The organism is Nannocystis exedens (assembly GCF_002343915.1).
Lineage (GTDB): Bacteria > Myxococcota_A > Polyangia > Nannocystales > Nannocystaceae > Nannocystis > Nannocystis exedens.
The window spans coordinates 4,257,018-4,313,825 of record NZ_NETK01000001.1 but is presented as its reverse complement, the minus strand read 5'-3'; the positions used below and the strand labels follow the sequence as shown (position 1 = coordinate 4,313,825).

The following is a 56,808-nucleotide window of genomic DNA, read 5'->3' as shown; positions in this document are numbered from 1 at the left end:
CACCGGCGGCCCCGACACCGACACCGACACCGACACCGGCGGCACCGACACCACCGGCGCGCCCGCCGAGCCGACCTTCGCCAACGTGCAGGCGATCATCGACGCCAGCTGCTCGTGCCACTTCTCCGCGCCGAGCGCCGCCAACGGCATGCTCGAGATGCCGATGGGCGACTCCTACGGGGCGCTGGTCGGGGTCCAGTCGCCGACGGTCGACCTGAACCTGGTCGAGCCCGGCGACCCGGCCGCGAGCTACCTGTACCTCAAGCTCGCCGGCGGCTTCGAGGAGGCCGGCGGCATGGGCACGCTGATGCCCCCGGTCATGGGCCTGATGGACGACGCCAAGGTCGCCCTGATCGAGGAGTGGATCGCCGCAGGAGCGATGAACAACTGAGGATGTGGCCCCGGAGACATGGTCTCCGGGACATGGAAGAACGCACAGGACACCGAGGACAGGACCGATGGGACAGGAACTCGAAGTGGTCCAGGCGCTCGTCTGCGTCGACGGGCGCGTCCAGGGCGTCTACTACCGCGCCAGCGCGCAAGCCAGGGCCCAGGCCCTCGGCCTGCGCGGCTGGGTCCGCAACCTGCCCGACGGCCGCGTCGAACTCCGCGCCCAGGGCACCCGCGCCCGCGTCGAGGCGCTCGTCGACTGGTGCCGCAAAGGCCCGCCCGCCGCCCGCGTCACGTCGGTCGACGTCGAGTGGGAACCCGTCGACTCCGAGATGCCGCTCAGCTTCATCGTGCTGCGCTAGCAGGCGAGACGCGACGAGCCAGGCGACTCGCGTTGGGGCTGCCCACGCGAAATGGGTCGGCCGGCTGCGCAGCGGCGTCACCTCGACGACCTCGCGCGCTCGAGCTACGTTGCGCGAACATGACCCTCCCGGCGCTCAAGTCGGTCGCGCTGCACAAACGGCTCCAGAGCTTCGAAGCGCACCACGGCTCGCTGCTGGCCGAAGTGCTGCACGAGCTCGCCCAGGAAGCCGCCCGTGAGCCGCGAAACCTGATCGCCTCCACCACCTACAACAACGCGCTCGTCCTCGCCGGCAAGGCCCGTGAGGCGCGAGCAGAGGCCGCGCGAGGGTTCGAGCTGTGGCGCTCGTTGCCGGCCGTGTCTCCGGAGATCTCGCTGAACCTGGCCGCCGGCCTCGGTGACGCGGGGCTGGTCGTCCAGGCCAAGCGCGTGCTGGCCAGCCTCGATGAACGAGCGCTGGGCGAGCTCGACGCAGCTCGAGTCGAGATCGCGGCGCAGATCGCAGTCCGCCACGGCGAGCTCGAGTGGTTCGCCGCCCGCCGCCCGGACCACCCGATGCTGGAGTTCCTGGCGAGGCACGAGCTCGTCGAAGGCTGGCAGGCGAGACAATCGGCAATCGAGGCCGCCCTGGGCGAGCGCGTGTCCTCGTTCGGCGCGTCGATCGTGGGTATCGACGGCGTCCACGACCGCCTGGCCCTGTACTACTGGACCGACGCGGACTCGTACGCGGAGATCGACCAGCTCCAGGACCAACTCCTCGACGTTCTGGAGGGGGTTCCGGGCGGCTCTTCACACCTGATCGGTCGCGTCGTCTTCACGGTCTACGGCCCCGAGATCCCGCTCGAGGAGCTCCGCCCGTGATCACCCCCGAGGAGCTCTGGGCCGAGGCGCTGCTGCACTGCGAACGCGCCCAGACCATCGAGGCGACCGAGGCAGCTCGTCGCCTGGCGATCGCCGCCTTCTACTATGCGACGTACCACTTCACCGGCAGGGCGGTCAGCCTCGACACGAGCGCGAGCGACAGCAACCACGAGCGCCTCCTCCAACTGCTGAAACATTCCCGCGAGGTCCATATGCGCCGCGCCGCCCAGCGATACGACGGCCTGAAGCTGCTGCGGGTGAAGTCCCACTACCACTTGCGCCTGCAGATCGGCGCCCAGGAGCTCCTGGTCGCCCGCAACCACGCCCGGGCGGTGCGGGCGCTGGTGCGGCTCGAGCCCGCGTAACGCCCGTCCGCACGAAGCGACCGGCGTGGGTGGCGAGCGAACGACCTCGGTCAGGGGCGCAGCGCGGGGTGCTAGCACGGGCAGCCGATGTACGGCACCGAGTAGCCGTCGCGGCGCTCGACGCCGTTCGGGTCGTGGGTGCGGAGGACGGTCTCGAAGCCGTCGTCGGTGACGGCCTCGAGCACGCCGTCGCCCTCGAGGTCCATCAGCGCGGCGAGGCCGAGCCAGCCGGGTTGGCCGAGGCGGACGAGCTGACCGTCGCGGCGCTCGAGCAGGAGGGCGAGGCTGCCGCCGAATTCGTCGCTGCAGGCCATGCGATCGATGAGCTGCAGCTCCACGCTGACGATCTGGCGCGAGCCGCCGATCTCGTGCCAGGCGACGGTCTTGAGGTTGGCGGCGACGAAGTCGTCCCACGCCGGCAGGTCGGCGCGGCGCTCGGTGTCCATCGGCGCGAGGTACTCGGCGTACTCGCCGGCGAGGACGGCGAACTCCGGCTGGGCGCGCACGACCGCGGCGACCTCGGCCTTCAGCGCGGCGGCCTCGGCCGGGCCGGCGTCGCGGCGGCCGAACACGGTCGCGGGCGGGAGGTCGGCGCGGCGGGCCCACAGGCCCTCGCACGGGCGGCCGGCGGCGGAGCGGTGGCGGGCGAGCAGCAGCAGGTCGTCGGCCTCGGCGAATTGCGTTTTGACCATGTCCCGAAGGACAGCCTTGTCGGTCGGCGGCGCGAAGCTCTCGATGCCGTCGGCGTCGATCGAGTGGAAGACGTCGCCGATCTGCTCGAGGTGGAGCCTGGGCTCGCCGACGCCGGCGACGCAGGTGCTGCCGTCGGCGGCGTGGACGATCATGGTCGCCTCCGCGAGGCCGCGCAGTCGCTCGGGCAGGCTGTCCCAACGGACAGCTCGAGTCGCGAGCAAGTGACTGGGCTCGGCCTTGATGACGGCGCGACCGCTGGCCCAGCGGAGGTCGGCGTGGGTGTCGAGGACGAGGGCGTCCTTGCGCACGAGCATGGCCTCGCCGACGAGGCCGCCGGCCGCGAGCGGGAGCACCGGAGCGGCGGTCGGCTGCGGGGACACGGGCCCGGGCGCGGCCGCCGGCGAGACGGGCGGCGGCGGCTCGACCGCGGCGGGCATGGACGGAGCGGGCGCGAGCGGTTCAGGGGTGGAGGGCGGTTCCGAGCCCGTGGCGGCGTCGACCGCGACCGAGGGCAGCGTCTGCGAGACCAGGATCGCGGCGAGCGGGGCGACGAGGATGGCGGACAGGGCGACGAGATCGCGGGTGCGGGCCATGACGCTGCCCCAACGAACCGCCGCCTGGCCGTTATTTCGCCGGCCGCATGCGCCCGCTCGCGTGCAATTCGTTGCACGTCGCAGCGTCCGCAGGCCGCCGCGACGCCGGCGCCGACACTCCAGGAAAGCAGGAGCGGCGCTTACGTCGTGCAGGCTCCACTGCACCGCGCGGAGGCTTGGGCGGGTCGACTCGTCGCGGACGGTGTGGAGGCGTCACCGCACCAGGGCGCCGTCGCAGGCGACCCGGCGCCCGACGAGGCGACGACGGCGCGAACCGTCACTGCACGACGGCGCCGGCGTAGGCGACCACGCGGTCGGTGTCGCCGGTGACCTGGCCGGAGTGGGTGTAGCCGACGAGCTCGGCTCGCGTCGCGCCCAGCTCGCGCGCGGCGACCAGCGCGACCGTGGCCGGCAAGATCCCGCACATGCTGATGTCGTGGCGCTGGACCGTGTCGTACAAACCGGCGGGGTCGAGCGCGAGCAGACGTTCGAGCGCGAGGCGGTCGAGCGCGGCGGCCTCGTCGGCGCGGATGTAGTGGGACATGTCGCTGCTGGCGGCGAGCAGCACCCGCGGCGCCGCGCCCGGGGCCTCGGCCTCGAGCTCGCGGAGCGCCGCCGCGACGCCGACGCCGACGGCCTGGCACTCGGCGAAGTCGAGGCCGCCGAGACAGACGGCGGCGATCTCGGCCTGCGGGTTGCGGGCGCGCAAGAACGGCAGGTGGACCTCGATCGCGTGCTCGCGCAGGTGGGCGGCGGTGTCGGGCTGGAGGCCGGCGTGGCGGACCAGCGCGTCGGTGAGGTCGGCGGCGATCGGCACCGGGCCGGCCGGGGTGTCCCACTGGCCGCCGGGCCAGATCGATCTCCGCGCGCCGCGTCCGGTGTGGTTGGGGCACAGCAGCACCACGCGCTCGGGGACATGTACGTGCGACCATGTCCTTCCGGCCAGAGCGCCGCTGTAGACGTAGCCGGCGTGCGGGGCGAGGATCATGCGCGCGGGCACCGGGGCGACGTCGCGGACGAGGCAGCGCTCGAGCTCGCGGCGGAGCGCGCGGGGCTCCCCGGGGTAGAAGCGGTCGGCGACGGCGGGCGGGCGGTGGGGCTCGGCGTGGGGCATGAGCGCGTCCTTTCACAACAGATGGTAGCGCTGCCCGCCCGAGGCGGTCTGGCTGCGCTCGTCGAAGACGCCGGGGATCTTGCCGCCGCAGCCGGGGCAGGTGCCGTCGGCCTTGACGCGGTTGGCGGCGACGGCGTGCCAGCGGCGCTCGATCAGCGGGAGGTCGCAGCCCGGGCACGAGGTGACGGAGCCGACGCGGTCCCAGATGTTGCCGGTGTAGACGAAGCGCAGGCCGAACCCCCGGGCCTCGTCGCGCGCGCGGATCAGGGTCTCGGGCGGCGTGCGCTCGACGTCCTGCAGCTTGTAGTCGGGGTGGAAGGCGGTGAGGTGGAGCGGCACGTCGGGCCCGACGTGCTCGGCGATCCAGCGGAACTGGGCCCGCAGCTCCTCGGGGTCGTCGTTGTGGCCGGGGATCACCAGGGTGGTGAGCTCGACCCACAGGCCGCGCTTCACCGACCACTCGATGGTCTCGAGGACAGGTTGCAGGTGCGAGAAGGTCAGCTTGTGGTAGAAGCGCTCGGTGAAGCCCTTGAGGTCGATGTTGAGGGCGTCGAGCTCGGGGTACATGTCGGCGCGTGCGGCGTCGGAGATGTAACCGGCGGTGACGCCGACGGCCGCGACCCCGGCGGCGCGGGCGGCCCGCGCCGCGTCGATGACGTACTCGGGGTAGATCGTCGGGTCGTTGTAGGTGAAGGCGACCGAGGCGGCGCCCTCGCGGCGGGCCAGCACCGGCACGTCCTCGGGGGCCAACTCGAGCGCGCGCTTGTGGTGTGACTTGGCCTTCGACAGGTCCCAGTTCTGGCAGAAGCGGCAGCCGAGGTTGCAGCCGGCGGTGCCCATGCTGAGGATCGTGGTCCCCGGGAGGAAGTGCCACAGCGGCTTCTTCTCGATCGGGTCGACGGCGACGGCGTTGGGCTTGCCGTAGGCGAGCGACACCAGGCGCCCGTCCTCGTGCTTGCGCACGTAGCAGAAGCCGTGCTGCCCCTCGGACAACGTACACAGGCGCGGGCAGGCGGTGCAAACGATGCGCTCGCCCTCGCGGTGCCAGTAGCGGGCCGGGTGGGTCATGAATGTCGAGGTTTGGCCCGGGCGGGGCGGCATGCAAGTCCGCGCCGGGGTGTGTAAGCTTGCGCCGCCATGTCAGGACACCCCCACGACGACCAAGCCCGCGCCGACCTCCATGCCGAGCTCGCTCGACTCGAGCACGTGTTCGTGGCGCACGACGATGTCTCGCTCCATGTCGTCCGCAGCCGCCCGTGGGACCGCGGCGAGCGCCGGGCGCCGGTGCTGTTCCTCCACGGCTACCCCGACACGGTCGACACGTGGTCGCTGCAGCTGGCGGCGCTGGGCCAGTCGCACCCGGTGGCGGCGTTCGACCAGCGCGGGGTGGGTCGCTCGACGGCGCCGTCGGCCCGCGCGGGCTACGCGTTCGAGCGCTACCTCGGCGACATCGAGGCGGTGATCGACGAGCTCACCGGTCCCGAAGGCCAGGTCCACCTGGTGGCCCATGACTGGGGCGCGGCGCTGGCGTGGATGTTCGCCGAGCAGCCGCGCTACGCCCGACGGCTGCGCTCGCTGTCGATCCTCGCCGGGCCCCACCCGAACCTGATGCTGCGCCGCCTCAGCCGCGCGGCCAAGAACCCGCGCGAGCTCGGGTTCCTGTTCGATCAGCTGCGCAAGAGCTGGTACATCCTGTTCTTCCAGCTGCCGTGGCTGCCCGAGCAGCTCATCACCCGCCAGTTCCCCGAGATGTGGGTCCGTGCCCTGCGCAGCGGCGGGGTGCCGAAGGAGGACCCGCTGCTGCGCGAGTTCGACGCCGAGGGGACCCGCCGGGCGGCCCTCACGCCGCTGGCGCTGTACCGCCAGGCGTTGTTCCGCAAGTCCCAGCCGCCGCGCCCGATCGAGGTGCCGACCTGCCTCGTCGTGCCGCTCCGCGACATGGCGCTGCGCCCGGAGCTCTATGACGACGTGCACGAGGTGGCCGCCGACCTCGAGGTCCATCGCCTCGACGCCAATCACTGGGCCCACCGCGAGCGCGCGAGCGAGGTGTCGGGCATCCTCGAGGCGTTCATCCGCCGCGTCGAGCACGACTCCTAGCGCGCGCCGGGGCCGCGGCGGAGGATGCTCGAAGGGGCCCCTTCGCTGCGCGCCGAGACGCGGCGCGGTCTTTCGGCCGCGGTGTAGGGGTGAGCGTGGGTGTCCGACAGAACATGGTCTCGTGAGCATGCTCTATCGGACATGGCGACGCGGACATGGCTGTACGAGCATGTCCTGAAGCATTAAAAACACGGCGCGGTGACCAGGCGTCGAGGCCGGCGAGCTCGGGCGGGGCGGCGAGCCGGGCGGCCTCGGCGAGGGCGTGCTGCGGTCGACCAGGGCGCGGGCGAGCGCGCAGCGGGCCACGGCCTCGTCGGCGGCGGAGCGGGTTCGCGCTCGTGGGCGGCGACATGGCCGTGAGGACATGTCGCCGGCCGCGGGGCATTGTCTGTCCCTCGGGACAGGTGAAGAGCCCTCACGCTGCGACCGCCGGGAGCGGGTCAAATTCGACGCTGGGGCCGGCGCGGAGGGCCTCGGCCCACGCCTCGACGGCCTGCGCCTCGGGGCAGGCGAAGGGGTCGGCCCAGAACACGCAGGTCTGGTAGCGGGGGTCGGGGTAGGGGTGGGTGCCGAGCGAGTCGTCGACGACGGCGCCGAAGCGGCGGTAGAGGTCGAGGACGTGCTGGTGGGCGCAGCCGACGATCTGCGCGGCTCCGAGGGCGCGGGCGACCGCGAGGGTGGCGGCGGTCAGCGACGCGGCGAGGTCGGTGCGGCGATGAGGGGCCGCGACCCAGGTGCCGCACAGCTCGACCAGCGGGCCGCGGGCGCGGGCGACCGCCTGTTCGATGGGGCAGACCGCGGCGAGGGCCCGTTCGACCGGGAGCGGGCTGCCGGGGCGGCGCAGGTGGACCCGCATCCCGCCGGCCGCGGTGCCGTCGCGGGCGCGCGCGAGGACCACGAAGGCCTCGGCGAGGTGGACCGTCCAGAGCGCGGCCACGCAGCCGGGGTGGCGGCGGTAGCTGTCGACCTGGCCGAGGCAATAGAGCTCGGCGAGGTCGGGGCGCTCGGCGGCGCAGAAGGCCTCAAGGGTCAGCGAGGAGGGGTGGGGTGAAGAGGGTGAGATAGTCGGCATAGGCGTCATAGCTCGCGGTGAAGGCGTCGGCGGCCAGGTGAAGGGCGGCGAGGAAGCGTTGCTGGGTGGTGTCGTCGCGCAGCAGGCGGGCGAGGACGGCGAGCGTGGCGCTCCAGTGGCCGTCGTCGCCGCCGTCCTCGCGCGCGTGGCTGACGAGGAAGCGGGTCGCTCGCGCGGGCTCGCGGTAGCCCCAGCGGCGGATGTTGCCGGCGAGGTCGTCGAGCACGAGCGGGCCGACGCGGGCGGCCAGGCCCTCGGCGACGAACGGGGCGGCGAGGAAGCAGGTGAGGTCCTGGTGGAACGCGACCATGCTCTCCTGCACGCTCATGAAGGTCAGCGTGGGGCCCCACGGGGCCATCGCACGCAGCACGAATTCGACGTCGGCCTCGAGGTAGCGGAGGTCGGCCTCGATGAGGCGGTCGTGCTTTTGTTCGCCGCGGAAGTGGCGGGTGAAGTGGTCGCGCAGCGGTTCGTCGTCGCACACGGAGATCGCGCGAGCGAGCAGCCGCGGGGTGTAGCGGACGTACTGATGCGTGTTGGCGAGGGCGGCGACGTACTGCTCGCGGGCGAGGCGGCCGGCGTGGACGGCCCGGCACCACGCGTTGTCGGCGAACGCCTCGGCGTGGCGGGACAGGCACGCCGCCGCCTCGGCGACGAAGCGGGCGGCCAGCAGAGCGCAGCCGGCCTCGTCGCAGGCGGTGAACAGGCGGTGCATCGCCAGGTCGAGCGGCGCTGCTCGCAGGCCGCGCTGCGCCAGCGCCGACAGCTTCAGCGGCGCGGCGGCCAGCGACGGCTCACTGCTGACGACGGCGGCGCGCCGCCAGATCCGCGCCCGCTGCAGCGCCGCGTAGACGAGCAGCGCCAGCTCCGGCGTCCCGGGCGGCGCGTCGAGGTCGCACAGCGCCGCGGCCTGGTGGGCCCCCGTCAGCGTCGCGGCCGCCGGCTCGGCCTCGGCCGGGACCACGGTGATGGCGATCGTCCGCTCCCCGCCGAGCAGCTCGACGCGCACCGCCGACGGCGCGGCGTCGAGGGCGGCCGGTTCGCCGCGGAGGTCCCGCTCGCGCAGGAATAATCTGGTCGAAAGGACAGGTGATGGGTAAGCCTCTGGTTGATGCATGACGGCCCGGTCCGCTGGGTTGCAGATCACATTCCAGGCGCGCAACGAGGCGCCCGCGGTTGTGGGCGGGTCCGTCGTCCAGAGCGCGAGACGGCGGCCGTCCGCGGGTGTCAACTCGAGTGGACGCCGGGCTCGGCCGGGTCTGCTGGATCTCCGAGGAGCGGGCGGGGTCGCGGGGTCCTGCGGGGACGCGCGGGACGTGGCCGCGCGCGTGGACGCCCGCAGCCGACCTCCGGCTTCGCGGATGTCATGTCGCGTGGACAGGGTCGGCACTCGCCGACGGCGCGCGATGCTCGGTCGGTGCGGGCCGACGCGCGGTCGGGCGCGAGCGGTTCAGCGTCGGCGTCATGTCGTCGATGCGCGCGCGTGAGGGCGCGCCGGCGCGCGTCGACGCGCGCGAGAGGTCCAGCATCGGCGTCATGTCGTCGATGCGCGCGCGTGAGGGCGAGCCGGCGCGGGCCGACGCGCGCGAGAGGTCCAGCGTCGGCGTCGGGTCGTCGATGCGCGCACGAGGCGAGCCGGTGCGTCATGTCGTCGATGCGCGCCGGGAGGGCGAGCCGGCGCGCAGGGGCGAGAGTCCCGCGTAGGCGGCAGGACGGTGCGCCGCACGTGCGGACGGGCCGGGGCGCGCTCAGGGGCGCGAGATGTCCAGCGTCTGCATCAGGTTGTAGATGTGCGCGCGCGTGAGGGCGAGCCGGCGCGCGGCCTCGGCGACGTTCCAGTTGCTGTCCTCGAGCGTGCTGCGGACCAGCTGGGTCTGAAAGCGCCGCAGCGCCTCGCGGTAGTTTTGCGGGGGGGCGCTCTCGTGCCTGTCCTCGCGGTCAGGGAACAGGTGGCGGGTCTCGACCTCGCGGGCGCCCTCGCCGGCGGCGCGGATGACCGCGGCCTCGACGGCGTTGGCGAGCTCGCGGATGTTGCCGGGCCAGCTCGCGGCCTGCGCGGTCGCGAGTGTCCATTGGGACAGGTGGAGCGGCGGCAGGCGGTGGCGCACGCAGGCGCGGACGCAGAAGTGCTGCGCCAGCTCGGGGATGTCGTCGCGCCGCTCGGCGAGCGAGGGCACGCGGATCGGGACGACGTGGAGGCGATAGTAGAGATCCTCGCGGAACTCGCGGCGGGCGACGCGGGCCTTGAGGTCGCAGTTGGTGGCGGCGATCACCCGCACGTCGGCGGCGCGCGGGCGGCTGGCGCCGAGCGGGTAGTACTCGCGCGACTGCAGCAGCTGCAGCAGCTTGGCCTGCGCGGGCAGCGAGAGCTCGGCGATCTCGTCCAACAGGAGGGTGCCGCCGCGGGCGGCGAACACCTTGCCCTCGACCGCCCGCAGCGCGGTCGAGTGGGCGCCCGGAGCCGCGCCGAACAGCTCGCTCTCGACGAGGTTGTCCGGCAGGTTGGCGCAGCTGAGCTCGACGAAGTTGCCGGCGGCGGCCCGCGGGCTCGACGCGTGCATCACGCGGGCGACGTGGGTCTTGCCGGTGCCTGACGGGCCGGTGAGGAGGACGGAGACGTCGAGCGGGGCCAGCAGCGAGAGCTGGCGCAGCAGCTCGACCATCGGCGGCGAGCGGCCGATCAGGTCGTCGGCACGGAGGGTGCTGCGGAAGCGGAGCGTCGGGTCGCGCTTCTCGCCCGGCGTGAACAAGGGCTGGGGCTCCCCGTGAGCCTCGGGATGCGCGCTGTCCATGCCATCATAGTAGACGCGGACCCGCGGCGGCCGCAGGGCCGGCGACCGCAATGACATGTCCTTCGGGACATCATGAAGCGCACCTCGTGCGCGGGCCTAGGTGATCGTTCACGGGCGCGCGCGCGTCACCGCGGCGAGCTGGCGAGCCATGCGTCGCGCAGTTCGCGGACCGCAGGTTCTGGTGTGCGCGAGGCGGTGAAGCGAAACACCTTGCGTGGGTCGGCGGCGATCGTGAGGGTGCGCTGCAGGAGGCGGCCGCCGCGGAAGAGGGCGACTTCGACCGACTGGCCGGGAGCGTGGTCCATCAGGCGTTCAGCGGCCTCTTCGCCGGTGCGGGTGCGGCGAGCCGCGACGGCGATGACCTCGTCGCCGGGCAGGAGGCCGGCGAGCTCAGCGGGCGAGCCGGGGACGACGCTGCGGACCGCGTTGTCGGTGAACACGATTCCGGTCCAGCCCTGTTTGCGGCGAGCCGCCAGCGGCGAAGACTCACCTGCCGACGGCGCGCGAATCTCGACGTCGACGCCCATGCGCGTCAGCTGCGCGGGAAGCGGAAGCTCGTCGGTGCCCTCGACGTAGCGGCGGAAGAAGTCGCGCACGTCGCTGCCGGCCTCCGCCGAGGCGGCGGCGACGATGTCTCCGAAGGTGATGCCCTTGCCGCGCGCGCCGTGGCTGGCCATCAGCCGGCGGAACACGCCGACCAGCGAGCCCTTGCCGCGCGAGCGCAGCCGCAGCTCGAGGTCGAGGCAGACGCCGACGAGGTGGCCCTTCTCGTAGTAGCTGACGGTCGTGCTGAAGTGGCCGGGCGACGGCTTGTACTGCTTGACCCACGCCTCGACGCTGACCTGCGTCAGCGGCACGTGGTTGCGCCCGGGTTTCTGCAGGTAGGCCGTCCACGCGGTCGCCAGCTCTTGCAGGAACTGCTCGGGGCCGGTCGCGCCGGCGCGCACGAGCATCTGGTTCTCCACGGTCTCGGTGAAGCCCTCGTGGAACCACAAGAGCCGGCTGTAATCCTCGCGCGAATAGTCGTAGGGGACCAGCGCCGCGTCGCGCAGCCGCTTGGCGTTCCACAGGTGGAAGAACTCGTGGCTGGCGAGGTGGAGCGCGCGGCGGTAGCCGGCCTCGTCCTGGAACATGTCCCGAGAGACACGCATGAGCGTGCTGTCGGCGTGCTCGAGCCCGCCGTCGCTCTTCTCGTCGGCGAGCATCAGGAACACGTAGCGCTTCGTCGGCAGGCCGCCCATCGCCTCGGCGAAGGCGTGCACGACCGGCCTCAGCTCGCGGGCCAGCCGCTCGGGGTCGGCGTTGCTGCCGCCCGGGGCCGAGAACACCAGCTCGATGCGCGTGCCGCCCTCGTCCCACGCGTGGACCACCGGCGTGCCGAGCTCGAGCGGCGAGTCGACCAGGACGTCGTAGGAGGACGCGCGCAGCGTGCCCGGGCTCGGCTGCGGCAGCGCGCCGTGGACGGTCCAGTTCGCGGGCATGCCGGTGAACCGCAGCTCGGCCGGGCGCGCCGTCTCGCCGACGAGGTAGAGGAACAGCCCGGCGCCGTTGAGGGTCGCGTGGCTGTCGTCGACCACGCTGGTGCGCACCCCCGGCTCGTCGGCCCACACCCGGTAGCGCGCGCGGAAGCCCTTTCCGCCATGTCCGATCCGCCATGTCTGTTTGTCCAGGCGCTCGACCGGCAGCGACACCCCGGCGAGGTCGGTCACCTCGATCCCGTCGAGGTTGCGGGCGAAGTCGCGGACCAGGTAGGAGCCGGGGATCCACGCCGGCAGGGCGACGTCGCTGCGCCGGCCGCGGGGGCGCTCGACCGTCATGACGACCTCGAGCCAGCGCGATTCGGGGGCGGCCAGCGCCACCTCGTACTGGACGAGCTGCTTGCGCTCGCGCGTCGACCAGTCGGCGGGCGCAGGCGCCGGGGCGGCGACGGCCGTCGCACACGCGCCGCCGAGCGCGAGGGCGAGGAGGAGCGGCGAGAGTCGCATGCGCGGCGAGTGTACCGGGGGGCGAGGTCGGCGCGCTCGTCGATGTCACGCGGCCGCGACGCCGATGAGACCGGCGCGGCGCGCGTTCCGCTATCCTGGCCGCGCATGACCTCGCCGCCGCGCCCGCCTCGCCGACGCTCCCGCACCAGCCCGACGCGCCGTGAATTTTTGTGGCAGGTGGTCGCTGCGGCCTCGGCCAGCGCGTGCGGCGGGGTCGCCGGGGGCACCGAGGGCCCGGGCGGGGACAGCAGCTCGACGACGACGGGCAGCTCGACCGAGGCGACGCCGACGACGACCGACGCGCCGACCACGACGAGCGGCACCACCGGCGAACTGGCGCTGCCGGGCCCGCCGTTTTTGCTCGGGGTGGCGTCCGGAGATCCGCTCGCCGACCGCGTGATCCTCTGGACCCGCCTCGCGCCCGACCCACTCGCCGGCGGGGGGATGCCCGACGTCGCGATCGCGGTCGCGTGGGAGGTCGCGACCGACGAGGCGTTCACCGACGTCGTCGCCAGCGGCGAGGCGCTCGCCGAGCCGGCCTTCGCCCACTCGGTGCACGTCGACGCCACCGGGCTCTCGCCGGACCGCTGGTACTTCTACCGCTTCCACGCCGGCGACTACACCAGCCCGGTCGGCCGCACGCGCACGCTGCCGGCCCCGGACAGCGCGCCCGAGCGGCTGCGCCTGGCCTCGGCGAGCTGCCAGCGCTTCACCACCGGTTACTACACCGCCTACGCCCACGTCGCCGAAGAGGATCTCGACCTGGTGCTGTTCCTCGGCGACTACATCTACGAAAACGGCGACAGCGGGCCGGTGCGCTCGCACATGAGCGAGGAGTGCCGCACGCTGCTCGACTACCGCAACCGCTACGCGCTGTACCGCGGCGACGCGCAGCTGCAGGCGGCCCACCACCGGTTCCCCTGGGCGGTGATCTGGGACGACCACGAGGTCGACAACAACTACGTGGCCGACATCTCGTCGGTCGACGACCCCGAGTTCCTGGCCCGCAGGACCGCCGCGTACCAGGCCTTCTACGAGCACATGCCGATCCGCGTGGCCCCGCCGACGCCGGAGGGGCTTTCGATCTACCGCAAGTTCTCGTGGGGCGACCTGGCCGAGGTGTTTTTACTGGACACCCGCCAGTACCGCACCGACCAGCTGTGCATGGACGAGCCGGGCGAGGACTGCGGCGAGCTCGAGACCGAGGACGGCGACATGCTCGGCCCGGAGCAGGAGGCGTGGCTGACCGAAGGGCTCAAGACGTCGCCGGCGATCTGGAAGCTCATCGCCCAGCAGATCGTGTTCTCGAAGGTCGACTTCAGCGGGCTCCTGATCAACTGGGACCAGTGGGACGGCTATCCCAAGGCGCGCCAGCGGATGCTCGACTTCCTCGCGACCGAGCAGCTGCAGAACGTGGTGATCCTCGCGGGCGACCTGCACGTCGGCGGGATGGCCGACCTCAACGCGGTGGCCGGCGACACCAACACGCCGGTGGTGGCGGTCGAGATCGTCACGACCTCGATCACGTCGAGCTCGGAGACCGACGTGCCGCCCGAGACGATCGAGCAGCTCGTCACCACGATCCCTCAGATCAAGCACTTCAACGCGCACTCGCGCGGTTACGTGACGGTCGAGGTGTCGCGCGCCGAGCTGCGGGCGCGCTTCCGGATCGTCGACACCATCGAGGCCGAGACGTCGGCGATCGAGACCGAGGCCGAGCTGACCGTGCTCGCCGGAGTGGCGGGCATTCAGGTGCCCTGAAGGGCATGTTCGGAGGGACATATCCTGCAGGGCATGCTTTTGCGAGCATGTCCTCAGGGGAAGGCGACGGGCTCGGTGGTGGCGCCGAGGGCGTGCAGCAGCTCGCGGTAGTAGGCGGCGGTGGCGGCGGCGAGGCCGGGGAGCTGGGTGGTGCCCCAGACGATCGAGAGGGTGCGGCGGGTGCCGGGGTGGGTCTTGGTGCGCTGCGAGTCCTTGACCGGGCCGGCGCACGGGCCCTCGGCGTCCAGCAGCGAGACGAGGCCGCCGATGTCGATGACCTGGCCGCTGGCGTTGAACACGTAGCTGGTGCCCATCGCCGGCACGCCGATGGAATAAGGAGGGACCGCGCGGTCGGTGTCGACGACGCTGATCGGCAGGCCGCTGTGGAGCGAGGCGACGTTGCAGGCGTCGACCGCGGCGTTGATGCTGCCGAGGGTGCCGTCCCCGGCCGCCTTGAGCAGGTACTCCGAGGCGGGCTTGCTGCGCCCGGTGGGCTTGAAGCCGGCCTTGCGCAGAAGATCGCGCACGGCGGCGCGGACGCGGTCGTCGGGGCGCGGCAGGGGCGTGGCTGCCTCGAGGGACAGGCCCGCGCGCAGCGCCTCCGACGTCGGGAGCTCACCGAGCGTGCGGCCGAGGTCGGTCGTGAAGACTGCGACCTCGAGGATCGGCATCAGCGGTTGCAGCGAAGGGTCGGTCTGCATGCAGCGGGTGGGAGTATACGCGGCCCGGGCGCCGTGGTAACGTCGCGGGCAATGTCCGATCGGGCTGGCATTACCCGTCGCGGCCTCTTCCGCGGGATCGGCACCGCGGGCCTCCTCGCCGGCTGCAAGCCGAGCGAACGGCCGCCCACCACCACCGAGGATCCCGGCGACGCGGCCGGGCCCGGGCCCGGCGAGGCGGCGCTCGGGCCGGGGCCGGCGCCGCTGACCTTCACGCTCAACGGCGAGGCCAAGACCGTCGAGGTCGCGCCGAACATCACCCTGCTGGCGGCGCTGCGCGAGCAGCTGCGGTTCACCGGCACGAAGGTGGTGTGCGACCGCGGCGCCTGCGGCGCCTGCACCGTGCTGATCGACGGGCTGCCGCGCAACAGCTGCATGACGCTGGCGCACGACGTCGCCGGGGCGGCGGTGACGACGGTCGAGGGCCTGGCCGCCGGCGGCAAGCTGTCGGTGCTGCAGCAGGCGTTCATCCGCCACGACGCGCTGCAGTGCGGGTTCTGCACCTCGGGCATGTTGATGTCGTGCCAGGGGCTGCTCGAGCGGACGCGCGGGCAGAAGCTCGGGCGCGAGGACGTCGAGGCGGCGATCGCCGGCAACCTGTGCCGCTGCGGGACCTACCCCAACGTCGTGGCGGCGGTGCTCGACGCCGCCGGAGGGAGCGCATAGCCGTGGCGGACGAGCAGAGGGTCACGCTCAAGGTCGGGTTCGCCGAGCAGCTGCGCGACATCGAGGTCCAGCTGCCGGCCGGCGAGCCGAAGCCGTGGGACGCGCGCAGCGAGCTGAAGGTGGTCGGCAAGCCGCACCCGCGGGTCGAGGCGCCGCTCAAGGTCTCGGGCGCGGCGAAGTACACCCACGACATCGTGCCGGCGAACGCGTTGTGGGCGGCGGTGCTGCGCAGCCCGCACCCGTGCGCCGTGGTCGAGGCGATCGACGTGGCGCCGGCGAAGTCGCAGCCGGGCGTGTCGGCGGCGCTCGCGTTGGTCAAGCCCGGCGAGCGGGTGATCTTCGCCGGCCAGGACATCGCCGCCGTGGCCGCGAAGACGCCGGAGCAGGCCGAGGCGGCGCTGCGGGCGATCGCGGTCACCTACAAGCCGGAGCCGTTCGTGATCGACACGGCGGCGGCGATGCAGGACGGCGCGCCCCTGGTCCACCGCGGCAAGGTCAGCGAGCGCAGCACCGAGGGCGACGAGCCGGGCGCGGGCGGCAGCGCCGGTCAGCGCGGCAACGTCCGCACCTCGCCGTCGATGAAGAAGGGCGACGCGCACAAGGGCCTGCGCATGGCCAAGGTCTCGCACGAGGCGACCTACACCACGCAGGTGCACACGCACTCGGCGCTCGAGACGCACAGCATCGTCGTGCAGTGGGACGGGCCCAAGCAGGCGACGGTGTGGTGCTCGACGCAGGGCATCTTCAGCGTGCGCGACGAGTTCGCCGAGGTGTTCGAGCTCAAGCCGGCCGACGTGCACGTGCACACCGAGTTCCTCGGCGGCGGCTTCGGGGCCAAGTTCGGCGCCTCGGCCCCGGGCTCGCGCATGGGCTTCATCGCCGGCGAGCTGGCGCGGCAAGCCGGCGCCCCGGTGCGGCTGGTGCTCGATCGCAAGGAAGAGCACCTCTGCACCGGCAACCGCCCCGACTCGCGCCAGCACGTGAAGCTCGGGGCGAGCGTCGACGGCAAGCTGACGGCGATCCACGTGGTCGCCCACGGGACCGCCGGCATCGGCACCGGCGCGGGGGTCGGGCGCAACGCGTTCGGCATCTACTCGCGCTGCCCGAACATCCTGGTCGAGAGCCACGACGTGTTCACCCACGCCGGGCCCGGCACGGCGATGCGCGCGCCGGGGCACCCGCAGGGGGCGTTCGCGCTCGAGCTGGCGATCGACGAGCTGGCCAAGAAGCTCAAGGTCGACCCGCTCGACCTGCGCCTGCAACACGACGAGCACCCGGTCCGCCGCCACCAGTTCGAGCTCGGGCGCAAGCAGTTCGGCTGGGACGCCGGCCGCAAGCAGGCGGCCGCGCTGCGCGACAAGAACGCCCGCGTGCGCCGCGGCTTCGGGGTGGCGGCGTCGATCTGGGGCGACTTCGGCCGCGGCAAGGCGGTCGTCGCCACCGTCAGCGTGGCCCGCGACGGCAGCGTCGAGGTCAAGAACGGCCTGCAGGACATCGGCGGCGGCATCACCACCGTGGTCGCGCAGGTCGTCGCCGAGGTGCTGCAGCGCCCGGTCGAGGCGGTGCGCGTGCGCCTCGGCGACAGCGAGCTCGGGCCGTCGGTCGGCAGCGGCGGCAGCGTGACCACGGCCAGCGTGACGCCGGCGGTCCGCGCGGCCGCCGAGGCGGTCAAGACCCAGCTCACCGCGCTGGCGGCCAAGCAGCTCGGGCGCAAGCCGGAGGAAGTGACCTGGTCCGAAGGACAGGCGCGCGCCGGCAGCAAGTCGATCGCGTGGGCCGAGCTGTGCAAGAAGATCGAGGGCGAGGCGGTGGTCGCCACCGGCACGCGGCCCGAGACCTACGGCGCCTACCCGGTCAAGTTCATGGGCGGAAACAGCTACCAGATCGCCGGGGTCCAGTTCGCCGAGGTCCGCGTCGACACCTGGACCGGGGTGGTCGCGGTCGAGCGGGTGCTGGCGATCCACGACTGCGGCAGGGTGATGAACCCGCTGACGGCCCGCTCGCAGGTGCAGGGCGGGGTGATCCTCGGCACCAGCTACGCGCTGACCGAGCAGCGGGTGATGGACCGCGTGCGCGGGGTGATGCTGAACCCCAACCTCGAGAGCTACAAGATCGCCGGCGCGCGCGACGTGCCGCGCGCGATCGACGTCGTGTTCACGCCGGTCGACACCGGCGCCAACAACACCGGGGCGATCGGCATCGGCGAGCCGGCGACGATCCCCACCGCGGCGGCGATCGCCTGCGCCGTCCACGACGCGCTCGGCGTGGCCGTCCGCGACCTCCCGCTCACCCCCGACCGCGTGCTCGCGGCGCTCGGCGCGGTGCCGACCCGCGGGGCCGGCTGACCGGGCTCGCTTCCGAGGTTACCTTCGGGACATGTTTTCTCGACCATGACGGAAAGACCATGCAACCGTTCGTGCTGAGCCGCCCCAAGACCCTGGCCGAGGCCGCCGAGCTGGCGCGCGCGAGCTCGCAGGACAGCGCGCTGCGGGCGGGCGGGATCGACCTCATCGACCGCATGAAGGAGGGGCTCGAGGCGCCGGCCCGACTGATCGAGCTGCGCTGGCTGGGCGACGCCGAGGCGACGATGCGCGCGCTCGGGCCCGAGGGCGAGGGCGTGCAGATCGGCGCGCTGGTGACCTTGGCGCAGCTGGCGGCCCACGAGGGCTTCGGCGAGGCCCACGCGGCGCTGCGCCAGGCGGCCGGCTCGGCGGCGACGCCGACGATCCGCAACGCCGCGACGCTCGGCGGCAACCTGCTGCAGCGGCCGCGCTGCTGGTACTTCCGCCACGCCGACCTGGTGTGTTTGAAGAAGGGCGGCACGGCGTGCCTCGCGGTCGGCGGCGAGAACAAGTTCCACGCGATCCTCGGCGGCGGACCGAGCTTCATCGTCCATCCGTCGACGCTGGCGTGCGCGCTGACGGCCCTCGACGCGCAGGTGGAGATCCGCGGGCCCGAGCCGCGCACGCTGCCGATCGCCGAGCTGTTCGTGACGCCGAAGCAGGACGCGAAGCGCGAGCACGCGCTACAGCCGGGCGAGGTGCTGGTGCGGGCGATCCTGCCGAAGCCGGCGGCGGAGCAGCGATCCGGCTACGCGGCGGTCAAGGAGAAGCAGTCGCACGACTGGCCGCTCGCCGAGGCCGCCGTGAAGCTGTCCCTCCAGTCAGGTGTGATGACCGACGTCCGCGTGGTCCTCGGCCACGTGGCGCCGATCCCCTGGCGCAGCCGCGAGGCCGAGGCCGTGCTCGAGGGCAAGCCGCCGAGCGAGGCGCTGTTCGCCGAGGCGGCCAAGGCCGCCCTCGCCGGGGCGAAGCCGCTGCGCGACAACGCCTACAAGATCCCGCTGGCCCAGGGGCTGCTCCGCGAGGTGCTGCACCGCGTCGCCGGCGTGCCGCTCCCGGAGTGAGAGAAAGCGAGCCCGCCATGCCGACTTTTCTGCGCGTCGTCGACCCCGAGCAACCGGTCTGCCGCCACCTGCGGACGAAAGCGATGCACGTGTACGGGCGCGACACACCCGACGCGTTCAGCACCAGCCGCTCGAGTCATTATCACTGCCTGCGCACGCAGTTCGTGACGGGGCCGGACGGCGACCTCAGCGTGCCCGAGCGCTGCGCCGCCGGGCGCGAGTGCTTCGAGGCGCGCTGAGATTTTTTGCTCGCTGAATCGTGCCGGCGGGCGGCGGCGCCGAAGGGGAGAGGTCCGCCGGACGAAGCCGAGGCGGTGATGAGAGCGCTTCCGCGGCGGCGCGGATGTTCGACGCGCGCCGAGAGGCGCGCGTCGGACGAGGTCGACGCGAGCGCTCCGCGGCGCGCCAGGCGAGCACTGTCCGGAGAGACAGGTTCAGCCGTGCATGCGGTCCCGTCAGAACTGCGCGTTGGCGATGAAGATCAGCAGCAGCAGCTCGGCGCCCGAGAGCAGCGTGCCGAGCAGCGCGAGGGCCACGCCCGGGCGGGTCGGGCCGCTCCTGTGGCGCCAGCTCGCGGCCAGCCCCATGGGCAGCGCGAGCGGCACGCACAGGAGGCTGAGCTCGAGCAGCGACGAGGCGATGTCGGCGGCGAGGCCGGTGCCGCGGACGAAGGGGTCGACGAGGAGCCGCAGGCCGAGCGCGAGCAGGGGGATCACCGCGAGCACGGCGGACGCGATGGACAGGCGCGAGCGCTTCCCGGGCGGCGACGAGTCGGCGGACATGCGGCGATGAGAGCACATCCGCGGCGGCGCGGCGATCAGGAGGCGTCCCCGCTGCGCCCTTCGTACGCGGCGATCCGATCCTCCAGGACGCGCTCCATCGCCGCGAACGCGCCGGCGGCGTCGCCCTGGCGCCGGCGCGCGGCCGCGAGGGTGAGCTTGAGGCCCGAGTCGTCGATCAGGCCGGAGCGCTGGTAGTGCGGCCCGAGAGCCGCGAGGCCGTCCTCGACGAGGTCGAGGGCGCGCGCGAGGTCGCCGTTGCCGGCGGCGACGCGGGCCTCGGCGAGCGACTCGACGGCGATCCGCATGGGCGAACGGGAGTCCACGACCTCAGTATGACGGTCCGCCGGCGCTCGGGTAGATTGCCCCGCGTGACCGAGATCGCCTGCTTCCACGTCGATGCCTTCACCGACCGCCGCTTCGCCGGCAATCCGGCCGCGGTGTGCCCTCTGCGGGCGTGGCTGCCCGACGCGACGATGCAGCAGATCGCGGCCGAGAACGCGCTGCCCGAGACCGCCTTCTACGTGCCGCGCCCCGGCACGGACGACTTCGACCTGCGCTGGTTCACCCCGGAGGTCGAGGTCGATCTCTGCGGACATGCCACCCTCGCCGCCGCGTTCGTCCACTCGCGCCTGCGCGCCGGCGCGCCGAGCCGCCTGCGCTTCTGGACCCTGTCCGGGCCGCTCGAGGTCGCCCGCGAGGGCGACGACTTCACGCTCGACCTGCCGTCGCGCCCGCCTGTCCCCGGGGACATGTCCGAGGCGCTGGTCGCGGCGCTCGGCCGGCGACCCGCGGAGGTGCTGGTCGCGCGCGACCTGGTCGCGGTGTTCCATCAGGCGGCGGAGGTCCGCGCGCTGCAGCCCGACCTGACGGCGCTGAGCCGGCTGCCCGGTGTATTCGCGGTGAGCGCCACGGCGCCGGGCGGCGAACCCGACGCGGATGTCGACTTCGTGTCGCGCTTCTTCGCCCCGGCGCAGGGGATCCCCGAAGACCCGGTGACCGGCTCGGCCCACTGCACACTGGCCCCGCTGTGGGGCGCCCGCCTCGGGAAGTCGACGCTTCGCGCCCGCCAGGTGTCCCGGCGCGGGGGAGAGTTGAGGTGCGAACTCGCGGGCGAGCGAGTGCTTCTCACCGGTCGCGCGGTGCTGGTCAAGTCGGGGACGTTTTATCTCGGGGATGATGCTGGCCCGAAAGACCTGTCGGTCTAGACATGGGTTGAAAGACAGATCTATTCAGCGGGGCGGCGCAAAAATTCGGCTACTCGCGGCGAGAGAGTGGGCGAAAATTTTTTCGCCTGCAAACTTCATGAGCAGCCGAGCAGCGGGCTGAGCCGACCCTTGGTTAAGAACCTGGCGCGAGGGCCAGTCGCTCGGCGAGGCGGCGCCACAGCGGGCGCGGGGCGATGAAGCTCAGGCCGGAGAATTGCGAAACGCCGGGTTCGATGACGATCCACGCGCCGGACTCGAGCTGGGCGATGTCGAGGGACAGCAGCGGGGCGTCGAGGCGGGCGGCGGCGCGGCGGGCCAGGGCCAGGACCTCGGCCTCCTCTGCCGGCGACAGGGCCACGAAGTCGTGGAAGTACGGCCAGTAGTAGCCGTGAGCCAGCGGTTCACCGCGGTGGAGGAAGACGCGGTACTCGCGGGCGATCGGCACGTCGGTGGCGGCGACGCGGTGATGACGGAGCGGGGCGAGGGTCCGCACGATGGCCCGGCCGCGCGAGTGAAACGGGCTGCGCAGCACGGCGGCCACGCGTTCGCGCAGCTCGGGGATCGTCGTAGCGACGCAGTGACGCCAGCCGAGGTGCTTGCGCGAGAGGACGGCGCCCTTGACGAACGCCGGCAGGCCGACGACCGGGGCCGCGGACTCGACGTCAGCGAGATCGGTGACGACGACGCTGGTCGGCGTGAGGCCCTCGAGCCGCGGGGAGGCGCGGTCGAACTCCATTCCCTGCAGGTGTCGGTCGGGATCGTTGACGAGGTCGACGCCGCGGTCACGCAGGGCGGCATACACGGCGCGATAGGTGGCAGGTTCGGGGATGGTGCCGATTCACACGGCAGGCTCGCGGACGCGGCGCGTCGCCAGCGCGGCGATCGGGGCCCAGCAGGTCGCCGCGGTGGTCGGCGTCGGGCGGGTGCAGGGGGGTAAAGTCCGCGGCCACGGCGGCGCGGGTCGAGGCGACGACGTCGTCGCCGTCGTCGGGCGGCGGGTCCGGCGCCTGCGTCAACAGCAGCACGGACCTCAAACGATCAGCGTGACGGGCGGAGCGCGCAGTTCTTCGTCGGGAGACCGAGCCGGCGCGGCTCCATGTCGATCGCCGCTTTGCCTGCGCGACCTCGTCATCCAAGTCGGCCCCTCATGCCGCTAAAGTGGGGCGTGTCGACCCTGGTCCATTCGCTGGTGGCGCTCCGCGGCTGTCCTCTCCCCGGGCTCGTGACCGTCGGTGACGACGGCGCGACGCGGACGCGCAGCTTCGGCGAGCTGATGGTGGCGGTCGAGGGCTTCGCGGCCCGGCTGGTGTCGCGCGGGGTCCGGCGCGGCGAGCGGGTGGCGATCGCGGCACCTGACCCGGAGTACATGGTCGTGGCGACACTCGGGGCGCTGCGCGCGGGCGTGGTGCCGGTGGTGCTGCCCGATCCGTCCAGCCGCGCGGTGGAGGTGTGGCGCGCGACGGCGATGCAGATCGTGCGCGCGAGCGAGGCGCAGCGGCTGATCCGGCCGTCGACGTCCGGGGCGGTGCCGCCGCTCGGCGAGCTGCGCGAGCAGATGATCGACGACCTCGGCGAGCACCCGCTGGGCCCGGTGTTCCTGGCCAACGCGGCGAATTTTAAAGGAGACGACCTGGCGCTCCTCGTCTGCACGATGGACCGCGCGGGGACGTGGCAAGCGACCCGCTACACGCACGCGTCGCTGGTCGCCGCCGCCGACGCGGCGCTCGCGGAGACGCGGTCGGCCGAGGCGGGCGACAAGGTGCTCGCCTGCGCCGGTCTCGACCGGTGCCTGATCGCGGGCGTGCTGGCGCCGCTGCGCCGCCGGGTGCCGTTTGCGATCGCTCGCCTCGCTCCGCTCGATGCGCCCCGCTGGCTGCGGCTGGTCGAGGAGCTCGCGGTGACGGTCGCCATCGCCGAGCCGGCGACGCTGGCCCAGGTCGAGGGGCGCGTGAAGCCGTCGCGCGTGCAGGTCGCGGGGATCGACGGCGAGAAGGTGGCCGCCGTGCGGGCGGTCGCGGCCGGTGCTCCGGCGCAAGGTTCGATTCAGGAGGCGCGGATGGAACGGAGCGAACAGGACGTGGCGAGCAGGGCTTCGTCGAGCGCGAGCGAACCGGCGGCGCTCGGACGGTCCAGCGGGCCGCGCGGACAGGACGCGGTGCTCGGTGGGTCGACGGACGGGGTCGGCCGATCAAGCGGGCAGCGCGGTCAGGGCGTGCTGCCCGACAGCGCCACGAGCTCGGCCGCGGCGATGCTCGCTCGATCGAGCGGGCGTCGCGGCCAGGACGTGCAACGCGACGGCTCGGCGAGCGCGGCCGCGGCGGTGGTCGATGGGCCCAGCGAGCAGCGAGGGATCGACGTGCCGGGAGATCGGGCGACGCGCGCGCCCGAAGCGATGCTCGGCCGACAGGGCGGGCTGCGTGACGGGTCGACGAACAGGGCCGAGCGAGCAGGACAGGAGGCGATCGATCGGCGGACGAAGCTCGGCGAGCCGCTTCAATATGTCGTGAAGGACATGTCCAATGCGACGTGTTCTCTCGCCGACGACGAGCTCGCCCGAGCTCCGCGGGGCGAGCTCGCCGCGGTCGCGCCCGGCTCGGTCGACGACGCGATCGTGGTGCAGGGGTGCAGCTACGATCCGCAGCCGATCGAGCGCGAGGCGGCGCGGGTGCCGGGGATCTGCGCCGGCAGGGTGGTCGCGCTGGCGCGACCGGGCAAGCTCAGCGACGAGCTGGTCGTCGTGGCGGAGGGTCGGCCGGTCGACCGGGCGGTGTTGAACACGATGGCCGCCACGCTGCGCCGGCGGATCCAGACCGCCCTCGGGCTCCGCGTCGCCGCGCTGGTCCAGGTGCCGGTGGGCGCCCTGCCGCGGTCCGTCGGCGGCGAGGTGCAGCGGGCCGCCGCGCGGGCGCTGTACGCCAGCCAGCCGAGCGCTTGACTGACCGACGTGCCCGCGCAGGCGGGCGACCCGGACGAGCGGCCGCCGGTCGCGCCGGCGGTCGTTCATGGTTTTAAGAACATGTCTTGAAGGGCATGTTCTCAGAACCATCCGAACTCGAGCATCACCGTGCCCACCGGTCCGCCGAGGTTGGCGGGGCCCGTCCAGGTGCGGGCGGCGACGAGGCGGTAACCGAGCGCGAGGTGGAGGCGGACGATCGGCGCGAGGACGACGCGGAGGCCGGCTCGCGGCTCGCCGACGAAGAAGGCGGTCTTGTCGGCGCAGCGGCCGTTCTCGGGGTTCTGCACGCAGCCGCCGCCGCCGCCGAGCAGGCCGCCGAGGGTGCCCGCGACCCGCTTGCCGCGGACGTAGGCGACGTCGACCACGAGGCCGCCGTAGTTCATGTTGATCCGCGTCGCAGCGCCGCGGGCGAACGGGCCGGCGTCGACCGGGTTGAGCAGCCATTGCAGCGAGGCGCCGAGGGTGAGCCGCTGCAGGATGTTGATGCCGCCCTCGAGGCCGACGAAGGCCGCGAAGGCGCCGTTGAGGCCGGACAGGCGCAGGGCGGGGCCGCCGTAGCCGCTGACCTTGGGCCGCGGGTCGGGACCCCACCAGCGCGGACGTGCGGGAGCAGGCGGCGGCGGGGCGGTGGTCGTGGGGGGCGGCGGCGAGTCGGGGGACGGCGAGGTCGCGGGCCGAGGTTCGATGGAATCGAAGGTTGCCGAGGTGGTGGACGCGGGCTCGGTGACTGCGGCGGGGGACGGGGTCGCGGATGGAGGTGAAGAGGTCGCGGGCTCGGTGGTTGTGGTGGGGGACGGGGTCGCGGATGGAGGTGAAGAGATCGCGGGCTCGGTGGTTGTGGTGGGTGCCGAGGTCGCGGGCTCGATGGTTGTGGTGGGTGAAGAGGTCGCGGGCGCGGACAGCGGTGAAGAGGTCGCGGGCTCGACGACGGTGGTGGGGGACGCGGTCGCGGGAGTCGTGAGTGCGCGAGGGGAAGCGGTCGCGACTGACGAGATCGCGGCCGTGCATGGAGTGACCGCGGCGGGCGACGAAGTTGAGGACGAGGTCGCGGTCGCGGTCCGGGGGGCGGGTGACGGGCTCGCGGGTTCGGTCACTGCGAGGGGTGACGAGATCGCGGGCGTGGACGGAGGTGACGAGGTCGCGCTCGTGAGCGACTCGGGGGCTGCGGCCGCGAGTCCGAGCGCGAGGAGGGGGGCGTACACGCGCGCGATGATACCCGGTTCACGCTTGCACGCGGCCGGCGAGGATGGGAGCCTGGGCCCATGCGTACACTCGGGGCAGCGGCGGTCTGCGGGCTCGTGGCTCTGGTCTCGGGCCCGGCGATCGCCGGCGAGTTGGCGGACGCGACGCCGCCGCCGCAGCCGATCTTCGGCGGCGACGCGGCGAGCGAGTGCGACTTCCCGAGCGCGGTGGCGATGCTCGACGCCGACACCGACGGGTTCTTCTGCACCGGATCTCTGGTGCATCCGAGCGTCGTCGTGTTCGCGGCGCACTGCATGGACCCGCTCCTGTCGTGGGCCGTGCCGGGCAGCGTGATGTTCGGCGAGGACGTCGCCGCGCCGGTGCGCAAGGTGCCGGTGACGGAGTGCGCCACGCATCCGCAGTGGGATCCGGGCGGGCTGGTCCACGACCTCGCGTTCTGCAAGCTCGCGCAGCCGGTCCCCGAGGTGCCGACGGTGCCGCTCGTCATGGGCTGCGAGACCGATCTGCTGCTGAACTCGCAGGTCACGATCGCCGGCTTCGGGGCGACCAGCGCGGTGCTCGATCCGGAGGGCAACCCGATCCCCACCGGCGGCGGCCAGAAGCGCTTCACCACGCAGACCGTCATCGAGGTCTCGCTCGCCGACAACGACATCATCATGGTCGGCCCCGACCACGGCGCGTGCTTCGGCGACTCCGGCGGGCCGGCGTATCTACGCATGCCCGACGGCACCTGGCGCCTGCTGGGCGCGGCCTCGACGCTGCACCTCGGGGAACAATCCCCGAACCCCGGCGAGGAGGTCTGTGGGTTCGGCACGGTGTACGAGATGTTCTGGCCGCACATGCAGTGGCTCGAGCAGGCCGCGGGCGTCGACCTGTCGCCGTGCTTCGACGCCGCCGGCAACTGGGCGCCCACGGCCGCCTGCGGCGGCTTCCCCGGCGACCTGCTGGACCCGCAGAGCACGTGGGGCGACGGCTGCTCGACCGCGCAGAGCGGGGGCTGGAGCGCGACGTGCGGCGAGCCGTTCAGCCAGGGGCCGTTCCCGGGGCCGGAGCCCGAGCCCGAGCCTGAACCCGAACCGGAGCCTGAGCCCGAGCCGCCGCCGCCCGAGCCGCCGCCGCCCGAGCCGCCGCCGCCCGAGCCGCCGCCGCCCGAGCCCGGGCCCGGGCCCGAGCCCGAGCCGCAGCCGCAACCGCAGCCGCAGCCGGTCCCGCCGGGGCCGATCGACCCGACCGGCGAGGACAGCGAGGACGACAGCGGCGACGACGCGAGCGCGGGGGCTGACGGGGGCGAGCTGGCCGAGCGCGGATGCGCCTGCACTTCGGGACAGCCTGACCTTCGGGACAGCTCGTGGCTGCTCGCCGGCCTTCTGCTGCTGGTCCGTCGGCGTCGAGGACGATGACGCGGCGTCCCCTCGCATGGTTGCGTTGCCTCGGCGTGCTCGTCGGGGCGCTGGCGGCGATGGCCCCCGGCTCGCCGATGACGCCGGAGGACGCGCAGATCCTCGCCGACGGGGTGGCGGTCGCGCAGGCCGGCGATCCGGCGCAAGGACGGGCATGCGCCGAGCAGCTCGAGCAGCTGGCGCAGCGGCTCGGCGACCGGCACGAGCGGGCCGCCGAGGCGCTCGAGTACGCGGCGCGCTGTCACGAGGCCGCCGGCCAGTACGACGCGATGGTGGCGACGCGCGAGCGGCTGGTCGCGACGTTCCCGACGCTGCCGGCGGCTCGCGTGGCGCTGCTGGCCCTGGTGCGCCACCTGCGGGCGACGCTGTCGTTCGAGCGGGCGGCGGCGGCGATGGAGCGGTTCGCCGAGCGCTACCCCGACGCGGCGGAGGCGAGCGAGCTGCTGCAGGAGGCGGGCATCCTGCGCGCGCAGCTCGGCCAGGACCCGCGGGCGCTGGCGCTGTTCGACAAGGTCGAGAAGTACTACGCGACGAAGGACCCACAGCGCAGCGCGATCGTCCACTGGGCCCGGGTCGACCTGCTCCCGAAGACCTTGCCCGACGACCAGGCGCGGCAGAAGCACGCGCTCGAGTACCTGCAGCGCCACGGCAGCAAGGGCGGGCCGGCGCGGCGGATCGTCGCCGAGGTGACCGTGGCGGCGATCGAGTGGCGGCGCGCCTGCAAGCAGAAGGGCGGGCCGATCGACCTGTGTTTGACGTCGAAGCCGGCGGCGATCGACGCGCCGCAGCGCGGCAAGCCGCCGACGGTGACGTGCGCGGGGCCGGCGGCGCAGGTCGTGACGGTGTACCCGCGCGATCGCCAGCTCGCCGAGTCCGCGCAGCGGCGCCTGCGGCAGGTGCTCGAGCTCGGCCAAGCGCTGCCGCCGGTCGAAGACCCGTGGCTGCAGATGAAGGTCCAGGAGGCGCTCGACCAGGCCGACCTGATCGTCGCCGACCGCGAGCTCGAGGCGGCGCTGGCCGTGCGGCCCCCGACCGACCTGAACTTCCGCGTCGAGGACTACCTGCAGTACTCGGCGAAGGCGAGCGACCGCAAGAAGTACGCCGAGCAGAAGCGCAAGAGCGAGGACTCGCAGCGGCGCTTCCTCGACTACTGGACGAAGATCCGCGAGCAATCCAACGACGTGACCCGCCGCTACGAGAAGATCGCCGCGCGCAAGGCCAGCCCGCGCGGCGCGTTCGCGGCGGCGGCCCGGGTCGCCGTCCTCGTGCAGGCGCAGGTCGACACGCTGCTGGCGGCGGAGGTGCCCGACGGCCTCGGCTCCGAGGAGGCGATCAAGGCCTACTGCGGGGCGCTGCGCGACTACACGACGCCCGTCGAGGCCGCGGCGACGCAGGCGCTCGAGTTCTGCTGGGAGCGCGCGGCCGCGTTCGCCTACACCGATCCTTCGGTGGAGTTCTGCGGCAGCGAGCTGCAGCGCCGAGCGCCGCGCGAGTACCCGCCGCAGCGCGAGCTGTTCGGCTGGACCGCGCCGCCGCCGATCGAGCCGGTCTCGGCGCCGGTGCAGGTCGAACCGCCGCTGTCGGAGGAGTGATTCTTGAACCGCGGGGCGAGCGCGGTCGACACGCCAAAGATGTCCCTCGGGACATGAATTGAAGCGTCAGCCGCGGCGGACAGTCCGCTCGCTGCCCTCGTGTGTCGCAAAGGACATGAAGAAAGCGACAGGCCGTCGGGCCTGTCGCGTCCTGGTCGGTCGGCTCGGGGGGTCTTCTTAGAAGAAGATCAGGCGGCACATTCGCCGCGGCCGATGGCCACGTCGAAGGTGCGCTCCTGGCCGAGGTCGAACACGTCGTCCTCACGCAGGTTGGTGAACTGGCTGTCGAGCAGGGCGTCGCCGAGGGCCTCGACGACGTCCTCCTTGGTGACGCGGCGGAAGAAGGCGCGCGCGTCCTCGCCGTCCTCGCGCTCGTCGCGGTAGAGGTCGAGCAGGCGCAGGAGGGCCTCGCCGGCGCGGCGGGCGGGGATCTTGACGATGTGCCGGCCGAACTGGACGCCGTCGGCGTCGAAGCCGCCGCCGAGGTGGAGCTGGTACTCGGGGACCTGCTTGCCGTCGCCGACGTGGCGCACGGTGCCGTGGAAGCCGATCGCGGCGACGTGGTGCTGACCGCACGAGTTGGGGCAGCCGGAGATCTTGATGTCGGCGGAGCGCGCGAGCTCGACGCTGTCGGCCGACTTGCCCGCGTTCTTGAGGAAGCGGGTGAGGTGCTTGGCCAGGCTCATGCTGTGCGTGACCGCGAGGTTGCAGCTGTCGGCGCCGGGGCAGCTGACGACGTCGTGGATCGTGTTGGAGCCGAGGTCGGCGAGGCCGATCTGCTGCAGCGTGGCGAACAGGTGCGGCAGGTACTCGGTGCGGACCCACCGGACGATGAGGTTCTGGCGGTTGCCGGCCCGCAGGGTGCCGTCGGTGAAGGTCTCGGCGAGCTCGGCGAGCTGGTCGAACTGGTCGGCCGAGATGTCGCCGCGGTCGAGCTTGATCGTCACCGCGGCGAAGCCCGGCTGCTTCTGCGGGTCGACGGTGCGCAGCCACTCCTTGTACTGCGGGTCGTCGTCGCCGGCGCGCGGGCCGGCCAGCGCGCGGTCGTTCCACGCCGGCGCGGTCTCCTCGGGCGGCAGCTCGATCGGCCGCTGCAGCGTGCCGGCGGCGACGATCTTGGCCACCTCCTCCTCGTACGCCGCGACGAAGCCCTCCTCGCCGAGCGTCTTCATGACGTACTTGAGGCGGGCGCGGGCGCGGTTCTTGCGGTTGCCGTGCTTGTCGAACAGGCGGATGATCGCCTCGGTGCGCGCCAGCACCTCGTCGGCCGGGATGAAGTCGTGCAGGCGATACGCCGGCCGCGGGGTGGTCGACAGGCCGCCGGCGACGAACACCTCGAAGCCGCGCACGCCGTCCTTGATCTTGGCACGGAAGCCGACGTCGTTGATCGCCGTCTGCGCGTGGTCCTCGTGGGTGCAGCCCTCGAAGGCCATCTTGAACTTGCGCGGCAGGTTGTTGGCCCACTCCTCGCGCAGGCACATGCGCACGAGCGCGTGCATGTACGGGGTGATGTCGAAGGCCTCGGTGCCGCTGACGCCGGCGTAGGGGCAGCCGGTGACGTTGCGGACGGTGTTGCCGCAGGCCTCGCGGGTGGTCGCGCCGGTAGTGTCGAAGCGGGCCATCACCGCCGGCATGTCGGCCAGCTTGACGAAGTGGAACTGGATGTTCTGCCGGGTGGTGATGTGGCCCTTGTGGTACTGCGTGTACTCGCGGGCCACCCCGGCCGCGGTGCGCAGCTGGGCCGCGCTCATGATGCCGCCGGGGAACTTGACCCGCAGCATGTTCACGTCCATCTGCCGCTGCCCGTACACCCCGCGCTTCAGGCGGAAGGTGCGAAAGTCCTCCGACGAGATCTCGCCGCGCTCGAACCGCTCGAGGACCGCGACGAACTCCTCGACGTCCGCCGGGCTCGAGAAGTGGGTGTCATAACGTGCTTCTTGGGACATGTGCGGCCGCTCCGAAAACTTCGCTAGACTGAAGCGCTGTTCAGCATATGGGACGAGGGCGTCCAGTTCAACGAAAAACCTTCAGGGTATTTTACACGTAATATGTCGTAAAATAGAGCACGAGGGCGCAGGATGTCGGCGGACGGCGGCCGATCTGCGCCTGCCTATTGCGACAGGAGCGAAAGACCAGGTGAGGCCGTACAGCCGCCCGCAGCGCAGCTTACGAGCCATCCGGCGGTGGCGCCGTGGAGGTAGACCCACCCCGCGGCGAACAGGAAAGCGAGCCCGAGCAGGACGCGGATCTGGTTCCAATAGCGCGCCGGACGGCCGAGCGGCAGGGTGACGCCGATCATCGGCGGGACGGCGACGAGCGGGTGGATCGCCAGGGCTGCGGCGGCAGCGCCGAGGACCAGGAGGCCGCGGGCGAGCGCGAGGGTGCGCGGCACCCCGAGGGCGACGGCGGTCGTGCGCACGCCGGCGTCGCGGTCGGCGTCGTGGTCGCGGATGACCTGGATCGTCTCGAACACCGCCGAGTCGAGCGCGAGCAGGCCGGCCAGCACCCACCCGAGCACGTGCGTCGGCGGGAACGCGACGGTCAGCATGGCCGCGCCCCACACCATCATCGCGGCGATGTCGGCCCCGGCGACGTGCTTGAGCCGCGCCGAGTAGAGCCAGCACACGCCGCCGCCGACGACCAGCGGGACCAGCAGGCCGAGGTCCCACGCGCCGGCGACGACGAGCAGCAGCGAGACGAGGCCGAGCTGGGCCCCGACGGCCGCGCCGCGGTGGTCGCGGAGGTAGCGGGTGTTGGCGTCGTCGCGCTCGGGCGAGCGCAGGTCGGTCGGCAGGTCGAGGAAGTCGTTGTTGAGGTAGACGAGCAGGTTGAGCAGGAAGGCGAAGCCGAGCCGCACCGCGACGTCGGCCGGCGACAGCCGCAGCGCGAGCATGATGAGCAGCGCGCCGCCCATGTTGGCCATCTCGAGCCGCTGCAGGCGATAGATCGCGACGTTGAAGAGGATCCGCAGCGCCGCGATCATCGCCCGGCCTCGCCGTAGTCGTTGACGATCTCGAGGTCCGCCGGGTGCGGCGCGGGCACGCGGATGAAGCCTACGTGGTCGAGGTCGTCGATCTTCTCGCGGCGGATCTCGCAACCTGGCTCACAGACCAGGTACTCCATCCAGTGAAAGCGCAGCACCAGGTCGATGTTCGGGTCGCTGCCGGTGACGCTGATCCGGTTGGGCGCGGCGACCACCTCGCCGCCCCCTTGCTGGATCAGGTGCGGCTCGATCGTGGTGCGGAAGATCCGGTGGTGGCCGACCTTGCCGGCCGGGACCAGCAGGTCGGGCTTGGTGTTCCACCAGGTCGCGTTGCTGGTGACGATCACCCAGCGCACGGCGTAGGTCTCGAAGTAGGTGCGCAGCTGGTCGTCGCCGGCGACCCCGAACTTGTGGCGCCGGTAGAGGTTGGCCATGCTGTGCTCGAGGTTGCGGAAGCGGAAGCCGCCGATGATCTGGGCGTCGGTCTGCCAGTGCAGCCGCTCGCCCACGGCTGGCTCTTCGACCAGGAAGCGGCTCTGGCCGTCGTCGACCTCGCGGACCCACTTCGACACCTCGCCGTGCTCGGGCCGCGCGGGGAACAGGCGATAGTCCGGGTGCGGCGGGTAGCCGCTGGCGGCCAGCAGGACCTTCTCGCCGCTGTACAACGGGGCGACCTCGGGCAGGTGCGCGGGGGTGAAGTAGAGGACGTCGCGCACCAGCATCTGCCCGGCCGGCAAGGCGAGGGCGACGAGCAGCACGCGGGCGGGCGGGCCGAGCGAGCGCCACAGCTCGCGCAGGCGGACCGACTCGAGCGCGGCGGCGGCCGGGATGACGGCGAGGAAGGCGAGCGGGAGGACGTGGCGGTAGGGCTGGATCTGTCTGAAGAGCCAGATGTAGCCGGCCGCGTAGGCGAGCAGGAGCATCGCCACCACGGCGACGGCGAGCGGCAAGGTCCGTGGGTCGCGAGCCCGTCGCCAGCGCCACAGGCCGACCAGCGCGGCGCCGAGGACGAGGAAGCGGAAGCCGGTGCGCGTGCCGAGGAGGCCCGAGGTGGCGGTGTCGAGGACGAGGCCGAAGTAGTCGGCGAGCAGCCACTCCGGGCCCGACTGGCCGAAGAAGCCGGAGTCGAGGATGTAGTGCCAGAAGCGGACCGCGGTCGCGAGCCACCAGGTGTTGAGCACCAGGGTGAAGACGACCATCGCCAGGACGGCGAAGTGCCCGCGCGCGCCGAGACGTCGCAGCTCGCGGAGGTACAGCACGAGCATCGGCGCGACCAGGACGACGAAGGTGTAGGGGTGGACGAGGTGGGCGGCGCCGAGGGCGAGGCCGGCGGCGACGCCCTGCCACGGCTTGCGCTGGCGGGTCCAGCGGTAAAAGAGCGCCAGCGGCAGCAGCGAGAGGTAGCCGCAGAGCGCGTAGGCGACCATGCCGATCCACCAGCACCAGTGCGAGAACGAGTCGAAGAACCACAGCGCCGAGGCGAGCGCGGCGGCCCACAGGGCGGCGCGGCGCGACAGGTCGAACAGCCGCGCCGAGGCGTAGACGACCGGGAGCACGCCGAGGTGCGCGGCCGCGGCGAACAGGTTGAAGGCGAGCCCGGCCGGGACGCCGAGATGACTCAAGAGCCAGGTCCAGACCTCCCAGCCCTTGTTGTCGGCGTCGAAGATGACGCCGTGCAGGTAACCGGCGAGCAGGCGGGGGTCGTACATCCAGCCGTGACCCCAGCCGTCCATGGCCTCGATGAAGCGCCAGGTCTGACCGACATGGGTCTCGAAGTCGACGCCGGCGATCGGGGTGTCGGTCCACCAGACTTCGAGCGGGACGAAGTAGGCGAACCACGCCAGGTGGAACGCGACGAGCAGCAGCGCGGCGAGGACGAGCCGCACGGGCCGCTCCGGCGCGGACGACCCAGGTGGCTCGGGCCCGGTCGGGCGCGCGGCAGGGTCGTCGACAGCGGGCATGTGGTCGCGGATGATACGAGAAAACAAACGAGTCCGGCGCGCCGACGGGCGAAGAGCCGCCGCCGAGGCGCGTCGCGTGCCGGCCGCCGGTCGTCCGGGTCCGGCCCGGTGAGCACTCGCGGACCTTGAGCTGTGAAGCGCCGTCCGGCGAGCCCAGGTGGATCCGCCGGCTGGTGCTGGCCGACCTCGTGTCGATCGGGCGGCGACGCAGACGGCGATGCTCGCCGCGAGGTCGATCGCGTCGGCGATCCGCGAGGGACGACCGGCGAGCCGGGCTCGAGCGGACCTCGCGGCGATCGAAGACGGCGCTGCTCGCGAGGTTCGCGGCGTGGTCGCGGCAGATCTGCGGCGGCGAGGAAGTCGATCGCGGCGGCGCGAGCGGCCGCGGCGGCGCAGTCGCTCCGCAGGCGCGATCGCGCGGGTTCGCGCACTCGACACGGATACGCGATCGCGGTACCCGGCTTGGGTGAACGCTGCCCGCCCCCGCAGGTTCGTCGCCGTCGCCGGCAACATCGGCGTCGGCAAGTCGACGCTCGTCACGTTCCTCGCGCGGCAGTTCCGCCTCACGCCGCACTTCGAGCCGAACGAGCAGAACCCGTACCTGGTCGACTTCTACTCGGACATGCCGCGGTGGGCGTTCCACTCGCAGGTGTTCTTCCTCGCCAAGAAATTCCGCATCCACCAGGAGCTCATCCGGGCGACGCAGCCGGTGATCGGCGACCGCACGATCTACGAGGACGCCGAGATCTTCGCGGAGAACCTGTACCGCCGCAAGCAGATGACGCGGCGCGACTATCAGACCTACCGCGAGCTGTACGAGGCGATCGTGCAGCAGCTGCCGCCGCCGGACCTGATGATCTATTTGAAGTGTTCGATGCGGACGCTGCGCAAGCGGATCGCGCTGCGCGGGCGGCCGGAGGAGCAGGCGATCCCGACGGCCTACCTGCGGCGGCTGCAGGAGCTCTACGACGCGTGGTTCTCGCGCTACGACCTGTCGGAGACGGTGACGATCGAGACCGACAAGCTCGACTATCTTCACGATCTGGTCGACCGCATCGACCTGTTCGAGCGCATCGAGAAAATTTTGAAATTGCGCCGCGACCCGGAGGCGGGGCTCGCCGAGCCGCTCGAGTAAAAACAAAAACCGGGCGGAGCCGCGGGGGCGCCGCCCGGTCGGGCGAGGCTGTCTTTCAGGTCAGCCGGGCTGGAGGATGAACGGGTAGGTCACGATCGCGGCGCCGCCCGAGGCCGGCTTGGGGAACGACCAGCGCTTGACCGCCTGGGCGATGCAGGACCCGACGGCGCGGTCCTTGAGGTCGGTCTCGCCGACGACGGCCGAGGTGACCTTGCCGGCGCCGCCGATGGTGAACTGGACGGCGACGCGGCCCTTGAGGTTGGCGTCCTTGGCCAGCCCCTGGTTGTAGCAGTAGCGCACCTCGTTGATGTGAGCCCGCACGACGCGGCGGATGAGGTCCTTGTCGAGCCCGCCGACGACCTCGGCCTTGGTGGCGAGGACCTGCGGGCTGCGGGTCTTGCGGTCTTCGAAGCCGGCGGAGCGGCGGTGGAGGCCGCCGTCGCCGTCGCCAGGGCGATTGTGGCCGATGAGGCCGACCGAGGTCAGGCCCACCGTGCCCTCGCCGGTGCCGCCGCCGGCGCGGCCGCTGCCGACGAGGCCGAGGCCGCCGACGCCGTTCGACTCGGCGATGTCCTTGCCGACGAGCTGGCCCCACACGTCGTCGTTGTCGTTGCCGACGGCGAAGGCGTCGCCGAACGGCGAGGCCATGAAGTGACCCGAGTCGGCCTTCATCAGGCCGAGGACGCCGGTGGTGCGCGCGTCCATGTTCGGGTCGAAGTTGCGGGCCAGCTTGGGGACGGCGGACGCGGGGCCCCTCATGGCGTAGCGGCCGCTGACCTGCTTGCTCTCCTTCTTGCCGGCCTTGCCCTCGTCGCCGACGTGGCGCTCGCCGGCGGTGCCGCCGGGCTCGTCGGCCTGCTCCTCCTCGCTCGGGACGGCCTCGTCCTTCTGCTCGTTCGGCTGCGCGAGGTAGCCGACGAAGCGGCTGTCCCCGAGCTCCTCCTGGAGGGCCAGCGCGCCGGCCTCGTTCGGGATCATCTGCGTGAGCAGGATGAGGCTGCCGATCGCGGCCGCCGACAGGCCGTTGTGGAACCAGAACGGCTTGTCGATCTCGCTCTTGCGAGCGATCACGCGGCCGGGGGCGACCGAGTGGATGAAGAAGGTCAGGCCCTGCCAGCGGATCCGGGCCTTCGCGCCGGCGGCCAGCGGGTAGCTGTAGACGCCGGCCTCGACCTCGCGCGCGAGCCCGTTGCGGATCAGCTCCTCGAGGGTCACGTGGGTGTCGCCGATCCGGACCTCACCGGCCATGTCGGCGGTGAACTGCAGGTGGTGGTCGCGCTCGCCCTGGACGATCGGGAGCTCGCGGCGGCCGGGGACGGCGACGTGGAAGGCGGCGTCGTGGCCCTCGCCGAGGGTGTAGGCGGTGCGGGCCCGGTCCTGCATGCGCATCGCCGCGACCCCGAACGGGACGAGGCCGAGCATCGCCAGGCCGAAGCCGAGGCCGCCGAGGCCGGTGCCCGGGGCCTTCGGCGCGGGGGCGCTGACCTCCGCCGCGGCCTTGACGGCCTCGGCGTGGCCGTCCCAGTCCTGGGCGGCGTCGTGGCCGAAGAGGGCCAGGCCGCCGAGCATCAGGGCGCCGCCGGCGGCGAGCCACCTGGGCGCGCTGCGCCGACCGTCGCGGGTCTGGCCCAGGTGCTGCACGTCGAGGACGGTGTCGTTGTACATGGCCACGACCTCGGCGACTCGGCCGCCGTCCTGCACCTCGGTCTCGTTGTGGAGGGAGCTGACTTCGATTCGATGGTTGCGGGTCGTCATGGCGTCACTGGCTTTCATACAAGCGTTGTCTGATTGATCGAACATGTTTTTTGGGTACTGTCTCGACGAGCAGGCTCGTCGCGCCGCGCGGGGGTCCGTCGCGGCGGCGGATGGGCTGCTTCGCAGCCGCTTCCAGCCTCGCCGTCGCAGCACCGTCGACGCGGCTACAGACAGAGGCCCGGGGTCGCGGTTCCTCGGGCGATGAAAAATTGTGTGGGCGGCACACGACGCGCTCGCCCGGGAACTTGCGCGGACCGGCGATGTCGGCGGCGGCGAAAGTGACAGCGATCGGGAACCCGGCCGCGGGGGCGCTGTCGCGGGCGGCGTGTGGGACTGCGTGGGGTCGAATCAGCGCGCGCGTGGGAATGCGAGCGGCGCGGGTGCGCGTCGTGAAGCGTTGCGGTCGCTGTCACTTTCGCGGCCGAGGCACGGCGGGGCCGGCTCCGGCGCGCGGCCATCGCCCATCGAAGCGCGGCGCCGACTGTCAGAGGGGCGCGATGTGGGAGGGTGACCTGCAGCGGCGCGCCTGCGACTGCTTCGCCCTGATCCGCGGAGGCCATCGAGTCCTCCACGGCAGCGCCGACACCCGCAGCCGCGGAGGACGGTCCTTCGCGGCGCCGTGTTTGTCGAAGTGGAGCGGCTCAGGCGGCGTGGCGCAGCGCGTCGAGCGTCGGGCGGACGAGCTCGCGCAGGCCCTCGCGCCACAGCGCGGCGCGCAGCGGCGCGTCGACGACCCCGTGCGCGTGCAGCTCGGGCTCGCCGGGCTGCTGCTCGAGCGTGGCGATCGTGGCCTCGGCGCCGGCGATCGCGGCGGCGAACACGGCCTCCGCGCGGGCGCGCTGGTCCGCGCTCGCGTGCGCGAGGGCCCACTGGACGACGCGCCAGCCGAGCTCGGCGTGGCGTTGCTCGTCGGCGGCGATCTGCTCGAGGATCCGGCGCACGGCCGGATCTTCGGCGCGCAGGGCGGCCTCGCGGGCCTCGAGCGCCGACAGCGTCTCGCCGACGCAGGCCTCGCGGATCACCGCCGCGACCACGGCGTCGAGGTCGAGCTCGCCGAGCGCGTCGGCGGCGGTCAGCGGGCCCGGGCCGACGCCTGTCCCTTCGTACAGGCTGGCCAGCGCGAAGCACAGGCGGGCGTGCTCGATCTCGTCGGCGAGGGCCTGCTGCGCGTCCTTGACCAGATCGGCCGGCGCGCCGACGGCCAGCAGCTGGAGGATGAAGCGCGCGAACGAGGCCACCGAGGCGTGCTCGCACAGGCCGATCTGCTGCCAGTACGCGGCCAGGCGCGCGCGCGTCGGCGGCAGCGCGACGGGGGCGCGGACGAGGGCGCGCCAGTCGTCGCGCGCGCGCGCGGGGGCGGTGACGGGCTGGTCGTCGACGAGGAAGGGGCGACCGCAGGCCGCGTTGGCGCAGGTCCACGACTGAATGCTGTCCTCGAACACGCAGGGCGGGCTGGGGCAGTCGCCGTCGCCGGCGCAGGCGTCCTCGGAGGTGGTGCAGTGCGAGGAGAACACGCCGGGCTCGCAGATGTCGGCCGCGAACCCGCAAATCTCTCCCGGGCAATCGGCGTCGGTGATGCAGGTCGCCGGGATGCACTCGGTGTAGAGGCCGAGGTCGTCGCCGGCGCAGCGGCACACCTCGCCGCTCGCGCAGTCGGCGTCGGTCTGGCAGCCGTACACGCAGCCGCAGGTGTCGCCGGGCGCGAGGATGCCGCCGAAGAGCATGTTGAGCTGGCACGAGCCGAACGGCTTCTCGGTGCAGTCGGCGTCGGTGAGGCACTCGCTCTCGGGCGCGGCGTCGGCGGGGCAGCTGGTGGGCGTGACCGGGGACAGGCACTCGCGCGGCTCGGGGCGGTGGATGAGGCCGTCGTCGCACTTGACGAAGCCGGAGGGCGTCGGCGGATCGACGAAGGCCTGCATGAGCTCGGTGACGGTGCCCTCGCACGTCTGCGGGACGACGCCGGTGGTCGAGGTCGGCGCGTCGGTGGTCGCGGGCGACGTGGTGCTCGGGCCGCCGCTGTCGGAGCCGGTGCCGGGATCGGTGGCGGGGCTCGTCGTGCCGGTGCCGGTGGTCGCCGGGTCGGTGGTGGCCGCGGTCTCGGACAGCGACGAGGAGTCGGTCTCGGTCGTGTTCTTGCCCGGGGCGCAGGCGACGAGCAGGCCGAGGGCGGCGAAGAGGGAGGCGCGGACGGGGTCTAAGGGAGTTCGGATAAGCGTCATGGGGCTGAAGGTGACGCATGAGCGCGGCGCGGGTCAAGCCGCGCGGTTGCCAGCCGCTGCATCGGCCCGTACCGTCGGCGGGTGACGAACAGCGCCGCGCAGGTCGGTCGCCTCGGCTGGATGTCGCCCGATTCGGGGCCGGTGGTGGCGCGGCTGTTCCACGCGCTGCTCGGGCTGGTGTTCGTGATCGCGTTCGCCTCGCTGCGGGCGCAGGTGGAGCCGCTGTTCGGCGCCGAGGGGTTGGCGCCGATCGCCGAGGCCGTCGCCAGGGCGCGCCCCGGCGGGTGGCTGGCGACGCCGACGCTGTTCTGGTGGGGATCCGGCGACTCGGCGCTGCGCGGGGCGGCGACGGCCGGGGTGATCGCGGGGGCGCTGGCGCTCGTCGGGGTGTGGCCGCGCGTGTGGCTGGCGATCGCCACGCTGCTCTATCTCGGCTTCGTCAGCGTCGGCGCGCCGTTCCTCCAGTTCCAGTGGGACAGCCTGCTGGTCGAGTGCGGGGTGCTGGCGCTGCTGCTGCCGCGCGACCGGCCGCAACCGGCCGCGCACCTGCTGCTGCTGTTCGCGGCGTTCAAGCTGTACTTCGAGTCAGGTCTGGCCAAATGGGGCTCGCCGCTCGGCGACTGGCTGGACGGCAGCGCGATGTCTTATTATTACGAGACGGCGCCGCTGCCGACGCCGCTGGCGTGGTTTTCGCACAACCTGCCGGGCTGGTGGCACGCGATCGAGAGCCGGGCGACGCTGGTGGCCGAGCTGCTGGTGCCGGTGCTGCTGTTCTGCGGGCGGCGCGGGCGGCTGGTCGCGCTGGTCGTGCTGACGGGGTTTCAGGCGCTCAACCTGGCGACCGCGAACTACGGGTTCTTCGTCTGGCTGTCGCTGACGCTGCACCTGTTCCTGCTGCGCGACGCCGATCTTATGAAGATGTACGCGCGGCTGCCGGGGCGCGCGGTGTGGGGGCGGGTGCTGCTGCCGCGCGAGGAGGTCGGGGCGCCGGCGTGGCCGCGGCTGCGCTCGGGGCTCTTGATCAGCTTCGGGGTCGCGTACGTGGGGCTGTCGCTGGTGACGGCGCGGGTCGAGCTCGGCGCGGGCGGAGGGGCGTGGGCGGCGGCGCTGCAGCAGTACACGGGGCCCTGGCACGTGTTCAACGCGTATCACCTGTTCGCGCAGATCACCCGCGCGCGCGTCGAGCCGGAGTTCGCGGGGTTCGCGGCCGGGGCGTGGCGGACGTACGACATGCGCTACAAGCCGGGGCCGCTCGACCGGGCGCCGCCGATCGTGGCGCCGCACCAGCCGCGGCTCGACTTCATGCTGTGGTTCTACGGGCTGCGGGCCCGGCGGGCGCCGCCCGGGTACGTGCGCCGGCTGCTGGCCCACCTGTGCGAGCAGCCGGGGCGGGCGCAGGGGTTCTTCGTCACGCCGCTGCTGGCCCGGCCGTCGCACGTGCGGGTGCAGTTCTGGCGCTACACGTTCACCCGCCCGGGCGAGGCCGGGTGGTGGCGCCGCGAGCCGGCGGCGCCCGAGCTGGTGATGGCGTGTCCGAAGGGATAGGTGGCGCGGTGAGCGTGGTCTGTACGATCGAGCATGTCTTTTGGGACATGTTTTGGGTGGCCCCTCGTTGGCGTTTCGAGGGCGTTCAGATGTCTGAAAGGACATGTCATTCGGGCGCGGGCGAGCGCGTGAGGTGGGTCGGCGTGCGTCGAGCGGGGCGCGAGGGCGCGAGGCTCGGCGGCGCGCGGCGTGTCCAGGCTTGACTTCGCCGGGAGGTGCCCGTAACTTCCCCGCCGTTCCGCGGCTGCTGCTCGGAATTCTCTGGGCCCTGACGCACGGCTGTCCGTTGCGCCAGGGTGGATAGGACCTGTGCGTCACGACACGGCCCGAAGGTCAGGTCGCACAGGCACGTAGCGCGCGCCGCCGAGACGGCGCGCCGCGAATGCTCGCGCGTGGGCCGACGCGCGCGCAGGAGCCCAGTGTCATGCAGCCAAAGAACTTGCAACGGGTCTTCGCCGCGCTCGCGCGCGAGGGCCTCCATGTCGAGCGCGACGGTCGTATCTACCGTGTGCGGCTCAAGGACGTCGAAGGCGCCCCGGCGGGCGAGGTGCTCCTCCCCGACGAATTCCCGGTCGAGGCCAAGGCGCTGCGCCAGCTCGCCGGGCTCGCCGCGCTCCGCCACCCGGCGGGCGGCGGCGTGACGACGGTGCGGGCGTCGCCCGATTTCCACCCGGGCGACGCCGGCGTGGCGATCGGCTCGATCGTCGAGACCGAGGGGATCGTCGTCCCCGCGGCCGTCGGCACCGACATCAACTGCGGCATGCGCCTGCACGTGGTCGACCTGACGGCCGAGGAGCTGCTGGCCAAGCGCGATGTCCTGGTCGAGCGGCTCAAGGGCGACTACTTCTTCTCGAGCCGAGACCTGCCGATGACGGCGGAGGCGATGCAGGGGCTGTTCCGCGAGGGGCTGATCGGGTGGCTGTCGGCGGTGCGCCGGAGGCCGCTCGGGCAGCTGGCGCGGGCCGACCTCGATCAGCTCGAGCGGGAGATCGATCGCGTCCACCTGGGCGGTGCGCTCGACGGCGACCCGCGCTGGGCGCCCGAGGACCTGGTGCCCGCCGAAGGCGTGGTGCGCGACGGCGGGCTGGCGACGATCGGCGGTGGCAACCACTTCGTCGAGATCCAGGTGGTCGAGGAGGTCGTCGACCGGGCCCGCGCGCGGCAGTGGGACGTCCGCGCGGGGCAGGTGGCGATCATGATCCACTCGGGCTCGCGCGGGGTCGGCAAGCACGTCGGCGCGCTGTGGCGCGACCGGGCGCGCGGCATGTGGCCCAAGGGCCAGAAGTTCCCGCCGGAGGGGCTGTTCTCGCTGTCGCTGGCGGATCAGCCCGAGGCCGTCGCCGGCTACATGCAGGCGGAGGCGACGGCGGCGAACTACGGGTTCCTCAACCGCTTGCTGCTCGCCGAGCTGCTGCGGCAGCGCCTGCGCGAGCTGTTCGGCGAGGTCGCCGCGCCGCTCGTGTACGACCTGCCGCACAACATCACGCTCCCGGTGGAGGGTCCGGCGCGGCGCTGGATCACCCGCAAAGGCGCGTGCCCGGCCGGCGCCGAGCAGCCGGTGATCATCCCCGGGTCGATGGGCGCGGCCTCGTACCTGCTGGTCGGGCGCGGCTCGCCGCAGCTGCTCGGCTCGGCGTCGCACGGGGCCGGGCGGGCCACCTCGCGCTTCGAGATGGGCCGGCGCGGGCGCGAGACCGAGGACCTCGGGCTGGCCGGGGTCGACTGCATCACGCTCCGCGAGGAGCGGCGGATCGAGGAGGCGCCCGCGGCCTACAAGCCGATCGGGCCGGTGATCGCCTGCCAGGTCGAGGCGGGGCTGTGCGACGTGGTCGCCCGCATGCGGCCGCTCATGACCTTCAAGGCGTGAGCGGCCGCGGCGGGCGCCGCGGTGATTCACGGATGAATCACATCGGGATGAAGCAATTGATCGAGGTGTCGATGCGGAAGTTGCTGCCCGCCTCGCAGCGCTCGGCGTGGAACACGTCGAGCGTGTAGGTCTCGCCGGCGGTGAGGCCGAGCGTGTCGAGGTTGATGGTGCCGTTGACCGGCGGGTGGAGGCCGCCGAGGTCCATCGCCAGCTTGCCGTCGATGAACACCCACACGTCGTCGTCGCCGCTGAAGCTGAAGGTCTGGCCGGCCTCGTAGACGAAGTTGGTGTGGATCTCGGTGGTGAAGGAGCCGTTGTGGTTGGGGTAGGTCTCGCCTTGCCAGTTCGGGGTGACGTTGTTGCCGAAGCCCTGGCCCGTCAGCGGGAAGAACTCGTCGCTCTCGAAGCTCCAGATGCCCGGCTGGATCTCCGTCAGCTGCAACTCGCCGGTGATCTCCATGTTCACGCCGACCTTGGTGTTGTACCAGTCGCTGAACGAGGTGCCCGAGGTGATCTGCGGGTTCGAGCCGCCGTACCCCGGCGGGGGCGGGCCCGGCTGCGGGTTGTAGACCGGCTTGTTGTCGCCGCCGAGCATCGGCTGGACGAGGTTGGGCCGCGCGCCGTTGCCCCACATGTGACAGCCGAAGTCGACGTGCAGCGGCTGCATGTCGCGGTAGATGACCGGCAGGTTGCCGCACTCGAGCGGCGGCTCGCCGGTGGTGCTCGTCGTCGTCGTGTCGGGGTCGCCGGTCGTGGTGGTGGTGTCGCCGGTGGTCGTGTCGGTGGTGTCGCCGGTGGTCGTGGTGGTCGTCTCGTCGAGAGTCGTCTCGCCGTCGGTGGTCTCGCTCGTGGTCGAGGTCACCGGCGTCGTCGTGACGGTCGACGTGTCGGTGTCGCTCGGATCGGTGGTGCTGGTCGGCGCCGTGGTGGTGGTCGTCGTCGACTCGGTGCCGCTGGCGGTGCCGCTGTCGGTGCCGTCGGACTCGGAGCCGGTGCCCACCGTGGGGTCGTCGGTGGTGGCGCTGGTACTCATGCCGTCGGTGACGGTCGAGCCGCTGCCGGTGTCGGAGTCGGTGTCGGTGCCCTGGACGGCAGGGTTGCCACACGCGACCGAGAAGGTCATCGCCATCAGGAGCTTCGAGACGCCCTCACGAGAAGGAATTCTAGACATCGTGCGAATGTAGCGGATCTGCGCGCGGCCGCAAGCGCGGCGGCCGGCGCTCGCGGAGGGGAACATCACTCGCGAGCACCGGCGGCGATGCGATCGGGAATGCGGGCAATCGCGGCGCTGAACGAGCCGCGATTGCCCGGGCGGGCGGTCGCTCCCACAAAAGGGGAGCGACCGCGGCGGCGCGGCCATTCGCGGCGCGGCGAACGGTCACATCGGGATGAAGCAGGCGATCGAGGTGTCGATGCGGAAGTTGCTGCCGCTGTCGCAGCGCTCGGCGTGGAAGGCGTCGAGCGAGTAGCTGTTGCCGGCCACGAGGCCGAGGGTGTCGAGGTTGATGGTGCCGTTGACGGGGCCGTGGAGGCCGCCGAGGTCCATCGCCAGCTTGCCGTCGATGAACACCCACACGTCGTCGTCACCGCTGAAGCTGAAGACCTGGCCGGGCTCGTAGATGAAGTTGGTGTGGATCTCGGTGGTGAACGAGCCGTTGCGGTCGGGGTAGGTCTGGCCGCCCCAGTTCGGGGTGACGTTGTTGCCGAAGCCCTGGCCGGTGAGCGGGTAGAACGAGTTGCTCTGGAAGCTCCAGATGCCCATCTGGATCTCGGTCAACTCGAGCTCGCCGACGATCTCCATGTTGATGCCGTCCTTCGTGTGATACCAGTCGTCGAACGAGGCGGCGGAGGTGATCTGCGGGTTCGAGCCGTTGTAGCCGGGCGGTGGGCCGGGCGGGTTCGGGTTGTAGACGGGCGTCTGGTCGGCGCCGATCGTCTGCATCACGAGCCCCGGGCGGGCCATGTTGCCGTTCATGTGACAGCCGAAGTCGGTGTGCAGCGGCTTGAAGTCGCGGTAAGTGACCTTGAGGTTGCCACACTCGAGCGGCGGCTCGCCGGTGGTCGTGGTGGTCGTGTCGTCGGTGGTCTCGCCGATCGTCGTGTCGGTCGTGGTCGTGGTGGTGTCGGTGGTCTCGCCGGTGGTCGTGGTGGTGGTCTCGTCGAGCGTGGTCTCGCCGGTGGTGTCGCTGGTGGTCGAGGTCACCGGCATGCTCGTCGCGGTGCTCGTGTCCGCGGTGTCGGTGGCCGTCGGGTCGGTGGTCGTGGTCGGCGACGTGGTCGTCGGCGACGACTCGGAGCCGCTGTCGGTGCCGCCGCCCTCGGTGCTCCCCGTGGCCGAGCCGGAGGCGGTGCCGTCGGTGCCGACGCCGGTGCCCTCGGTGACGGCGGTCAGGCCGGTGCCCGTGTCCGAGTCCGAGTCGGTGCCGGTGCCCTGGTTCGCCGGGCTGCCGCACGCGACGGTAAACGTCATCGCCACCAGGAGCGTCGACACGCGCCCGCGAAATTGAATGCTAGACATTGCGCGAGGGTACCGGATCGGTCGACGGTCGCAAGCGCCGGTTTCGCGCGCGCTCTCTGCGGGCAGGCCCGAGGACAGGCGAGGTGCGACGCGAGCGCCGAGTCGATCGATTGCCACCTCACAATGAAGTCGAAGACAGGCGCCGGATTTTACGGCGATGCGCGCAGTCGCGCGGCGCCGGCTGTCGATGTCGTCCGATTCGCGACCGATGTATGGCAACTGTGCGATACACCCTGCGGACATTCGCACCGGCGGTCGGCTGCGCGTCGAGATGGACGCCGTCGCGGGCGACGCGCAGCCAGGCCGCGAAGACGCAAGCGCAGGCGAGTGGATCGCCGTCCAGACGCGCAGACGCCTGCACGCGGCGGCGACGGGACGGAGTCGCCGGAGGCGGGGGAGGATGCGGCGCTGTCGCCGAACAGGGTCGGAGGTCGAGCGAGCGTGATGGGCGATTCGTAAGAGCGAGGTGTGATGAATCGGAGCGGGGGGAGTGCCGGGACGGGTCGGCGGGCGCTGGAGCGGTATGCGTAATGGGCGATCGCTTGGTTGGTGGTAGTATTTTTGAAAAATTTTGGGTTTTCGACGGGCCAGGGCGAGAAAGGCCGGCTATGGTCATTTGCCGCCGTTCGCGCGACCAGATGCCGTTGCTTCGTCAGCCTGTGAGGCCTCGCCACACGAGCCCGTATCCTGGCAAAGGACACGTCAGTATGGACATAGCGTCATGTTCAGATGAACATGGGGGCCGGCAGCAGGTCGTCTGCCCGGTCGCGGCGAGCTGGACGAGCGGCGATCGTCACTGCTCGAAGCAGTACTACGCGGATTTTGCCAACCTGTTGATCGCACTCGCCTTTCGCCCTAAATCCGCGTCCTGATTCACAAATTCGCCTCCAGGAGGAACGCCCGCGAGTCCCCAAGGATCGCGGGCGTCGACCTGTGTCGTGGAGACATCTTGGAGACGCTCCAAGTCCGCGCGGTCCTGAACAGCCCGGCGACCTATGGGGCAGCCGGCGTACCCGGCTCGTAGTTGCCATCTCGGTCGCGGTACTCAGCCGGCGCGGGACAGAAGTGGCGGAAATCGCAAGCGGCGCAGGTGGACTCGTCACCGCAGGGTTTCCAGTTCCCGGGGATGCGCCCGCTCGACGCTTCCTTGGATACGGAGGTCTCGATGTCCATCACTACGCCGTCGAATGCATGCAAAGCCTCCTGCATGCTCTCGGGGGTGATCTTGACCACTCGCATCATCCGCGCGAGACGAAACTCCCGGGAGAAGTCCGGGATCTCGGAATTCGGTCGCCACGCTCGCAACTGATAGCCGTCGGACGAGCCCGAGTCGGGCACGACGTCGGTGCGGCTCTTCTTGACGTCGATCTGGAGCGCCTGCACGTCGCCTGAACCAGGGTCGAGCTCGTTGATGTACAGCAGGACTCCAGCCACGACAGGTCGGGCGCCAGGCTGTTTGCTGCGGAGCCAGGCGTACATCTGGAGCTGCCAGTCCCCGTGCTTCCAGTACTCGTGATCCGTGGGCGGTCGGCGCGAGCCCTTGTAGTCGACGATCACGTCGGCCAGCCCGTCGAAGTCTCCGACGTGCCTCAATACCGCGTCGCGCAGAAAGCTGTCCTGGGCTTGCTTCATCGACATCGAGGACAGCACGTCCATTACACCGTGAAGCTCATACATACTACCGCGTGCCGCGATCCCTGGCGGCATCTTGATGTCTCGTGTCCCAATAACCTTCTCCTCGGCGGACTCGATTAGGGGGAACAGCGCGGGACCTAGCTCGTTCACGGCTCGCTCAGCGCGTCGATACGCCGACTGGCGAAGCGTGAAGCTTCGCGCAGACTTGCCCGTCGCGCTCAGCGTAGCCTCTACCAGGTCTCCGATGGTGCCGATGTCATGCGCAGCTCGACCTGGCGGGGGATCCTTAGCGAACTCGGTCACCGTACACGGCCAGGGGAATGTAGGGGGATCGGCTCTCCATATGCGGTAGGCGGTCTCCATCACGCCATGGATGAACTCACCGAACCACATCTGCACAGGTCGCGACGGTGGAAGAGAACTGCCATTCTGGTAGCGGTACTGCAGACCACAGCGCATGTACGACAGCAGATCTCCGGTGAGGGAATAGTTTGGGACGACCTCGGCGGTGCGGCGGACTTCGAGCATCAGATCAACTCCAGCGGGATCGCGTTGGCTTGGCCGGGCTTCTTTTTCGTGGCCACGGGCGTGCACCAGGGCCAGGTGCCGTCGGCGCGCCACGAGACGGCGACGTTAGGGATGGACTTGGCGTAGCGGATCGTCGGCGTGAGTCCGACGAGTAGCAGGGCCGTCTGTGGCCGCGAGAAACCGACGTAGTAAAGGCGGATCAAATCCTCGAATGTGCGTTGGAGGCCCGTGCGCTGTTGACGGAGTAGGCCGATGGGGCAGGCGCTCGCAAGCTCGTCCTCCATCAGCGCGACGTTGCTCGGGTCCTGAGGAAAGCGCTTGAACCGGTTCTTCGGGTGATTGCGCTGGAAGTCTGAGCCCACGTCGACGATGACTAGTGCTGCGACCGTAAGGTAGCGATCCGAAAACGATGCGCGAATTTGCGCTCTGACCTGGAACGTGATCTACGGGTGCCATGAGGCAGAAGAAGCCGCGGCCCCGGTTCCCCGGACTCAAGCTCAAGGACGAGGATCGAGAGCTCCTGCGCCGAAAAGCCCGGGAGCGGCTCACGGTGCGGACCTGGAAGCGAATTCGCATGCTGCAGTTGCTGGACGAGGGGAAGACGCTGGCGGCGACGGCGGCAGCGGTTGGATCGGCGGTCCCCTCGGTTCGGCGGGTTGGAGAGCGGTATCTCGCTGCGGGCGTCGAGGTCGCGCTCAAGGACGCGAAGCGACCGGTCCCACCGCGGAAGCTCGATGCTCGGCAAGAAGCCGCGATCGTCGCCATGGTCTGCGGGCCACCTCCTGAAGGACGCGCTCGGTGGACAATCATGCTCATCGTCGAGGAGTGCATGAAACGCAAGCTCGTCGACCAAGTCGGCCGGGAGACGATCCGGGTGTTGCTGAAAAACCACGCGCTCAAACCGTGGCGGGAAAAAAATGTGGTGCGTTCCTCAGATCGACGAGGAGTACGTCGCGCGGATGGACGACGTCCTCGACACCCTGGCGCGACCAGCCGACGCGTCGGAGCCGGTCGTCGCTCTGGATGAACGACCGGTCGTGCTTCGAGACCCCGCTCGACCTGGCCGGCCAGCCTCACCTGGCCGCATGGCCCGTCAAGACTATGAATACGTGCGGCGCGGAACCGCAAATGTCTTCTGCATCGTCGAACCCAAGGCAGGGCGCCACCTGACCTATGCGACGCCGAACCGCACGGCGAAGCAGTTCGCTCGGGCTCTCCGCAAGATAGCTCAACGATATCGTTCGGCGCGGACAATTCACCTCGTCATGGACAATCTTAACACCCACCGCCAGAACTCGTTATGCACCGCTTTCGGCGATGACGCGGGGCGCGAGCTTTGGAGCCGGTTTACCGTGCACTATACTCCCAAGCACGGGAGTTGGCTCAACCCTGCCGAGAACGAGGCGAGCTTATGGTCACGTGAATGCCTTGGACGGCTTCGGATCGGCTCTCTCTCCGAACTGCGCCGTCGAACGTCTCTGTGGAACAAGGACGCCCACCGCCGGCGGCGGAAGATCACTTGGCGGTTCACCAAGGAGCAAGCCCGAGCGGTGTTCAGAATCAGCCAGATCACTACGTCGCGGTCGGAGCACTAGCGGGTATTCGAGCCCCTTAGCTTGATGGATGGTCATCAACCCCAAGCGATCGCGCGGCACGTGGGGCATGATGTTCTCGTCCACGTCAATCAGGCCCTCGCCCAGGGGTCCGAAAATGTCGCGGATCGCCGCTTCCACGCTGCGGCGGTCATGCGAATCCTGGCCGTGGAGGATCTTGGCTTTGTACGGCGAGAACGACGCCGATTGGCCGATGGCCCGGGCTACAGCTTCGAGGTGAATCTGTCCTTCGGGATCCTCGCGGAGACGCGGGAACCAGCACAGCAGTTTGAAGCAAAGCTCGAGCACCGGCCACTCCTTGGGCCAGTCCTTGCCGGTCTGGCTCTTACGAGCACCCCACGCGGCTACGAAACCCGACAACCCCTTGGGGGCCGGATTCGTGGCTGCGAACGCACGGTAGGAGGCACGAAACTCGCCAAGTGCCTGTTTGGCATTCGTTCGCAAGAGCATGGCGTCTTGCTTCGCCGCTTTGGGGTCGATGCACTCGAGCATGGCCCCCACGAGTTGCTGGACGTCCTCGACATCCTTGAGAGCCTGACCCCGCGGGTTGAACACCCGCACGTTGCCTTGACGCTGTAGTTGTGCGCGCAGGAAGTGAGGTAGCCGCGGTTTGGGCTCCTGGCCCATGAATGACGCTCCAAACTCGTTCACCGAGTGCGCAAGAAAGACGGCATCGCCGAAATCTCCGCCGTTATTGTTGGCCTTGAGCGGGGGAAGGCCGGGGCGGATGACACGACCGGGGCCGCGGAAGATCTGCAGGAGCAAACTCGCTAGGTCGCCGGCGAGATCTTCGGCCGAGTCGCGGAACATGCCGAGCACGGGCAACTTTACCGAAGGACGCTGCGCTCGGATTTTTGGCTTGGGCGGGGTGACTCGGGCGGGGGTGAAGTCAGGATCGTGGTGATGAAGTCGTTGAAGTACGAGACGATCTCCGGAGTGGAGCGGTAGTTAGAGACGAGGTCGTGACGTACGGGTAGCTCGCCCGGTATTGCGGCGTGGAGCCGTCCAGCGAAATCACGGAATAGCTCGACCGTCGCGCCGCGGAAGCGGTAGAGTGACTGGTCATCGTCACCGACGACCGTGAAGGTCGAGCCCGCTGCGCGGCGATGGAGCTCGAAATAGATGTCTTCCTGCAGGAGGTTGGTGTCCTGATACTCGTCGACCAGAATTGCGCGAATGCGGTCGGTGAGACGATTGAGTCTCCCGCCTTGAAGGCGCTCGAAGAAGGTGGCCTCGAGCTTGGCGAAGTCGAGCCGGTTGGTGGACGCGAGCTCTTGTGAGTACTGCTCATAGGCCGTCGCTAGCGCGTCTCGAGCCGCCGCGTTGGGGCCGGAACGGAACATTCGGAGGTCGATGCGATCGTGGGAAAACCGGTCGAACAGGGGGCGGACGATTTTCATGAGCTGACCCGCGTTGTGGATCTCCTCCTGCTCGAAATTGAATTTCCGGAGGAACGCGGTGATCGTGGGGTCGAGCTTGCCGTCCTTGTAAGCGATGCTGCTCAAGCCCCGGCGGAAGAGGATCGCGTCTGCCGCGAACCCCTCGAGCAGGGCTGGAGCCGGGTCCGTGGCCGAGCGCGCGTCACGGAGGGCTCCCTCACAAATGCTGTCGAGGGTGCCGGTGAGGAAGCGGTTGACGTCGATGCGATCGAGGTGAGCAATGAGTTCTCCGGTGGCTTGCGGGCGCAAGTAGGCGATGAGTTGGCGGCCCCATTCGATCAGACGGGTGCGGATCTCGGCCGCGGCCTTCTCGGTGAAGGTGGTGAGAAGGACCTGCTCGGGGAGGAAGCCGTCAACAAGGACATGACGGAGCGCACGGAGAACAAGGACGGTAGTCTTGCCCGATCCAGGGCCGGCAACGATCTGCAGGGGGACACTCGGAGCATGGAGGATGCAGGTCTCCTGCTCGGCATTTGGAGTCGCGCCGCGGGTCGGATCGGGCTGGAAACGGGGAATCGCGGCGCGGATCGCGGGGATGAAGCGGTCGAGTGGGAGCACGGGGTTCTTCCGCGGAAGGGGTTGATGTTGGAGTATCAGAGCGGTTTTGTGCGATGGTCCAGGAGAGGCTCTGCGAACAGGCGCCGAGGACTGTCCCAAACCGCTACTCGAAAGACACATGAAGACGAAGAGCGGTCACCTCGCTGAGGACCACGACGACGTGTTTGATCTCGTTCTCTGTTCCGGCACCCCACTCGCCCGTCGCAAGATCTTCGCCCGAGAAATCCTTCCACGCCTTAGTAGGTACCTTGAGAATCTTTGGCCCGTCTGTGTAGCCGTACAGAACTTCTGATGCTCTCTCGAGAGAGATGAGTCGGTCGGTGTCTTCATCCGAGTCACCATAGTCGAACCGCCTGTGCCGAGGACGGGACACGTCGAGTGGTCCGAGCTCTTTACGCCGACGAGGACACTCTTGCCGTCGTCACAGGAAAAGTAGAAACTGGCGGTCTCGCTCGTGTACTTGCCAGGACTGTAGTCGACGCTCATGGTTACTCCGTCATGGGATGATGCCGAGGGATCCTGGCGGCAGAACTTGGCAGGTCTTCTGCTGGCGGCTTCGCATACACCAGGGCCTTACGCAGGGCTCCCCGTACCCAAGGTCGCACAGGAGTTCTCCTATTGCCAGCGGATTGTGCCACGCGGCCAGGCTAACCGGCCGCGGTCACAGCCGCATCAGGCTCGACCACCGTGAGGTCGGTCGCCAGGAGCGCGAGCGTTCATGAACTCCTCACCCTTCGAGTTCGAGCAATGGCTCCCGTAACAGCGTTCCGAGAGTTCGCGCACCTGCTCATCGGAAGCGGTGGGTGTCTGTCGGCTCATGACCGCGAAGTTCTAGCGCTACGAGCGCGGCGCCCTGATCATCACCCCGAACGGCTCGGTCGAGGAATGGGGCCCGCTCTTCAAGGACGAGCCGCTCGTCAGCGCCGCCGTCGACCGCCTCCTGCACCACTCCCACGCCCTCGTCATGGAGGGCGAGACCTACTCAACCCGCGGCCCGACGACGCGCGCAGGAGCCGACCACGCATTGACGACGACCGATCCGTTAGCCCGTCCCGATCCCTCATGCGCCCCGCCCGACTCCAGGTGATCCGCTTGCCCGTCCCCACACCTTAGCGTTGCGGCACGTTACTCGGGCACACGGCCATGCGCTGGAGCGTGTTTGCTCTGGTCGACTCAGGTGTGAAGGGGTTGCGGTCACGGTCGCATGAGTGTCTCCCCCGTCAGCCAGTACCAAGGTAGGTCCAGCTCGACGCCGATCGTTGCGTCCAGGGCAAAGGGGTCGCCGCTCGCCGCCCGCCGTTCCACATGGCTTTCAAATTCTCGCGACTCCCGGGAGAATCACGCGGTCATGGCTCAACCCTCGCGAGCACCGAACTGGGCCAGGCTCCGCCGCACGACCCTGGTCTTTGTGCTGCTGCTGTGGGATGCTCGCAGCGTGAGACGTTTCACTCTGGGTCGAGTTCGTTTTCTTGCTGCGTGCATGGGTGGCTTGTGGGGCACGATGGGACTGGGTTGTGCAGACTCGTCCACGAGTACGGAAACAGCAGGCCTTTCGAACGATAGCAGTAGCGGTAGTACGTCCACGGGCATGGAGCTCTCGACGACGGACACGACCGGGCTGCCGGTGCCGACTTCGACGAGCCCCACTGGAGTGCCGACGACTTCGGACGACGCCCCGGTTTGTGGAAACGGCGTCCTCGAGGAGGGTGAGGAATGCGACGACGGGAACTTGGAAGTGCGCGACGCGTGCCTACCGACTTGCAAAAACGCAGCGTGCGGGGACGGGATCGTATGGACCGGAATGGAAGAGTGCGACGACGGCAATGGTGTCGATGACTCGTGCACCAACGGCTGTGCCATGGGTGGCTGCGGTGATGGGATCGTATGGATCGGGCAAGAGGAGTGCGACGACGGAAACCAGTCAAACGACGACGCATGCACGAACCTTTGCCAGAAGATCGAATGCGGCGACGGGGAATTGCAAGGGGACGAGGCGTGTGACGACGGCAACACGATCGACGAGGACGACTGCAGCAACGAATGTGTGGCATCGCGGTATGTCTTCATCACTTCGCTGCGCTTTAACGGGGACCTCAAGCAGCATACCGAGCAACAGTATTACGTCGATGTAGACGATGCCTTCACCGGGCTGGATCGTGCAGATGCGCTCTGCGAGGCGGTCGCCGAGCACGGTAACCTTCCGAGCAGGCTCCCCTGGCGCGCCTGGCTCAGCGATGACACCGGTTCACCCTCGACCCGCTTCGATACCTCGTTCGCTGGCTACTACCGACTCCTCGACGGCACTCCCGTCACGAAGGGGTTCGCAGGGTTAGCCATCATTCCTCTCCTGAACGCCATCAACGTGGGCGAGAGCGGGCCCATCCCGGACGGTGCCGGGGCCGCCTGGACCAATACGAATCCTGACGGAACCGTCACGGATATGATGAATCATTGCGAAAATTGGAGCCAAGGAGGGCAGCTCATCGTCAAATCTTTCATCGGCATGGTCGACTCGACCGACGAGACCTGGACCAATTACGACGAGATGATTTCCTGCGCTGCTGGGCTCCATCTTTATTGTTTTCAGGATGTGTCCGCACCATGATCACTCTCGAGCCGACCGGTGGTTCGGCGTGACCACGCGAACGACGCCCCGCGAAGGTGCGACGCACTCGCGGCCGGGTGGGCATGCCGAGCATGCCCTGCGTGCCGGGGTGTGTTCTCGCCGCCTTGCGGTGGAAACGGCCGCAAGTCCGTCAGCAGGCGGAACAGTCCCATCGCTGAAACCCATGTGTTCGATGGAGACGCTGACAAAGGGCTCGGACGTCGACACCGGCGAGCACCACGTCGCGGAGTCTCGAAACGGTGCAGGGGCGCCGTCCGCACCAGTGTACGTAGTCGCCGCGTCAACGCGTCCTGTCAGGCGTCCGGATCAGGCTCCCTCACACGGGTACTGTAGCGCGGCGCGACTTCGCACGGAGACGAAAACCCCGCCCTGGGCAACCGCGCATTCGGCGCGCGTCGAGATCCGTTGCAACCACTTTTAGCCCTGCCAACCGCTCGACCCCATCGAACTGAAGCCAGTCGCCATCGCGCTGCGGGCGCTGAGATGTGCCTGCCTGTGCTGCCTCGGTTTGCGAAGGCGGCCGGGGCGGGCCTCGCCCTGGAGGGGCGGAGGCCCGAGGAACACAGCACAGCGAGCATGATGAAGGATGACATCGAGCGGGAGCGCTCACGCGCGAATGCGATCATGTCCAATGCGGCGTCAAGCCTGTAGCCTCTCACCACTTGATTCAAGCGGACCCACCACCTCTTCCACGGCGTCGGGACGACCGCGTCTTGTGGAGCGTCGTCGCCGAGCATCTCGACGAAGCAGAGTTCTTGTATACGCAGTGGGAGGCCCACAACCGATCTCCTGACTTCTCGCTCATGGAGCTCTCCTCAGGGCCAGAGCGCCGGCTCTTCGCCCATATCCGTGGTCTCGTCGAGGCGGGCCCGCCGGCCGTCGACCGGCTTCTGCGGCCGGCACTTGCGCCTGGAGGGAGCCAAGACTCGTTCGAGCCGGTTGCCTATCGAACCGTCGCCGCGCTCGCGCTCTTGTCGAACCCCGTGCCGACAGCTCTGCCGGTGGTCCTGGACGCGCTGGTGAATGGGACCCCCGAGGATAGTCCGGCCGTGTTCCGTGCGCTGGCGTTGTGGGAGGGCCCAGAAGTCGATGGGCTTCTGTCCTGCGCCTGGGAGGACGATCGTTGCGAGCGGTGGCCACAATGGCTGGAGATGTTCCTCCATCGGGCGATCGCGCCTCCCCAACGTCTGGTGGAATACTGCCTTCATGCCGATGTCGCCTGGATACGAGCCCTCGGACTCCGCGGGTCCCTGTCGCTCCCCGCGCTGGGCGATTGCGGACGCGCGTTCGCCGACCGCCATTGTGAGGATGACGACCAGGCCTTGCGAGATGCGGCGTATCGGACCGGCCTTGCGCTCGGCAGCCACCGGGTTCGCGCCGCCTGCCTCCAGGCCGCCGCCCGCGGCGATCCCTCGGCTCAAACCCTCGTCGGGTTGGTCGGCGGCTCACACGAACACGCAGCGCTCGTCGGGTGGATCGAGCGTGAGGGGCCGACGCCGGGCTCTCTCTGGGCGCTCGGCTTCTGCGGTCGGCGTGACGCCGCCGACGTGTCGCTCGCGCTCATCGATGCGCTGGACGACGAGGACCGCCAGCGTTCGCTCGCCTTCGAGGCATTCTGCGCGATCACGGGCCTGTCGCCTCGGGACGAGGAGGGCGTCGCTGTCCCTCGTCCGTGGCCGTCCGAGCAGGATCTTGCGATTGACCCGGAGTTGTTGCTGCCGCAGCCTGATCCCCCCGGACTACGGGAATGGTGGCGCCAGGCTCGCCCTCGGATCGATGGTACGTGTCGCCTTCTCGGCGGTGAGCCCGTCACGCCCGCCCGCATGCGCGACGTCTTGCTCCACGGATCTTCGCGTCGCAGGCATGCGCTCGCCGAAGCGCTCGAGTTGCACTCAGGGGGCTCCCTTCGCCTCGCCACACGTTCCTTCAGCCGCCGGCAGCGCGAAGGGCTCACAACTCTCGCTGTGGTACCATTCAACTTTGAACGCAGCCTATTGGGAGAAAGGTGAGCGGACCGGCGTGGGACCCGTCGAGAATCTGACCCCGTACGGCGCCGCCGCCCTCAGCGGCGTGACCCGTGAAGGCGATGAAGTACGGACTGTGCTGCTCGCCGCTCATTTCCCCCTCCCTCCCCCAGGGCGGCGAGTGGAACGTCCGCTGATTCCCACTGACGAGCAGCCTGCTCCGGTCACCGCGGACGTGTACTGGGGGGAACCGGGGGCGTCGAGCCTACGCTATGAGGGCCTAACCGCGTACACACGGAATTGCACGGACATTCATATCCAAGGCAGCGCCTGGGCGCCGGGCGGCCGACCGGTGACGAGCATGGACGTGAGCGTCGCGGTCGGCGCGTGCCGCAAGACGCTGCGTGTCCACGGAGACCGGATTTGGCTGCACCGCATGGGATTCACGCGGGCGTCGTCGCCCGCGCCCTTCGTGACGATGCCGCTCCGCTGGGAGCGAGCGCTCGGCGGCGATCAGCGGAACCCTGTCGGGCGCAGCGTGTTCCGGTCTGCGCGGGAGGCTGACGGCGCCCCGGTCCCCAACATTGAGTTCCCGCACTCCCCGATCACGGACCCGTGCAGCCGCTCCGAGCCCGCCGGCATTGGTCCCATCGCCAAGCACTGGTCGCCGCGGGCAAGCTTCGCCGGGACGTACGACGAGGCCTGGGTCGCGCAACGGGCACCACTCTGGCCCGAGGACCTCGACCTCCGGTTCTTCCAATCCGCTGCTCCCGGTCTCACCGCCCCGACGCACCTCGTCGGCGGCGAGGACGTGGTCCTGGACGGTTTCGCCGCCGAGGGCACGTATGCCTTCACACTGCCGCGGCTCCGACTTGTCTGCAAGAGCGTCTTTCGAACCGCTATTCATCGACAGCCGATGACTCTCGACGTGGTTGTGCTCGAACCTGATCAAGGCACGCTGACGTTGCTCTGGCGCGCAACGGTCCCGTTTTCTCGCCAGGGTCGTGAGCATGAGTATACGAGCGTTCGCGAGCTCGAGACCTGGGAGGCGTTCCCGTGAACGAGCACCCGCTGATGTTGCTCTGCGCCGGAGCATGCACGTCGATCGGCCTGTCAGTCGCCGCGACGCTCGCCGCATTCGAGGCCGGGATCTCGCGTACCGTGGAGATCGAAGAGGTCGCCGCCGTGGCGTCGCAACTCGAGCTGCTGCCACCGGAGATGGATCGCGCGTCTCGCTGCCACTGGCTGGCCTGCGCGGCCCTCCTTGATGCGCTCGAGCCGCTCTCGGAGTTCCGCGAGCTCCGCATGCCGCTCCTGCTCGCCACATCCGACGAACACCTCACGGATGACCCAGCAACCCTCCACGCAGCCTTGGCCGGGTGCGAACCCCGGATCACGCTCGAACGACCGGAGCGCTACCACTTCGCAGACGGACGCTCTGCGTGGTTCTCCTGCATGGAGACTGCCGCCCGGCTCATCGCAGATGGGCAGCCACTGGTCGCTATTTGCGCGGTCGACAGCGGCTGCGATCTTTCATCTCTTCGAGCGCTGGCTAGCCGGGGCGAGCTCCTGGACGATCGACACCCAGACGGCATCATCCCGGGCGAGGGCGCCGCCGTCACGATCCTGACGAGCGAGGAGGGAGCTCGTCGACTTCGGCGAACGCCGTGGACGAGGATCCGCGCCGCTGCTCGGGGGCGAGAGCAGCGCCACTTTCGGCAGGACCGCTCCTCCCTGGCCGACGGCCTTACCTCCGTGCTCCGAAGCCTCCGTAAACGGCAGCAGGGTTGGCGAGCCGACGCGATCTACTCACCGCAACCCGGCGTCGTCTATTGGTCGCGGGAACTCACCATGGCTCTCCTGCGCAACGCAGCCCTGTGCCCCGAGCCACTGAACGTGGTCTCCCTCGCGGACGGCCTCGGCGATTGCGGCGCCGCAGGCGCTGCGCTCGCAGTCAGCCTCGCGGCGCTGAAAATCCACCGCGGCGAGCTGGCGCGGGTCCTCGCCTACGGAGAAGCCAACCTGGGCCACGTGGGCGCGTGCTTGCTGGAAACCCCCTGAAGGATGCTCAATGACCAACGTCTATGCGAATAAGCGCACCATCGTGCACCGCGGCGACGGACTTGTTCACACATGTCCGGTGCCGGACGTCTGCAAGACGCCCACGCCTGGTGGCCCTGTGCCCGTCCCCTACGTGAACACGGCAACCAGCCGAGACCTCGCCGCCGGCACCAAGCGCGTCGCCATCGCGGGCAACCCGGTAGCGATCGCGTCCTCCAACCTCCGAACGAGCGTCGGCGACGAGCCAGGAACGGCCGGCGGGGGGATCATCTCTGGCAAGATCAAGGGGAAGCTGACCTGGGGGTCGAGCAGCCCGAACGTCAGAATCGAGGGAAAGGGTGTCGTCCGTCACATGGACAGCGCCCAGCACAACGGCAATCAGAGTAAT

Annotated in this window: 47 protein-coding genes and 2 pseudogenes (2 of these 49 running past the window's edge); 26 read left to right on the top strand and 23 right to left on the bottom strand. The window is 70.6% G+C overall.

The genetic code is table 11. From position 1 onward, the window contains the following. The 4 genes from NAEX_RS17000 to NAEX_RS16985 form a co-directional block, all read left to right on the top strand. Window positions 1-391, top strand: the end of a protein-coding gene (locus NAEX_RS17000; protein ID WP_143141324.1) for a hypothetical protein. 446 nt of this gene lie to the left of the window's left edge; only the last 391 of its 837 coding nucleotides appear in the window; its start codon lies beyond the left edge, outside the window; the stop codon is at window positions 389-391. A gap of 67 nt (window positions 392-458) precedes the next feature. Continuing rightward, window positions 459-752, top strand: a complete 294-nt coding sequence (locus NAEX_RS16995) for an acylphosphatase (protein WP_096328540.1) — start codon at window positions 459-461, stop codon at window positions 750-752. 119 nt (window positions 753-871) lie between these two features. After that, on the top strand, window positions 872-1,612 hold the full coding sequence (locus NAEX_RS16990; RefSeq protein WP_096328539.1) for a hypothetical protein: 741 nt from the start codon (window positions 872-874) through the stop codon (window positions 1,610-1,612). Next, on the top strand, window positions 1,609-1,977 hold the full coding sequence (locus tag NAEX_RS16985; RefSeq protein WP_096328538.1) for a hypothetical protein: 369 nt from the start codon (window positions 1,609-1,611) through the stop codon (window positions 1,975-1,977). Before NAEX_RS16990 ends, NAEX_RS16985 begins: the two co-directional genes overlap by 4 nt. 71 nt (window positions 1,978-2,048) lie before the next feature. On the opposite strand, the gene NAEX_RS16980 is transcribed toward NAEX_RS16985, so the two are convergent. The 3 genes from NAEX_RS16980 to amrS form a co-directional block, all read right to left on the bottom strand. Next, a complete protein-coding gene (locus tag NAEX_RS16980) occupies window positions 2,049-3,263 on the bottom strand; it encodes a hypothetical protein (protein ID WP_096328537.1) in 1,215 nt (404 codons plus the stop codon). Window positions 3,264-3,540: 277 nt separating this feature from the next. Further along, window positions 3,541-4,377: an AmmeMemoRadiSam system protein B gene (amrB, locus tag NAEX_RS16975; RefSeq protein ID WP_096328536.1), complete on the bottom strand. Its 837-nt coding sequence runs from the start codon at window positions 4,375-4,377 to the stop codon at window positions 3,541-3,543. Window positions 4,378-4,389: 12 nt separating this feature from the next. Continuing rightward, on the bottom strand, window positions 4,390-5,445 hold the full coding sequence (gene amrS, locus NAEX_RS16970) for an AmmeMemoRadiSam system radical SAM enzyme (RefSeq protein WP_096328535.1): 1,056 nt from the start codon (window positions 5,443-5,445) through the stop codon (window positions 4,390-4,392). 69 nt (window positions 5,446-5,514) lie between these two features. On the opposite strand from amrS, the gene NAEX_RS16965 reads away from it, so the two are divergent. Beyond that, on the top strand, window positions 5,515-6,474 hold the full coding sequence (locus NAEX_RS16965) for an alpha/beta fold hydrolase (RefSeq protein WP_096328534.1): 960 nt from the start codon (window positions 5,515-5,517) through the stop codon (window positions 6,472-6,474). Window positions 6,475-6,889: 415 nt separating this feature from the next. Here NAEX_RS16965 and NAEX_RS16960 read toward each other — a convergent pair whose 3' ends face one another. Then, a complete protein-coding gene (locus tag NAEX_RS16960) occupies window positions 6,890-7,546 on the bottom strand; it encodes a hypothetical protein (protein ID WP_143141325.1) in 657 nt (218 codons plus the stop codon). After that, window positions 7,497-8,663 (bottom strand): hypothetical protein, encoded by a 1,167-nt coding sequence (locus tag NAEX_RS16955; protein ID WP_143141326.1) that lies wholly within the window; start codon window positions 8,661-8,663, stop codon window positions 7,497-7,499. Before NAEX_RS16955 ends, NAEX_RS16960 begins: the two co-directional genes overlap by 50 nt. Before the next feature lie 347 nt (window positions 8,664-9,010). Between NAEX_RS16955 and NAEX_RS52140 the strand changes: the two genes are divergently transcribed. After that, window positions 9,011-9,250, top strand: coding sequence for a hypothetical protein (locus tag NAEX_RS52140; protein ID WP_100793461.1), 240 nt, complete (start codon window positions 9,011-9,013; stop codon window positions 9,248-9,250). 44 nt (window positions 9,251-9,294) lie between these two features. Here NAEX_RS52140 and NAEX_RS16950 read toward each other — a convergent pair whose 3' ends face one another. Continuing rightward, window positions 9,295-10,395, bottom strand: a complete 1,101-nt coding sequence (locus NAEX_RS16950) for a sigma 54-interacting transcriptional regulator (protein WP_096328531.1) — start codon at window positions 10,393-10,395, stop codon at window positions 9,295-9,297. Window positions 10,396-10,463: 68 nt separating this feature from the next. Continuing rightward, window positions 10,464-12,323, bottom strand: a complete 1,860-nt coding sequence (locus NAEX_RS16945; protein WP_096328530.1) for a M61 family metallopeptidase — start codon at window positions 12,321-12,323, stop codon at window positions 10,464-10,466. Between the two features lie 105 nt (window positions 12,324-12,428). Here NAEX_RS16945 and NAEX_RS47950 point away from each other — a divergent pair, with 105 nt between their 5' ends. Further along, window positions 12,429-14,084 (top strand): alkaline phosphatase D family protein, encoded by a 1,656-nt coding sequence (locus NAEX_RS47950; RefSeq protein ID WP_170135785.1) that lies wholly within the window; start codon window positions 12,429-12,431, stop codon window positions 14,082-14,084. 53 nt (window positions 14,085-14,137) lie between these two features. Here the strand turns inward: NAEX_RS47950 and NAEX_RS16925 are convergent, their stop codons facing one another. Next, entirely contained in the window at window positions 14,138-14,785 is a 648-nt protein-coding gene (locus tag NAEX_RS16925) for a hypothetical protein (RefSeq protein WP_275937606.1), read from the bottom strand. A gap of 51 nt (window positions 14,786-14,836) precedes the next feature. Here NAEX_RS16925 and NAEX_RS16920 point away from each other — a divergent pair, with 51 nt between their 5' ends. Genes NAEX_RS16920 through NAEX_RS16905 form a run of 4 tightly spaced genes read left to right on the top strand, consistent with a single transcriptional unit; the run spans window position 14,837 to window position 19,114 of the window. Continuing rightward, window positions 14,837-15,469, top strand: a complete 633-nt coding sequence (locus NAEX_RS16920) for a (2Fe-2S)-binding protein (RefSeq protein ID WP_096328527.1) — start codon at window positions 14,837-14,839, stop codon at window positions 15,467-15,469. A 2-nt stretch (window positions 15,470-15,471) separates the two neighbouring features. After that, on the top strand, window positions 15,472-17,814 hold the full coding sequence (locus NAEX_RS16915) for a xanthine dehydrogenase family protein molybdopterin-binding subunit (protein WP_170135784.1): 2,343 nt from the start codon (window positions 15,472-15,474) through the stop codon (window positions 17,812-17,814). Between the two features lie 59 nt (window positions 17,815-17,873). Then, complete coding sequence (locus tag NAEX_RS16910) at window positions 17,874-18,875, top strand: FAD binding domain-containing protein (RefSeq protein ID WP_096328525.1); 1,002 nt, start codon at window positions 17,874-17,876, stop codon at window positions 18,873-18,875. A 17-nt stretch (window positions 18,876-18,892) separates the two neighbouring features. Beyond that, window positions 18,893-19,114 (top strand): hypothetical protein, encoded by a 222-nt coding sequence (locus NAEX_RS16905; protein ID WP_096328524.1) that lies wholly within the window; start codon window positions 18,893-18,895, stop codon window positions 19,112-19,114. 216 nt (window positions 19,115-19,330) lie between these two features. Here the strand turns inward: NAEX_RS16905 and NAEX_RS16900 are convergent, their stop codons facing one another. Then, entirely contained in the window at window positions 19,331-19,657 is a 327-nt protein-coding gene (locus NAEX_RS16900) for a hypothetical protein (RefSeq protein ID WP_096328523.1), read from the bottom strand. A gap of 35 nt (window positions 19,658-19,692) precedes the next feature. Next, entirely contained in the window at window positions 19,693-19,980 is a 288-nt protein-coding gene (locus tag NAEX_RS16895; protein WP_143141327.1) for a hypothetical protein, read from the bottom strand. Between the two features lie 45 nt (window positions 19,981-20,025). On the opposite strand from NAEX_RS16895, the gene NAEX_RS16890 reads away from it, so the two are divergent. Then, a complete protein-coding gene (locus NAEX_RS16890; RefSeq protein ID WP_245913742.1) occupies window positions 20,026-20,862 on the top strand; it encodes a PhzF family phenazine biosynthesis protein in 837 nt (278 codons plus the stop codon). A gap of 133 nt (window positions 20,863-20,995) precedes the next feature. Here NAEX_RS16890 and NAEX_RS16885 read toward each other — a convergent pair whose 3' ends face one another. Beyond that, window positions 20,996-21,664 (bottom strand): ATP-grasp domain-containing protein, encoded by a 669-nt coding sequence (locus NAEX_RS16885; RefSeq protein ID WP_096328520.1) that lies wholly within the window; start codon window positions 21,662-21,664, stop codon window positions 20,996-20,998. A 345-nt stretch (window positions 21,665-22,009) separates the two neighbouring features. Here NAEX_RS16885 and NAEX_RS16880 point away from each other — a divergent pair, with 345 nt between their 5' ends. Then, window positions 22,010-23,797 (top strand): AMP-binding protein, encoded by a 1,788-nt coding sequence (locus NAEX_RS16880; protein ID WP_170135783.1) that lies wholly within the window; start codon window positions 22,010-22,012, stop codon window positions 23,795-23,797. 101 nt (window positions 23,798-23,898) lie between these two features. Here the strand turns inward: NAEX_RS16880 and NAEX_RS47945 are convergent, their stop codons facing one another. Next, window positions 23,899-25,020 (bottom strand): hypothetical protein, encoded by a 1,122-nt coding sequence (locus NAEX_RS47945; protein WP_143141328.1) that lies wholly within the window; start codon window positions 25,018-25,020, stop codon window positions 23,899-23,901. A 60-nt stretch (window positions 25,021-25,080) separates the two neighbouring features. Between NAEX_RS47945 and NAEX_RS16870 the strand changes: the two genes are divergently transcribed. Together NAEX_RS16870 and NAEX_RS16865 are read left to right on the top strand one after the other, a co-directional pair. Beyond that, complete coding sequence (locus tag NAEX_RS16870; RefSeq protein WP_096328517.1) at window positions 25,081-26,421, top strand: S1 family peptidase; 1,341 nt, start codon at window positions 25,081-25,083, stop codon at window positions 26,419-26,421. Next, complete coding sequence (locus NAEX_RS16865; RefSeq protein ID WP_143141329.1) at window positions 26,418-28,013, top strand: tetratricopeptide repeat protein; 1,596 nt, start codon at window positions 26,418-26,420, stop codon at window positions 28,011-28,013. The genes NAEX_RS16870 and NAEX_RS16865 overlap by 4 nt, the downstream gene beginning before the upstream one ends. Window positions 28,014-28,201: 188 nt before the next feature. Here the strand turns inward: NAEX_RS16865 and NAEX_RS16860 are convergent, their stop codons facing one another. The 3 genes from NAEX_RS16860 to NAEX_RS16850 all read right to left on the bottom strand — a co-directional run bounded on the left by NAEX_RS16860 (window position 28,202) and on the right by NAEX_RS16850 (window position 32,957). Then, window positions 28,202-29,959 (bottom strand): nitrite/sulfite reductase, encoded by a 1,758-nt coding sequence (locus NAEX_RS16860; RefSeq protein WP_096328515.1) that lies wholly within the window; start codon window positions 29,957-29,959, stop codon window positions 28,202-28,204. Window positions 29,960-30,123: 164 nt separating this feature from the next. Next, window positions 30,124-30,996 carry a UbiA family prenyltransferase gene (locus tag NAEX_RS16855; RefSeq protein ID WP_096328514.1) on the bottom strand — a complete coding sequence of 291 codons (873 nt, stop codon included), beginning with the start codon at window positions 30,994-30,996 and terminating at the stop codon, window positions 30,124-30,126. Beyond that, window positions 30,993-32,957: a hypothetical protein gene (locus NAEX_RS16850; RefSeq protein ID WP_143141330.1), complete on the bottom strand. Its 1,965-nt coding sequence runs from the start codon at window positions 32,955-32,957 to the stop codon at window positions 30,993-30,995. The genes NAEX_RS16855 and NAEX_RS16850 overlap by 4 nt, the downstream gene beginning before the upstream one ends. A 466-nt stretch (window positions 32,958-33,423) precedes the next feature. On the opposite strand from NAEX_RS16850, the gene NAEX_RS16845 reads away from it, so the two are divergent. Continuing rightward, window positions 33,424-34,092, top strand: coding sequence for a deoxynucleoside kinase (locus tag NAEX_RS16845; protein WP_096328512.1), 669 nt, complete (start codon window positions 33,424-33,426; stop codon window positions 34,090-34,092). 60 nt (window positions 34,093-34,152) lie between these two features. Here the strand turns inward: NAEX_RS16845 and NAEX_RS16840 are convergent, their stop codons facing one another. Next, the gene (locus NAEX_RS16840) at window positions 34,153-35,847 is read right to left on the bottom strand and encodes an AgmX/PglI C-terminal domain-containing protein (RefSeq protein WP_096328511.1); all 1,695 of its coding nucleotides are present in this window, start codon (window positions 35,845-35,847) and stop codon (window positions 34,153-34,155) included. 641 nt (window positions 35,848-36,488) lie between these two features. After that, window positions 36,489-38,066 (bottom strand): ferritin-like domain-containing protein, encoded by a 1,578-nt coding sequence (locus NAEX_RS16835; RefSeq protein ID WP_096328510.1) that lies wholly within the window; start codon window positions 38,064-38,066, stop codon window positions 36,489-36,491. 81 nt (window positions 38,067-38,147) lie between these two features. On the opposite strand from NAEX_RS16835, the gene NAEX_RS16830 reads away from it, so the two are divergent. Together NAEX_RS16830 and NAEX_RS16825 are read left to right on the top strand one after the other, a co-directional pair. Then, entirely contained in the window at window positions 38,148-39,611 is a 1,464-nt protein-coding gene (locus NAEX_RS16830; protein ID WP_096328509.1) for a lipase maturation factor family protein, read from the top strand. A gap of 424 nt (window positions 39,612-40,035) precedes the next feature. Then, a complete protein-coding gene (locus NAEX_RS16825; protein WP_096328508.1) occupies window positions 40,036-41,478 on the top strand; it encodes an RtcB family protein in 1,443 nt (480 codons plus the stop codon). A gap of 37 nt (window positions 41,479-41,515) precedes the next feature. Here NAEX_RS16825 and NAEX_RS16820 read toward each other — a convergent pair whose 3' ends face one another. The 4 genes from NAEX_RS16820 to NAEX_RS16805 form a co-directional block, all read right to left on the bottom strand. Then, window positions 41,516-42,649: a fibro-slime domain-containing protein gene (locus NAEX_RS16820; RefSeq protein ID WP_211302419.1), complete on the bottom strand. Its 1,134-nt coding sequence runs from the start codon at window positions 42,647-42,649 to the stop codon at window positions 41,516-41,518. 207 nt (window positions 42,650-42,856) lie between these two features. Then, window positions 42,857-43,996 carry a fibro-slime domain-containing protein gene (locus NAEX_RS50290; protein WP_170135782.1) on the bottom strand — a complete coding sequence of 380 codons (1,140 nt, stop codon included), beginning with the start codon at window positions 43,994-43,996 and terminating at the stop codon, window positions 42,857-42,859. A gap of 993 nt (window positions 43,997-44,989) precedes the next feature. Then, complete coding sequence (locus NAEX_RS16810) at window positions 44,990-46,159, bottom strand: PD-(D/E)XK nuclease family protein (protein ID WP_211302418.1); 1,170 nt, start codon at window positions 46,157-46,159, stop codon at window positions 44,990-44,992. Next, window positions 46,159-46,521 carry a hypothetical protein gene (locus NAEX_RS16805; RefSeq protein ID WP_096328505.1) on the bottom strand — a complete coding sequence of 121 codons (363 nt, stop codon included), beginning with the start codon at window positions 46,519-46,521 and terminating at the stop codon, window positions 46,159-46,161. The genes NAEX_RS16810 and NAEX_RS16805 overlap by 1 nt, the downstream gene beginning before the upstream one ends. Before the next feature lie 92 nt (window positions 46,522-46,613). Between NAEX_RS16805 and NAEX_RS16800 the strand changes: the two genes are divergently transcribed. Continuing rightward, window positions 46,614-47,186 (top strand): helix-turn-helix domain-containing protein, encoded by a 573-nt coding sequence (locus NAEX_RS16800; protein ID WP_096325583.1) that lies wholly within the window; start codon window positions 46,614-46,616, stop codon window positions 47,184-47,186. Further along, window positions 47,077-47,574, top strand: a pseudogene (locus tag NAEX_RS54545) (IS630 family transposase); the annotation flags it as partial. The gene NAEX_RS16800 and the pseudogene NAEX_RS54545, both read left to right, overlap by 110 nt. Here the strand turns inward: NAEX_RS54545 and NAEX_RS52950 are convergent. Together NAEX_RS52950 and NAEX_RS16790 are read right to left on the bottom strand one after the other, a co-directional pair. Further along, the gene (locus tag NAEX_RS52950; RefSeq protein ID WP_245913741.1) at window positions 47,575-48,591 is read right to left on the bottom strand and encodes a hypothetical protein; all 1,017 of its coding nucleotides are present in this window, start codon (window positions 48,589-48,591) and stop codon (window positions 47,575-47,577) included. Between the two features lie 8 nt (window positions 48,592-48,599). Then, window positions 48,600-49,769 (bottom strand): UvrD-helicase domain-containing protein, encoded by a 1,170-nt coding sequence (locus NAEX_RS16790; protein ID WP_170135781.1) that lies wholly within the window; start codon window positions 49,767-49,769, stop codon window positions 48,600-48,602. A gap of 847 nt (window positions 49,770-50,616) precedes the next feature. Between NAEX_RS16790 and NAEX_RS54540 the strand changes: the two are divergent. From NAEX_RS54540 to NAEX_RS16765, 6 genes and pseudogenes are all read left to right on the top strand, one after another. Next, window positions 50,617-50,856: pseudogene (locus tag NAEX_RS54540) on the top strand (ATP-binding protein); the annotation flags it as partial. Window positions 50,857-51,357: 501 nt separating this feature from the next. Then, window positions 51,358-52,374: a DUF4215 domain-containing protein gene (locus NAEX_RS16780; protein WP_245913740.1), complete on the top strand. Its 1,017-nt coding sequence runs from the start codon at window positions 51,358-51,360 to the stop codon at window positions 52,372-52,374. A gap of 734 nt (window positions 52,375-53,108) precedes the next feature. Beyond that, window positions 53,109-54,404 (top strand): hypothetical protein, encoded by a 1,296-nt coding sequence (locus NAEX_RS50285; protein ID WP_170135780.1) that lies wholly within the window; start codon window positions 53,109-53,111, stop codon window positions 54,402-54,404. After that, window positions 54,376-55,419, top strand: a complete 1,044-nt coding sequence (locus NAEX_RS50280) for a DUF2169 family type VI secretion system accessory protein (protein ID WP_170135779.1) — start codon at window positions 54,376-54,378, stop codon at window positions 55,417-55,419. Before NAEX_RS50285 ends, NAEX_RS50280 begins: the two co-directional genes overlap by 29 nt. Beyond that, window positions 55,416-56,420 (top strand): hypothetical protein, encoded by a 1,005-nt coding sequence (locus NAEX_RS16770; protein ID WP_096328501.1) that lies wholly within the window; start codon window positions 55,416-55,418, stop codon window positions 56,418-56,420. Before NAEX_RS50280 ends, NAEX_RS16770 begins: the two co-directional genes overlap by 4 nt. Window positions 56,421-56,430: 10 nt before the next feature. Next, window positions 56,431-56,808, top strand: the start of a protein-coding gene (locus NAEX_RS16765) for a DUF4150 domain-containing protein (RefSeq protein ID WP_096328500.1). 597 nt of this gene lie beyond the right edge of the window; the window shows 378 of its 975 coding nt (coding positions 1-378); the start codon lies at window positions 56,431-56,433; its stop codon lies off the right edge, out of view.

Excerpts from the sequence above, each read along its gene's own strand:
- NAEX_RS16995 (WP_096328540.1), top strand. The coding sequence starts at position 459 with ATGGGACAGGAACTCGAAGTGGTCCAGGCGCTCGTCTGCGTCGACGGG.
- NAEX_RS16990 (WP_096328539.1), top strand. The coding sequence starts at position 872 with ATGACCCTCCCGGCGCTCAAGTCGGTCGCGCTGCACAAACGGCTCCAG.
- NAEX_RS16980 (WP_096328537.1), bottom strand. The coding sequence starts at position 3,263 with ATGGCCCGCACCCGCGATCTCGTCGCCCTGTCCGCCATCCTCGTCGCC.
- amrB (WP_096328536.1), bottom strand. The coding sequence starts at position 4,377 with ATGCCCCACGCCGAGCCCCACCGCCCGCCCGCCGTCGCCGACCGCTTC.
- amrS (WP_096328535.1), bottom strand. The coding sequence starts at position 5,445 with ATGACCCACCCGGCCCGCTACTGGCACCGCGAGGGCGAGCGCATCGTT.
- NAEX_RS16965 (WP_096328534.1), top strand. The coding sequence starts at position 5,515 with ATGTCAGGACACCCCCACGACGACCAAGCCCGCGCCGACCTCCATGCC.
- NAEX_RS16960 (WP_143141325.1), bottom strand. The coding sequence starts at position 7,546 with ATGCCGACTATCTCACCCTCTTCACCCCACCCCTCCTCGCTGACCCTT.
- NAEX_RS16955 (WP_143141326.1), bottom strand. The coding sequence starts at position 8,663 with ATGCATCAACCAGAGGCTTACCCATCACCTGTCCTTTCGACCAGATTA.
- NAEX_RS52140 (WP_100793461.1), top strand. The coding sequence starts at position 9,011 with ATGTCGTCGATGCGCGCGCGTGAGGGCGCGCCGGCGCGCGTCGACGCG.
- NAEX_RS16950 (WP_096328531.1), bottom strand. The coding sequence starts at position 10,395 with ATGTCATTGCGGTCGCCGGCCCTGCGGCCGCCGCGGGTCCGCGTCTAC.
- NAEX_RS16945 (WP_096328530.1), bottom strand. The coding sequence starts at position 12,323 with ATGCGACTCTCGCCGCTCCTCCTCGCCCTCGCGCTCGGCGGCGCGTGT.
- NAEX_RS47950 (WP_170135785.1), top strand. The coding sequence starts at position 12,429 with ATGACCTCGCCGCCGCGCCCGCCTCGCCGACGCTCCCGCACCAGCCCG.
- NAEX_RS16925 (WP_275937606.1), bottom strand. The coding sequence starts at position 14,785 with ATGCAGACCGACCCTTCGCTGCAACCGCTGATGCCGATCCTCGAGGTC.
- NAEX_RS16920 (WP_096328527.1), top strand. The coding sequence starts at position 14,837 with ATGTCCGATCGGGCTGGCATTACCCGTCGCGGCCTCTTCCGCGGGATC.
- NAEX_RS16910 (WP_096328525.1), top strand. The coding sequence starts at position 17,874 with ATGCAACCGTTCGTGCTGAGCCGCCCCAAGACCCTGGCCGAGGCCGCC.
- NAEX_RS16905 (WP_096328524.1), top strand. The coding sequence starts at position 18,893 with ATGCCGACTTTTCTGCGCGTCGTCGACCCCGAGCAACCGGTCTGCCGC.
- NAEX_RS16900 (WP_096328523.1), bottom strand. The coding sequence starts at position 19,657 with ATGTCCGCCGACTCGTCGCCGCCCGGGAAGCGCTCGCGCCTGTCCATC.
- NAEX_RS16880 (WP_170135783.1), top strand. The coding sequence starts at position 22,010 with ATGCCGCTAAAGTGGGGCGTGTCGACCCTGGTCCATTCGCTGGTGGCG.
- NAEX_RS16870 (WP_096328517.1), top strand. The coding sequence starts at position 25,081 with ATGCGTACACTCGGGGCAGCGGCGGTCTGCGGGCTCGTGGCTCTGGTC.
- NAEX_RS16865 (WP_143141329.1), top strand. The coding sequence starts at position 26,418 with ATGACGCGGCGTCCCCTCGCATGGTTGCGTTGCCTCGGCGTGCTCGTC.
- NAEX_RS16860 (WP_096328515.1), bottom strand. The coding sequence starts at position 29,959 with ATGTCCCAAGAAGCACGTTATGACACCCACTTCTCGAGCCCGGCGGAC.
- NAEX_RS16855 (WP_096328514.1), bottom strand. The coding sequence starts at position 30,996 with ATGATCGCGGCGCTGCGGATCCTCTTCAACGTCGCGATCTATCGCCTG.
- NAEX_RS16850 (WP_143141330.1), bottom strand. The coding sequence starts at position 32,957 with ATGCCCGCTGTCGACGACCCTGCCGCGCGCCCGACCGGGCCCGAGCCA.
- NAEX_RS16840 (WP_096328511.1), bottom strand. The coding sequence starts at position 35,847 with ATGACGACCCGCAACCATCGAATCGAAGTCAGCTCCCTCCACAACGAG.
- NAEX_RS16835 (WP_096328510.1), bottom strand. The coding sequence starts at position 38,066 with ATGACGCTTATCCGAACTCCCTTAGACCCCGTCCGCGCCTCCCTCTTC.
- NAEX_RS16825 (WP_096328508.1), top strand. The coding sequence starts at position 40,036 with ATGCAGCCAAAGAACTTGCAACGGGTCTTCGCCGCGCTCGCGCGCGAG.
- NAEX_RS16820 (WP_211302419.1), bottom strand. The coding sequence starts at position 42,649 with ATGTCTAGAATTCCTTCTCGTGAGGGCGTCTCGAAGCTCCTGATGGCG.
- NAEX_RS50290 (WP_170135782.1), bottom strand. The coding sequence starts at position 43,996 with ATGTCTAGCATTCAATTTCGCGGGCGCGTGTCGACGCTCCTGGTGGCG.
- NAEX_RS16810 (WP_211302418.1), bottom strand. The coding sequence starts at position 46,159 with ATGCTCGAAGTCCGCCGCACCGCCGAGGTCGTCCCAAACTATTCCCTC.
- NAEX_RS16800 (WP_096325583.1), top strand. The coding sequence starts at position 46,614 with ATGAGGCAGAAGAAGCCGCGGCCCCGGTTCCCCGGACTCAAGCTCAAG.
- NAEX_RS16780 (WP_245913740.1), top strand. The coding sequence starts at position 51,358 with ATGGAGCTCTCGACGACGGACACGACCGGGCTGCCGGTGCCGACTTCG.